The following is a 55,458-nucleotide window of genomic DNA, read 5'->3' on the forward strand; positions in this document are numbered from 1 at the left end:
ACAGGAACTTGACCTCTACACCAGACCCGAAACATATCTAAAAGGCGGGTCAAATCTCGGTGGAAATACCGGGTCAGTTCTCAGTGGAAATCAACACCCTGACGTCCTGATTGAAAAAGCTCTCCTTCTTCAACTGCCCGTTCGGGTCCGCGCTTTGTGCAAGCAACCCCGCGCTCATCGAAGGACCGACCAGCTCGGATCCACTATTGGTCCGGGCAAGTCCGGGTGGTTCGACGCCGGTCGTTCCGGTGGTGCCTGGCGTGTCGGAAAGGTCCACTTTGAGCGGTGAATCCAGGGCAGACGCCCGCGCCTGGACGCGTGCCATCCGCTGTCGTTGAACTTCGCGAAGATACTGCTCCTCCTGATCTCTTTGCAAACGAGCACGCCATTCTTCTTCAGGCTCAAACCCGGGGGACCGCTCGTCACGTGCTGCCCTGCGCTCTATGAATGGCTCGCGCTTTTGCTCAGTCCGGGGAACGACCGGCACCGGCTGAAAAATCTCCTGCTTTTCCGGCTCGCCGATAATCCCGTTAGCCACGCCCTTTTTTAGCTGGTCACCGAAGTTTGTCGCGGGCGCGCCCGATACGCGGCCTGGTTCGCTGTCCCGGCTGAACGAAAAGCCGCGAAAGGAAAGGCCGATGATAACAACACCAAGGAACAGGGCGACTATTACGACCGAGATCAGAATCGGCAAGCGATTGAGCCGACGCATCTCCTGTTGACTACCCGGACTTGCCGGAGCTTCAAGCCGTAGCGACTGGACCACTTGTTTCACCTCAGTTTCGCTGCATGACGGATAGCGGGCTCGACGCAGTTGCGAGAGATCCGGTGACGCTGTAGGCGCGACCTAGTGCGACGGATGGTGTTGCCAGATATGCCAGAATTTGGCCGTCGACATGTCGCAGCGAATAGGAAATCTCGATTGGCTTCTGATCCTTTGCCGCCACGCTGTTGGCAATGATTGTGTAGCCCCAGCCCTTGAACGCCGCCTCAAGGGCTGCCGCGTAGTCCGAGTTATCCTTCTCGAACCTGATTGATCTTCCCGCAGCCGCACCGATCTGTTCCGTCAGTCGGCTGGTCATGTCACCCGCGATTGCCGAGGTGGCATGCGCCCCGACATTGGACGCAGAAGCCGGATCAGGAGCATTTTCCCTGCTTTGGCAACTGCACAATATTGCAAGGATCGAAAGCACACTATGAACCCGTCGCATTCTACGCTCCCCTCCGGATAGTGACTTTCTGCTGGCGCCAGCCAACGCCGGAAATGAGGGTCGCTTTATCGACTGCATAATCCACGATCATCATGTCATTCTTCATCCGGTAATTGACGATCCGGTTCTGCCCGCCGCTCACGACGAACAGAACCGGTGCGTCCTGTCCGGCAATCGATCTCGGGAACTGAATGTAGGTCTTCAGTCCATCGGAATAGACACGTTTTGGCTTCCAGGGGGCGCTTCCCGTTATTGAGTAGGAGAAGTTCAGCTTGTCGGCGGTCACTCCGGGCACGCCTCCCGCCTCAAGCCTTGCGTTGACGTCGGCAAGCGTCGTTGATTTATCCTCAGGATACTCAAAACCGACACGAGCCATGTACTGGCTTGGGTGCGATTTCAGCTGGATATGATAGGTTCGCCGTGACGTCGTCACGACCATCGAGGAAACAAGGCCTGGCTCGGAAGGCTTGACGATAAGATGAATTGCCTGTCCGCCAGTGGCGCCGGACGTTGCCGGTTCGATCTTCCACCGGACCGTGTCGCCGACAAGGACGTCTCTCACGATCTCGCCGCCCTGGAGCTCGATGTCACAGACCTGAAGCGGCGAACACACCACCGAGGGCTGCGTCGCACCAAACAGAAATATCACCTTGCCATCCGGTCCGGTGGTGACCGGTCCAGTCGCGCCCCTCCATTTTTGCGAGATATCGGTTCCCCTCACCTCTTTTGCAGTCAGGCTTTGCGCAATCGCAGTGTCCATCAATCCAACTAAAGTCGCGCAGCCGGCGGCCGCGATCACTCGGTGTTTGAGCATCTCGTGTTTCCCTGCTTTCAAAGCTGTGCAGTCCAGTCGAAATCCTGGACATAAAGACCGATCGGGTTGAGGCGGATCGTGGCCTCGTCCTGAGGAACAGTCAGCGTGACCGTCGCAATGCCACGAAACCGGCGGGTAGCGGTTTCCTTGCCCTTGCGATCTCGCTCGTACTCTGTCCAGTCGATTTGATAGGTCTGGTTGGACAAAGCCACAATGTTGTTGACTTCGATCGCAACTGTTGACGCCTTTGCGCGCTCGAAAGGCGAGTTTGCACGGAACCAGGCATTGACCTTCTGCGTCGAGGGATCGGAAGTGCGCAAGAGGGCATAGGTGCGGTCGATATATTGCTTTTGCACGACCGCGTCAGGTGTGATCGATTTCAGGCTGATGATGAAGTTGCCGAGCGTTGCCCGGACCACACGGGCATCCGCATACTCGATCTGCTGCGGGAAACCTGCTGTCAAGGAACCGCCGAGCTTGTCCACCTCGACGATATAGGGAACAAGTTTGACTTGGGTGCTCTGGTAGAGGGCGTAGGCAAAGCCAATGACCGCCATCATCAGGCTGATAATCCCGACCGCTCGCCATGCCCTGGCGGCTTGAACGTAGGAGCCATATCGTTCAGTCCACTCCAGCCGGGCGGCAAGATAGGGGCTTTCGACGGGGGTTTTCATGGCCATTCGTGGTTTCCCTCTCACTTCAAAGCTTTACTTGCGTTTGGCAGGCGGAGGTCCGTTGGTCCGGCTTCCCTCCAGTTTCGCGTTGGCAAGTCCGAGGAGGGTGCCGGCGTAAGCGCCTGGCGAACCGATCGCCTTTTCCCTGGCGGCGGACCCGGTCGCTTTCGTGCCTGATCCGATTGCCATCCCGATACCGCGCATCGCCGCACTGGTCCTCGATGCACCGGCAGCGTGCGCCGATTGTGCAGCAGTTGCGCCCGCCCGGGCAGTATTCGCCGCGAGCATGGCAGCGCCTGCCGCAAACGACGTCGTCTGACCGCCATGGCGGATTGTTTCCATGCCAGTCGTTACCGATGCACCCTGGACCACACCCTGAATGATGTTCGGCACATAAATTGCGATGATGAAGACAACGACTGCTATTCCTGCAATCGCGAGAGCAGTCTGAAACTGATCTCCGACATCGGTGCGGTTTGAGAGCCCGATCAGAACTTCCGAGCCGATACGGGATATCATCACCAGAGCCATTAACTTCATGCCGACCGAGAACGCATAGATCAGGTAACGGACGGCAAAGTCCTTGGTGAAGGAAGAACCGCCAAGCCCCAACATGATCATTCCTGCCAGCAGGCCGAGATACATCTCGACCATGACGGATACAAAGATTGCCGCGACAAGGGAGAACGCGATAACCGTGACGATCATCGCGAAAGCCGCCGATATCGCCAGCGCGTTGTCCTCGAATACACCGAACTGGATTTTCTCTGACATTTTCGTTGCAACGGTGAGGCCGGCATTGAAGACCTCAGCCGGCGAGGCGGTTCCGCCGCCGGCACCGAGCTGGAACAGGCTGTCGACGATTGCCTTGGCAAAGGTCGGGCCTTGAGTCAGAACAAAGGCAAAAAAGCCTACGAACATTATCCGCCGGACGAGCTCCGAGAACCAGCTGTCGAGCGACGCCGCCTGCAGTGCGAGCCAGATAGCGGCAATTGCGATCTCGATCGTCGCAAGGATCCAGAACAGGGACCTGGCCGCATTCATGACGGTGGTTTCCCATCCCCTGGCGGCCGTGGCTATCTCGGCTTGCAGGGCAGAAAGGATCGAACCTTCTTGCGCGAAAGCTGGCTCAAGCGATGCCGCTATAATGCCGACGGTCATCGCCGGAAGCCTTAGCCTATGGAGACTGCTGGTCATCGGCTCACCACTCGATCTTCATTTTCTCTCCGCCTGTTGTCGGAGGAGCTGTCGATCTGAAAAATTCCTCCCGCCGCTTTTGCGCCAGATCCTTGTCGGTTTGCTCCGACTGAAGCCAGGTCCCCATCATCGTCATTTGTTGCGAAACAAGGCCGCGGAGTTTTTGTATCTGTGCGACTTGTTGGGCGGCTATCTGGTGGCCGACCTGAAGCGCTTTCATCTGTCCGTCTGCCGTTTCCGACATGCCGCGCAGGGAATTCATCGTATTTTCTTCGCTGTCGAACTGGTCGGCCGTCAGGCTCGCGGCTTTCAGCGTGGCAGCGATCGTGTCGCGGTTGGTATCCGACCAGCTCTGATAGCGAGACGAAAAGCCTGGCGCGTCCGGGAGGTTCACCTTGAGATTGGCGTAGCTTTCAAACCGCTGCTGGAGAATGTCGTCGGCATTGCCCATCGAAAAGGAAATGCTCTCACCCTGATCGATGATGTCCCGCAACGTTCGGAGCTCATTTTCCACTTGCCCCCAAATATGATCGGGAAGCCGGGCGGTGTTCTGGATCATGTTTTCGTAGATCCGGAGCTGGTTCTGGATTTGCTCCGCCAGTTGGCTGATTTGCGTGATCTGGTTGTTGACCTGAGTTCCTGAGCTCTTCAGAAGCTCAATGAGTTGTGCGTTGTTTGCAAGCTGTGTCCACTCCGTCGCCGCTCCCGTTGCTGAGCCGGCCTGGGCCGTGAAAGCTGCTCCAAATGGCAGGCTGCCAACCATGAGGCTGCCGGCAAGTCTGGCCCATGCCGGAAATCTATATCGCATTCTCGATCCCCCTTGTTTCGAGCCATTTGATTGGCCAGCCTTCGCCATGGTCTCTCCGAAGCGCACGAATGCGCTTCAGGTCCTCTTTCCCGGACACGCCGACGAAGCTCAGTGCTATTGGCCCGAGTGACATCTCGAACAACCGCCGGCCGACGGGTGTCGCAACGTAATATTCGCGCTTCGGGATAGCGCTCGATACGATCTCGATCTGGCGGTCATTGAAGCCGATCCGCTCGTAAAATTCCCGGACGCCCGGTTCGAGGGCTGCGCCGTTCGGCAGGCAGATTTTCGTCAGGCAGGATTCCTTGAGCACGTCGATGATGCCGGATCGCTCCGCGTCTGAAATGGACTGGGTCGCCAGCACTACGGCGCAGTTGGCTTTGCGAAGGACCTTAAGCCACTCACGGATCTTGGCTCTGAACACCGGATGTCCCAGCATCAGCCAGGCCTCATCGAGAATGATCAGGCTCGGCGAGCCGTCCAGGCGCTTTTCGATCCGGCGAAACAGATAAGTTAGAACGGGCACGAGGGTGCGCTCGCCAAGTGTCATCAGATGCTCGATCTCGAAGCACTGAAAACCTCCAAGCATCAGGCCATCCTCTTCAGCGTCGAGCAACTGGCCCATGGGCCCGTCGACCGTGTAGTGATGAAGAGCGTCCTTGATTTCGCGCATCTGGACCCCGCTGACGAAGTCCGATAGCGATCGGCCCGGCGCGGTTGCCATCAACATCACCTGCCGCGAGATTGCATTCCGGTGATCGGGTGTGATTGTTACACCCTGCAATGCAGTCAGCATTTCGAGCCACTCGGCCGCCCAGGCGCGATCTGCGTCGGACGAGAGATCAAAGAGCGGGCAGAACGACAGGGTCTTGTCCTCGTCACTCTCTTCCCCACCGATCTCATAGTGATCGCCGTCCGCAGCCAGCGTCAGCGGCAGGAGTGAATTGCCCTTGTCGAACGCAAAGATCTGAGCGTTCTCATAGCGTCGGAACTGGGCGGCGATCAGGGCAAGAAGCGTCGATTTGCCTGAGCCAGTCGGCCCGAAAATCAGCGTATGCCCGACATCATCAACGTGAAGGTTCAGGCGAAAGGGTGTAGAGCCGGTGGCGACCTGCATCAGCGGCGGAGAATTTTCCGGGTAAAACGGGCACGGGGCGGCCGGATTGCCAGACCAGACCGAATTGAGAGGAATGAGGTCCGCCAGATTGTTGGTATTGATCAGCGGTTCGCGAACATTGGCGTACCAGTTGCCAGGAAGGCTCCCCAGAAATGCGTCCGTAGCGTTCAAGCTCTCGATTCTCGCGCCAAAACCCTCTGCCTGGATAAGCCTCCGGACTGCCTCCGCCTTTTTACTCAGAGCCTCACGATTCTCATCAAAGAGGATGATGACAGGCGTGTAGTAGCCATAGGAGACCAGTTGCGACGACGCCTGCGCTATCGCATCTTCGGTTTCGACCACCATCGTCATGGCGTCCTGGTCAACGGAACGACTCTGCGTCTGGAACAACTGGTCGAAGAATGGCCGCACCTTTTGCTGCCACTTCTTGCGCGTGCGCTCCAGCTTCTGCCGTGCCTCTTCAGCGTCCATAAAAATAAAGCGGGATGACCACCTGTAACTCAAGGGCATCTGGTCGAGGCTGTTCAAAATGCCAGGCCAGCTCTCCGCCGGCAGGCCATCGATGGCAATAACGCCCAGAAACCTGTTTTCGACTTTAGGTGTCAGTCCATGTTCAAGTTCGGCAGTGGCAATCCAGTCAAGATACATGGGCACGGACGGAAGCCGTACCGGATGATTTTCGCCCGTGATGCAGAACCTTACAAATTGCAGAAGATCGTCGTAACGGGTAGCCTTTTCTCCGTCGTGTCCAGCGACCTCGCGCGTCTTCATGCGCGCTATCGAGATGATGCTGGACAGGTATTGTTCGATCTCCCTGGTCATATTGCGGAAGAACAGGAGCACGGTCTCTGCGTAGGGCGTCTTGCGGCTTTCCGTATCGGAATAAATGTATTTGCTGAGCGCGGATTTCCTGCCTTCGGGCGGACGGTACGTCAGGACGAGAGCATGCTTGCTCTCAAAATGGCCCTGTTCGCGAGCGAAATGCGCACGCCGCTCTTCGTCAATAGCCCGGGTAACCGGATCGCGAAAGTGGCAACGATCCGGTGACGGGTAGCTGGACGTCGGAACGCGCATTGCCTCGACGTGAATCATCCAGCCGCTGCCAATCCTCGACAGAATTGCGTTGATCTGCCGGGACAGTTCGTTTCGTTCGGTGTTGGTCGCGCTGTCGGAATCTGGACCGGCGAAATACCAGCCGGCCATCAGGCTGCCATCCTTCAAGAGAAGAATACCGTTGTCGACCAGTCCGGCATAGGGGACGAGATCGGCAAAGGACGGACCGGTTTTTCTGAAACGGCGTAGTGCTACCACGATCGTACCACCTCAATATTTACGCCAGGGCGAAGAGGTCGGCCTGTAATGGGGCTTGTAGAAAATGTGGCGCAGATAAATCTGGCGCATAAGCGGATCGGCCTTGGCCATCATGCGAAGGATGCCGACCACGCCGATCCAGATGACGGCGCCCAGGATCGCCGAGTAGATCGTGAGAACAACAAATATCAGAACGATGGATGCAAGACCGGTGATGAGGACCAGTTCCCGGTCAGCCCCCATGAGAAGATTGGGGCGTGATAGGGCCCTGTGAATTCGGTTGCGGCCAAGCGGTGGATGGTTGTCAGCCATTGGCTCCCTCCTCCCCGCTCCGGAAGTTGAAGGTCGTCTCCCGCAGTTCTCCGATCGATGCGCCGGTCGCGCCGAAAAGACCGACGATCGTCGTTGCGCCAAGAAGGATCCCGGCGACGAGCACGACATACACAAGTCTCCGCGCAAAATCGTTCAGCTCGCCGCCAAATATCAACATGCCACCGGCTATGGCGACCGCTGCAAGGGCTATGTAACCTGCGACCGGGCCGGTGATCGACTGCTGGATCTGCTCGAGCGGCCCTTCCCACGGCAGGCTTCCACCCGAACTGGCGATTGCGGGCCCGACCTGCGTGAGGACGACGGGAGATGTGAAAAGAGCCAGTTTACGCAACATTGTGCACCTCCTCTTCTTCGGTTTGCTGATGGGAGCGGATTTCGTATTGTCCATTGGCGTAACCCTCCACGGTGATGAGGTCGCGAACGCATCGACCGCGCGCTGTCCTTTCAATCGACACGACGAGGTCAACGGCGTCACCAATCACCTCATGCATTGGCTGATGGCTGACTTCCGCGGTCAGTTGCTCGAGGCGCCTGAGAGCAGAGGTCGCGGTATTTGCATGCAAGGTTGCGATCCCGCCCGCATGGCCTGTGTTCCATGCCTTGAGTAATGCCAGGGCCGCTCCGTCGCGCACCTCCCCGACAATGATGCGATCCGGCCGCAGTCGCATGGTGCTTTTCAACAGGCGGGTCATATCCACTGCTTCACTGGTGTGGAGGGCGACGACGTTCTTGCCGTCGCACCTGATTTCCTCCGTGTCCTCAAGGATAACGAGGCGATCATCCGGCGCGCTGTCGACGATCTCCCCGATGACAGCGCTTGCGAGCGTTGTCTTTCCTGACCCTGTTCCGCCGGAGATCACGATGTTCTTGCGTGAGGTGACAGCACCGCGAATTTTTTCGAGCTGTGCTTCTGTCATGATGCCGTCGCGCAGGTATTCGTCGAGCGCTATGAGACGCGAAGTCCGCCGTCGGATCGAAAAGGCTGGATTTGCGACGATCGGTGGAAGCAGGCCTTCAAATCGATGACCGCCGATGGGCAACTCGCCCGAGATGACTGGCTGGTTCATGCCGACTTCCGAGCGAAGAGCGTGCGCGACGGTCCCGATCAACATTTCAGCTGCCGATGCCGACATCTCCCCGGCCGCCGTAATGCCCCGACCGATATACTCGATGAACAGTCTGCCGTCGGGATTGAGCATCACTTCGACCACCGTGCTGTCATCAAGGGCCGAGCAAAGCTGGTCGCCGAGCGCCTCCTTAAGCTTTCTGACAAGCCTGGCATGGGACGAGGGATGAGTCACAAGCCGCTCCTTTGGATGTGTTGGGACGGAATTCCATCATTGAGCAGTAATTTGCCGGCTGAAGTTTTTCGAAGATCCACGAGGAGACCGGGAGAATCCCCGCGACAGCTGCTGTGGTGCCGATTTTCTTGACGGGACCTATGCGTTGCAGTGGCCACCCGACACGGGAGAGGATGCGTTCGAAGCGCAAATCGGTCACGGTTACAATCTCGGTATAGCCGGCGAGCAAGGACCATTCGAGGATCCCCGCAAACATGGCGAGCGTCGTCTCGTGAGCCCTGTTTGATCGCCCGGCCACTTCGTGAGAGGTGTCTACGCAGAAGCGCGAACTTTCGATCATGGCGTTGTGGGAGTGGAGATTTCCGTCGGGAAGGAGTGATGAGAAGACATCGCCAACCATCGTTGGTCCAACCGCCGGAAGAAGTCGCGCGCAGCCGAGCACGTGATCGTCCTCGGAGACCGCGAGAATGTATGTCGGTCCCAGATCGTCAAAAGCATCGCGTTCGCAGCCACCGTCAACGCGCACGTCCCATCCCAGGCGTCCTGAAAATACCCTCGCGCGAAGCTTGTGATGCTCTTCCAGCAGTTTTTTCTCGACCTCGTTGCGAGGTGCGGCGATAGCCATGATGTGCATGAAGTTCCCCGTTTTTCTGTTGGGGGGAAATCAGCACATTCGAGAATCGGGCGGGAGTTGGTGAATCCTACAAATCCCGATTCCGCGGCATCGGAGCCTTTGCACGCTGGAAAGGAGCTTTCCGATCGCCCTCGAAAAGGCCGCGTCTGAGTAGTTGACCCTAGAACGAAAAGGGATCAAATCAGCCCTCGCAAAGAGATAACTCATTCTAAATGTAACATATTGTTCCAGTTTCAGTGTCGTGAACGTGAAAGGCAGATAATTGTCAGTTAAGGGTCTATTAACCCTTAGTCTCTGGACGTGAAGCGAGAATCGTGTTGTATCTTTGGCGGGCTTTGGGCGGCAAACCGAACCTTGTCCGCCAAGGGGGCGAGATGGCGATAGCAAAAAAGATTGAAGCAACAATTGCTCGGAAGGAAGATGCAGGCGGCAAGATAGCCCGCCATGCAAGCCTTTTGTCGCAGCAATTGCAGGAACTGCGCACACGCATGTATCCGCCGAAGTCGGAGAAAAGCCTGCGCCCCTTCCTGACCAATGAAGTTTCAAAGCTGACGTCCATACCTGATTCCACCCTGAAACTCCTGTCGAGTGAAGGGCGTGGCCCGATTCCCGGACGTCTGGAAAACAATCATCGGGTCTACACCCTGGCCCAGATCAACGAGTTGCGGGAACTCTTCGCTAGCCAGAAGCCGGCAGACGCCTTGAGATTCCTGCCGAGGCGCCGCGAGGGAGAACACCTTCAGGTCGTGGCCATTGCCAACTTCAAGGGTGGCAGTGCCAAGACCACGACCTGTGTTCACCTTGCACACTATCTCGCCTTGCAGGGCTATCGTGTCCTCGCACTTGATCTTGATCCGCAGGCGTCACTTTCTGCTCTCTTCGGTGCGCAACCCGAGTTTGATGTCGGTGCCAATGAGACCATCTATGCGGCGCTGCGTTACGAAGATGCAGAGCGTCGATCGATCCGCGACATTATTCGCAAGACCTATTTCGACGGCATTGACCTGATCCCGGGCAACCTCGAGGTCATGGAATATGAGCACGAGACGCCCAGGGTTCTGGCGCAGAAATCCGGTTCCGGTGCAATTTTCTTCGAGCGACTGAAGCTTGCGCTGGCCGAGGTCGATCAGGATTATGACGTGGTTATCCTCGATACGCCGCCGTCCCTCGGATTCCTGACGCTCAGCGCAATCTACGCTGCCACAAGCATGATCATCACCGTCCATCCGGCGATGCTTGACGTGGCTTCCATGAGCCAGTTCCTGTTGATGATGGGAGACCTGATAAGCGTGCTGAATGAAAACGGCGCGCAACTCGATCAGGATTTCATTCGCTATCTCGTTACCCGTCATGATCCCAACGATGCGCCCCAGTCTCAGGTTGTCGCCATGATGCGCCATCTGTTTGGTACCGATGTGCTTCTTCCAACCCTGATCGAAAGCACGGCTGTCGAGGCAGCGGGACTTGCAAAGCGCTCCATCTACGAACTCGAGATGGGTCAGATCGGCCGTGACACACACAAGCGAGCCCGCGAGGCGGTCGACGCCGTCAATGAAGCCATTGTGAAACTGATCAACACCAGTTGGGGGCGCATATGACCAGCAAGTCATCGCGTAAATCCATCGTAGCAAATTTTGGGTTGCTCTCTGCGGAACTGGAAAACCGGCTGTCGACGGAGAACCCTGCCGTCGCTCCCCAACCTGCTCCATCCGCTCGTGTCGGTGCGGGCGTGATTGGTGCGGCGCACCGGGCGATCGACGACATTAAATCGGAACGCGATCGCCTGAAGGCGCTGGTCGAAGCCGGCGGAGGTGCGATCCGCGAACTCGATCCATCCAAAATCGACCCCTCACCCTTTCCCGACCGTCTTCCTGATGATGATGCCTCTGATTTCGAGACATTTAGGAATTCGATCCGCTCCGAAGGCCAAAAGGTTCCCATCCAGGTCCGAAAATCACCGTCCTCGCCTGACCGCTATCAGGTGATCTACGGCCATCGCCGGCTCCAGGCCGCCCGGGACCTCGGAATTCCGGTTAAGGCGATCGAGGTCGAGATTTCCGACGTCGAACTCGTCATCGCACAGGGTATTGAAAACGCCGACCGCCAGGATCTGACCTGGATTGAGCGCGCCCTGTTTGCCCGCCGTATGGACGATGCCAATGTGAAGCCTCGCGATATCAAGGCTGCCCTGTCTATCGATGATCCTGAACTGGCACGCATGCGGTTCGTTTACCGCGCCGTTCCGACCGAAATCATCGAAGCAATCGGGCGGGCGGGGAAGGTCGGGCGTCCGAGATGGGCCGACTTTGCAAAGACTTTTTCCGAAAGGCCGGATCTGCATGATGCAGTGAGCAAGGCCTTATCCGTCAGCGCCGGGAAGCATCTGGGATCAGACCAGAAGTTTCTGGCAGCATTTAATGCTCTGAAACCGAAACCTCCCTTGAAAGAGACCGGCAAAGCCATTGCTGGCCCCGCAGGCGAGCAACTGGGCAGGCTTGTGCGTACGGGCAACGAGGTCCGTATTTCAGCGCACACGCCGGCCGCGGCGGAATTCCTGAGCTTTATTGAATCGGAGTTGCCGGCTATGGCCGAGCGCTTCAGTCGTGAGAAGTTGAAGAGCTGACCGAAGTCGTAAGCGGATTTCGACACGAATTAAGAAAGGAAAGCGCGCAAAAGAAAAAGGCCCCCGAAACGTCGCCGTCATGGAAGCCCTTCTCGTTGTGTGAGAGCTTGAGAATCGCATTTCCGTGAATCCTAGTCAAGAGTCTTTGGCGCCGTTTTGGTGAGCGTTCTTCTTTTGCCTTTTTGAGAGGCAAAGACATGGAAGGTGGACAAGTGACGACGCCCTTTGGGCGGCGACAGGTTACCCTTGCGCTTGTGAGACGGCAGATCGCCACGAGCAGGATCGAGGAAGGTAAATCGGCAAACAAGTGGAAGGTTTTCCGCGACGCATCGGAAGCCCGGGAGGTGCTTGGTCTGCAGGATCGCAGCCTCGCGGTTCTCGACGCGCTTTTGAGCTTCTATCCGGAGAATGAACTGCGCCAGGACGCGCGGCTCATCGTCTTTCCCTCGAACATTCAGCTGTCAATTCGTGCCCATGGTATTGCGGGCGCTACTTTGCGTCGGCATCTGGCGCTCCTCGTTGAGGCCGGCTTGATCATCCGCAAGGATAGCGCCAACGGCAAGCGCTACGCCAGAAAAGATGACGATGGCTCAATCGAACACGCCTTCGGATTCGACATTTCGCCGCTTCTTGTGCGAGCTGAGGAGCTTGCATGCCTCGCCCAGCAGGTTGCTGCCGATCGAATTGCCTTTAGACAGGCAAAGGAAAACCTGACGATCTGCCGGCGTGATATCCGCAAGCTTATCACGGCAGCTGTCGAAGAAGGGGCTGCAGGCGATTGGGACGAAATCGAGGAACGCTATCTTGCTCTCGTGAGAGAAATCCCGCGCAATCCCGGGCTGGCTGAACTTGGCGACCTCGGCGGAAGGATGAGCCATTTGCGCGAGGATATTGTCAAGCTCCTGAATTCTGAAGACTTTTCGTCAAAAATGAACAGCAATGATGCCCATATTGAGCGGCACATACAGAGTTCAAATACCAATCCTCCCAATGAACTTGAACCAAGCTCTCGAAACGAGCTGGAAGCGAAGCCGGGTAAAAGTGAGCGGGCCGTGCATGTGCCGATAAAGGCTTTCCCGATTGGACTCGTCTTGCGCGCTTGCCCGGAATTTTCGAACTATGGCCCTGAAGGAGAGATCAGAAACTGGCGGGAGCTTATGACGGCTGCCGTGGTGGTTCGATCAATGCTGGGTGTCAGCCCGTCGGCATATCAGGAGGCCTGTGAGGTGATGGGTCCGGAAAATGCGGCGGTGACCATCGCCTGCATTCTAGAGCGCGGCGGTCACATCAACTCACCGGGCGGATATCTGCGGGATTTGACAAGCAAGGCGAAGCGCGGTGAATTTTCACTTGGTCCGGTCCTTATGGCTCTGTTGCGTGCCGGCGGCCACAACGTCAAAGCCGCTGGGTGATATTGGGCTCGCATAGGTGGAGCGGGAACAAGAATTGTTGCCCCAGGCAACCCGAGACCGAACGGACCATGAATTTAATGCAGAGCACAGGATATCGCGCCGGTACTTTCAGCCGGGGCGATACTCACGGTGAGCTGAAGTCCGAATCGCAGGTGAGGATTGACGCGTTGGGGTCGCCGCGGAGGGTGCCGACGGGTCAGTGCCAGGCCCGCCGCCGCGAGGAGTGCATCGTCGGCCAACACTGTGAAGCGATCGCGAAAACTCTTGAACGTCAGTGAGAATGAAAATACTTCTTCGTGGGTGACCCGGATATTCGCTAGGCCGAGGGGCTCAATTCACCTGCAAGTCCGGGAACCATGCGATATAGAAGGGTTCGGCTCAGGTCAGGTGCAGAGTGTCGAGCCTGACCCAGGTCGCCTTTTATACAGGTATCAAGAAGAGAACCTATATATGGATTCGAACCGGATATACTTCGAAGGTAATCCCTGGCCAGAGGGACATCCAATCGTGAAGTTTTTGTGGTCGGCAAAGGAAATCGACGGAGATGTGTGGTTCGACATTCATCTCGAGTCGGCAAATTACTATTCAGAGCGCGCTATAAAGGATAAGGAAAACTCGACCTACACCAATGACTGGGACGCGCCATACTCCTGGGAAAACTATCAATCCTGTATATTGTCGTCGGACGACTGGCACAATGGCGGTTTTAGAATCTGCTCCAAGGATGAATATACACCGGAGTTTCTCGATGGCCGCGAGTTGCTGATAGACCCCCACCCGGAAACGATAACAGACCGGAATGATTTCGCGTTTCAGATATACCTGCTCGGCCACGATACGGTTGCCAAGCATAAAATCAAATTCGACCGGATCGGCAATTCCAATCGTTTCAAGATCACGTGGTTTGGCAAGATCGCACGAACGTACGTTGGAGACCACGATTTCAAGTACAATTTTTCGGTTATGGTGCTGTCGGCGGATTTCCCTGAACTGCCAGAAACGCCATGATTTCGGGCCGAAAATCGAAATTAGGTCTTCTCGCGATGCTCATTTGCAGTGTTGGTTCAGCGTCGGCAGAGTCGGGAAGGCCTGTGCCTGGACGTGATGTTGATCGGACTCATACTATTCGTTTGCTGAAGGCCGCGCCTTCTCCATGCGTCGAGATTTCGTTCGGTTCAATCTCAGTCGCGCTATCGCACCCGGATCTTCAGATCCTCGCCAATTCGTCTCCGGGTCAGTCACGGAGGGAAGCTGAGCGGCTTGGAAAAATTCGCGGCAAGCGCGCGGCAGAACTGCTTGAGGCGCTCAAACCGAATACGCGTCTAAGCGATTGCGTCGGAAGAGCCGATGGAACCGCCGGAGTTGAATGGATACACTTGGTGCTCGAACTGATAGAGAACGGGAGAGCGGCAGTATTTGCCGATAACGAAACAATTCGAATCGTCCAAATACGCTATTTGGGGATGCGCTGTGGGGAACACTGTGGCCGTGGCGATATCTTCGTATCCATCCCCGATGCCCCGCGCCCGTTTCTGGTGTTGAACTGGTGGGCTTCGTGAGCCCTTTACCGGTTTTCATGCCAGCCTGCGCCGGGGAATCGCAAGCTTGGGCTCGAAGTCGGTGCGTCGCCCAAAATTATGAACCGCTCCTGTTTTCTACAAAGCAAGTTCGGACGCCGGCCGGGTCCTCGGGATTTCGCATAGATTTATCCATCCGATGCATAACGGATATGTTCAGGGGCTTTTCATGGGAAAAGAAACCAGAACGGTCTTTACCGCCAGCTCATCATTGTAATCCGCCTTGACCTGTCGGCCGTCCTTCATCCAGATATCCCAATAGACATCGCCATCCTCCTTCGTCGGTTTCCTGAGGCTCGTCAAAGGCCGCGAGTGCTTCGTCCCGTTTTCCGACCGGGCGGGAGAAAAACGGGATGGATCCCAAGTATGGAGACACCATCGCCGCCCCAGTGGGGTAGTAGAAGATGCCACTCAATGCATAAGGACCGGATCCAGGCGGGTCTCGATAGTTGCGAGAGAATAACTCCCCTCTTGTTCGCGGCAGATAAGCGCGGGCAGCTGAGCTTCTTTTGAGCTTGCAACGCGTATATTCCATATAGAATATACGAATATCCAAGTGTGCATATACGCGAAAGGATTTGAACATGTCCCTTCATATCCGCGATAGTGCCGTCGATGAACTTGCAAGAAAAGTTCAGATGGCGACGAAAGCACCGAATAAAACCGAAGCGGTTAGACGCGCTCTCGAAAACGAGCTTGCCCGGGCCGAAAATGCGACCCCTTTGAGCCAGCGCATCAAGAAGCTGCAGGACGAGGTTCGAACTGTGCTCGGTCCGACCCCCCAGCTCTTTGACATGAAAAGATTCGCAGACGGGCTTTGGGAAGAATAAATGTATATCGATGCATCCGCAATCGTTGCGATCCTGACCAATGAGAGCTACGCCGCTTCCCTGATTGCCAAACTGGAGGGAGCCAAAAAACCGATCTTTCACTCGTCGATGACAGTTTTCGAAGCGGTTCTGAGCTTGTCCCGCCAGATGGCGAATGCAAAGGTCGGACAGCAGGCGCCAATCCCCCCGGAATTTATCGATGCCGCGAGAAACTACGGAAAGTTTTTGGCTCGTCCCGCATGCCTGAACATGGGCGATTGCTTCGTTTATGCGTGTGCAAAAGAGTATCGCTCGCCCCTTCTGTTCAAGGGCGACGATTTCACAAAAACCGATATCGAAACGGTCTGAGTGTTGGAGGTGAGGATGTCCGATATTTTTATCCACATGAAAAGCCCCGCCGTCCGCGCTGGCCTCATCGTTCCCGGCGCGGTGATGATGATCATGATCGGTGTTTCGGTATTGCCAATCTGGAGCGGAACTACTGCCGTCCTCATCACCACTCTTGCTCTGACGGCTGGTCTTTTGGGCGGTCTCTTTCACATTCTCGATATCATGCCTCCGGCCCTCGCCGGCGAGGAGATCGAGTGGAGAGAAAAGCATCCGGAGGAGTATGGAGAGGATGGTTGGGAGGTGGTGCCCTTTTTGCCTAACATACTGGTTCGGATCCGGGTCGCTGAAAACGTCTATTAATTGTCGCCAGTCGCGCCGATTCTGGTCGACACGTCGAGACGGATCGCAAAACACAAGGTTGAGAAAATGAAAGCGAGTATACCGACAAAAGCCATAACGTGTGTAGCTCTGGTAAAACCGGGCTCGAAGCTTGCGAAAGAATGGAAACTCCCGAGACCGGCCTACGGTATTTACGAATACGAACCGGCATTTGAACGCCGGGAGTTGCGCTGGGGTGACGGTTCGTGGCAGCTTTTGACGGCGGCTGATCACAAAGACCTGGTTTCGCTGCATGTCATAGATGCTGGGCATGGATGGGCACGTCACAATGCGGACGTTGCATTGGCGCGCTCTTGGTTGGCGACCATCGCCACCAATTAACGTCAGTTTTTGGCGCTTCTGCGCCATGACGGTCGCCGGTCTTTTCCGGTCATTGCCTGCCTAGCAATCGGCCAGCAGCGCCCACCTTTCATGATCCCGCCACGATCCCGATATTCTCAGATACTGAGGTGAGAAACCTTCTTTCCTGAAGCCAACCCGCTTTATCAAGGCCAGTGAAGCAACGTTTTCGGGTTGGATGTTGGCCTCAAGCCTGTGTAGACCCAGATCGTCAAACGCGTGACGGCAAGCACATCGGACGGCTTCGGTCATTACGCCTTTGCGAGACCAACCCACCATGCCGTAAAAGCTCAGGTATGCGCTTCGAAACACGCCCCAGACAATTTCAGTGAGGTTTACGACCCCAACGATCGTATCCCCCTCGGCCTCTCTAGCGACATAGCCGAGATTTGGCCCAGTAAGGGTTCTGCCGTACCAAGCATCAAACCCTTCGTGATCGACGAAAGGTTTAACCCATGGCGAATGATAAGCAGTGCTTTCTCGATTTGCATCGATAAGTGCCTCTGCGTCTGCCTTTACGGCGCGTGAAAGTTTAACATTTGGCATGCCCTCAGCTACCACGTTTCTGTCGCGTCGTAACCTCCCCGTCGGATTTCGGCTTATTGCGGACTACAATAAATGAACAGTTGCCACCGTGGCGAACACGCGCGTAAGGAATTCGCGGAGAATGGGAGTGACCTGCTCGCGGGGAAGGCGATGGCCAACTACGACGTCTCGGCATTCATAAAACCGCCGAATACTTGCATTGCGGTGAGCCCCGGACATCCCGGGCACACTTGATTGAGGTTCAGAAATCCAACTATCTTTCGCAGGTCACGATGGAGCAGCAAAATTCATACCGAGCCCTCACCACAATTCCCGGTCTGACGCCTCTTATTGTCGTAGCTACCCTCTCGCGTCTGGCCGGACGCATGTTCATTCTAACGTTGGTGCTGTTCGTGCTGGCGCGCTTCTCGTCACCGGCGCTGGCCGGCTGGCTGACTTTCGCAGCAATCGTGCCGGGTCTGCTGGTGAGTCCGATCGCAGGCGTTCTGCTTGATCGCGTCGGACCGACGATAGCCGTCAGGATCGACATGATTGCCAGTGCGCTATTCATTGCCGCAATTAGTATCGTGAGCTGGGTCGACTGGACTACGCCACCGGTCCTGTTTTTTCTGGTAGTACCGTTTTCCCTCGCCGGTCCGCTGGGTGCGGCTGGCACTCGTACCCTGTTGCCTCGCCTGGTTCCGTCTCACGCACTCGATCGAGCCAATGCGCTGGATACGGCAGTCTATGCCGTCGTTGATGTCGTCGGACCAGCAATGGCCGGCATCATTGTCGCGTGGCTTGGTCCTGAAAGCGCGATGTCCATGATCGCCCTCTTCTATGCAGGTGCGGCAATATGCATGTGCCTCGTACCGCTCCTTCCAGGTCTCGCGTCAAGGCAAGCGTCGTTCATGCGACAGACTTTGGAAGGCATCCAGATCGTGGCTCGGCAACCGACACTGCGCGGCCTTGCCATCTCCTATTCGATGTATCAGATCACCTGGGGCGTTCTCTATGTCGTCGTTCCGGTTTTTGTCGCCAACCATTACGACACTTCCATTGAAAGCTCGGTGACAGGCTTCCTATGGGCTTTGATGGGCATTGCCGGCGGGATTGGTGCGCTGTTCGCCGGGCACCTGCGAACGACTGGTCGCGAGCATCATATTATGGCTATCGGAATGATCATTACTGCCTTGGCAGCATGGCCCGTGGCAGCTGAGTTCGGGTTTGGCGGGCTGGCGGTCGGCCTTATGCTTGCCGGCGTCATGTCCGGTCCGATCGATGTCGCTCTACTGACGCTTCGCCAGCGTCGAACCGATCCACAACAACTCGGCCGCGTCATGTCGATTTCGATGAGCCTGAATCTGGCCGGCTTCCCTCTCGGCTCAGCCTTGGCCGGCATGGTGATCACGTCATCGCTGTCCACGACATTCGTTCTGGCGGGCATCGCCTCTGCCGTTGCGGCTGTCGCGACGATATCGATCCCCTCCGACACCAAGGCGGTTGCCTGATCAAGCGTTGTTCAGCGGGAATCCAGCGCGATGCCCTCTGTTCGCGCGCTATGAACCTCCGTAGTGCAATCGAGCCTCCGCGCACCCAATGCGTGACTGACGTATATCTGTGCCCCTTTAATGTTCAGGAGCCATTATGGACGAGGTCTTCGCGGCGTCACGTACCAATTCTCATGGCATCGTCGCAACAAAGCATTGGAGTTGTTACATGGCAATCTACAAGGCGCTTTGGCGTTGCTGGGGAAGTCGGAAATTGACCCGGCAAGCGTGGAGTACTTGAAGTCGCTGGGTGCAACGCTCCCGCTCAAGCGGCCGCTATGCGGCGATAAGGAAACGAACGTTGAGGTCCCCGGTCAACGGATTGAACTGGTCTTTACTCTCGTTAGCGAATTGCCGAACGGGACGCGCTTTGCGGAAGGGGAGTTGGTTCTGCGTACCTTCTTCATCCTTCCGGATGAACCAGGAAGGCCGATCGATGGAACGCCGTTCGATCTCGATATGACCATGACCCGGGAGCAGGCGCGAGCAAAGTTTGGAGAGCCGGAATGGAGCAGCCGTGGTAGTTTGAAAATCGATCGCTGGGCGCTTGGAGACAAGCGGATGCTTCTGTGCTTCACCTCGGACGAACAGCGCATCCGACAAGCGTCGGTGTCGCAATTGTTCGAATGAGCGGGTGCCGTCAACCCAATGTCGCCCGCTCGCAGCCGTTCGCGCAAGTGTCGCGATCTCATAAAGCCGCCGATCCGGCTTTCCCTCTTCGAAGATCAGTTGCCGCTCAGGCAGTAGCAGATGTCCGTCCGGCACGCGGTCGGACAGAACGCCTGGATCGATGAGGCACTGCGACCCCGAGTTCAGTTATTTTGCCAAGTTACTTCTATCCGTTTATATCGGTGACATAACCAATCCCTGTCCGGCCGATAACTGGTAAGTGGCTTGCCCCCTTCCCTGCCGAAACACAATTCTGTAGCGCCTTGCCGCAAAGTATGCCCGCCACGATCGGGCGGGCTTATTTTCCATAGGTTTTCCTGCTGCTGGTTATTTCGAGAAACGCTCCGGTCGGAAAGTCGCGAGCATGGGATGTTCAGTTCCAGTGACAATTTCGAAAGCAAGCAACTCGCCCACGATCAGGCCAAGCGTTGCACCGCTGTGGCTGAACGCGACATAATAACCGGGGATGGCCCCGATGGCTCCAATTACTGGCTCGCCGTCTCCTGGAATCGGTTTTCCACCGACGCCGATCGAAGCGACTTCGAGTCGCGGATTGCCCTCCATAACCTTGGCTGCCTCGTCCAGAAGACCGGCAACAATGTTGTCATCGATCTCACAAGTGCCGTCGGCGCGCACTGTCACGCCCTCCTCTGCTGCCCAGTCGGCATCCAGCGAAAAAGTACCGCCCGGCGCTGGTCGGATAGCGACACGTGGCGTGTTGAGGACAGCACGCAGAGGATGGTCAAGCGGCTTGGTCTGCACGAGAAGAGCGATTGGTGTTCCGTCACCGATGGTTTGTCCGCTTTCTGCAACCATCTTCGGGACGGCCGGGCCTGTCGCGAGCACAACGACGTCCCCCGAATGGCTTCGCCCCTTTTTGGTCTCCGCACCAACGGCGTGACCATTCTCGAGCACGACCCGCGCGGGGCCTTCATCCGTCACCAGAACGCCGCCGCGCGCGAAAAACTCCTCAAGAAGCACACCGATCAAGGTGGGCAGATCGACCCACCCTTCGCCGGGATTGAATATTGCACCTTGTCGAGTGATAGCACCTGGATCGAGACCGGGCACGACCCTGGCGACTTCGGTTGCGGAAAGCTGCTGCGCGTCATAGCCGAGCGAAACCTCGTGGCGATAGGCTGCGTCGATCTCGTTGTGCTCGTCATCCGCATCCCAGGTCAGGCCGCCATCGAAGCGCAGCCATTTCGCGTCAGGGTTCTGTGCCGCGAGCGTGCGATATCGGTCGATGCCGGCCATACGCAGCCGATGATAGGGTTCAGAGCGCATGCGCGCCGAGTTCAGCCAGGAGAGCGAGCGGCCGGAGGCACCGTTGGCGGGCGGGCCGTCATTGAGGATCGTGACCTGGATGCCGCGCCGCGCAAGCTGCACGCCGGTGGAAACGCCGAAGATACCGGCACCGATGATGACGGCCGAAGAGATGGTGTTGTCGGTCATGGGGTTGGCTTTCAATCAATTGTCATACGGATTGGGCGAAGCGATCAGGGCTCTTCCCAATGGCCGCTGGTGGTGGAGCGGAAAAGTGCATCGATCGCCTTCATGTTCGCGATCGCATCGCCAAGCCCCGTATCGAGTGGCTTGGCGGAGAGAACGGCTTCGGCAAATGCATCGACCTGTTCGCGATACTGGTCGACCGGCCTGATCGTAATTTCCTCACGTCCGCCGCCGGCCAGATCGCGGCCATCGTCGAAGATAAGGACGGTCGGCTCATCGGCCGGTGCATTGAAGGGAATGGGGATTTCCAGACGCCCGCGCGTTCCAAGCACCGTAACCTTCTGCGTGAGGGACAACTGCGTGGAGCAGGTGAAAGCAAGCTGTCTTCCATCTGGAAACGCCAGCAGCCCGCTCGTCAGCCGGTCCGTACCGAAGACGGGATCGCGCTCCATGAGCGCGATCGCCCGTACCGGTTCCGCGTCGAACAGGAACCGGGCCGTGTTGATGGCGTAACAACCGACGTCGAACAGACCGCCGCCGCCCGTTTCAGCCTGGTTGCGCACATTCCCGGGGTCATCGAGAAAATAGGAAAAGATCGTCTGGATGGCCCTGACCTCGCCGAGGCGCTCCTTGGCGATCATCGCGCGCGCCTGCTTCCATTGCGGATGGTGGCGCACCATGAAGGCTTCTGCGACCGGCAGGCCTGTCGCATTTTGTGCGGCCGCGAGTTCCATCGCCTGCGCGGCATCAAGCGCGAGCGGCTTCTCGCAGAGCACGGGTTTGCCCTGCTCCAGCGCCTTGATCGTCAGGGGAACATGCAGGTGATTGGGCAAAGGGTTGTAGATTGCATCTATTTCAGGATCGGCAAGCAGACCCTCGTAGCTGCCATAGGACTTGGCGATGCCGAAGCGGGCCGCCATCTCCTTCGCCTTGCCCGCATCGCGCGAGGCGATTGCCGCAACACGCCCCAGGCGGCTGGACTGGATGGCGGGAATGACCGCCTTGGCAGCGATGCCCGCGCAACCGAGCACGCCCCATCGTATCGTTTGGGTCATCTTTTTCTCCTCCCGACGCTCAGAGCACTTCTGCGAGGAAGCGCTGAAGACGCGGGCTTTGCGGATTGTCGAATATAGCCTCCGGCGTGCCGGCCTCCACCACGCGCCCCTCGTCCATGAAGACGACCTGATCGGCGACCCGGCGAGCAAAACCCATTTCATGCGTGACGACGACCATGGTCATGCCGCGCGTGCCGAGTTCGGCCATGAGTTTGAGCACGCCCTTTACCAGTTCCGGATCGAGCGCACTCGTCACCTCATCGAAAAGGATGACTTCCGGTTCCATGGCAAGCGCACGGGCAATGGCGACGCGCTGCTGCTGCCCGCCGGAAAGACCGCCCGGACGGTGATGCTGGCGGCTCGCAAGACCAACATCGGCAAGCCTTGCCTTGGCAATGCGCTCGGCCTCGGCTGCCGGCAGGCCCTTGATCTTCGTCAGCGACAGCATGACGTTTTCCAGCGCCGTGTGATCCGGAAAGAGGTTAAAATGCTGGAAGACCATGCCGACCCGGCGGCGCAGCGTTTCCGGCTTCATGGCGAGAATGCTCTCACCATCGATGAGAATATCGCCACTCTTCGGCTCGACCAGACGGTTTAGCCCGCGCAAGAGGGTCGATTTGCCGGAACCGGACGGTCCAATGATGCAGGTGACGCTTCCCGGCTTCACCGAGAGGTCGACACCCTTCAGCACGTCCAGATCGCCGTAGGCCATGCCCAGACGGCGCACATCGAGGCTGCCACCCTTGAAGGAGACACCGGTTGCGCGGGCTGCGCTATCGAGTTCACTAACCTCCTCCAGCCCGCTGGTGATGGTCGAGGGGTGCTGCTTGCCAATCCGCAGGCGATTGTCGATCGCATTGACGACATGGGTGAGCGGTACGGTGACGATGAGATAAAATACGCCTGCCAGCAGCAACGGTGAAAGATTGCCCGTCACCACCGCCTGGTCCTGCCCTACGCGAAAGATCTCCCGCTCGGAGGCCAGGAGCCCAAGGAAATAGACAAGGCTTGAATCCTTGACATTGCCGATGAACTGGTTGACGAGGGCCGGCAGCACGCGACGCACGCCCTGCGGCACGACGATGAGGCGCATGCCCTGGCCGTAGCTCATCGATAGTGCCCGGCAGGCCTCCATCTGGCCACGGTCGACGCTCTGGATACCGGATCGGAAAATTTCGCCGATATAGGCGCCGGCAATCAGGCTGAGCGCCAGAATGCCGAGTGGATAAGGCGACGGGCCAAAGAGTTCGCGGCCGATACGGGCAAAGCCCTGCCCGATCAGGAGGATTGTAACGATGGCCGGCAGGCCGCGGAAAATATCGGTATAAAGACGGGCGGGGATGCGCAGCCAGGGCGAGCGGGAAATGCCCATGATGGCGAGCATCATGCCGATGGCGACGCCCAGCACCGTCGAGGTCGCAGCCAGGATCAGCGTATTCTTCAGGCCAACCGTGATCATCGTCGGCAGCACTTCGGCCATGGCATTCCAGTCGAGGAAGCTGCGGCGCAGGTTTTCAAGCCAGTTCATCAGGATATCCCTTGAAAGAAAGGCCGGTTCGACCGGTGAAGGCCGGACCGGAAGGCGGCATCACTGCTTGGGAAGATATGCCTGTGGCATCGGCGTGCCGGGGAACCATTTTTCGTGCAGCTTTTTCCAGGTGCCGTCCTGCATGGCCTCTTTCAGGGCCTTGTTGAGCGCCTCGCGCAATGCATCGTTACCCTTGCGGATGACGAAACCGGCCGGTGCATCGAAGCTCGGAATATTGACCGCGACTTTCAGCGCCGGGTAACGGGCAGAGTAGTCCTTTGCCGCCTCGAAATCGAGGAAATGGGCATCGACCGTGCCGTTGTTGAGGGCGGAAACGGCAGAGTTGTTGTCCGGGAACTTCACGAGGTCGGTGCCGGCAAAATTCTTTTCGGCATAGATTTCCTGAAGCGTACCCTGCACGACGCCGAGACGCTTGCCCTTGAGGCCCGCTGCATCGGTGATGCCGGCCTCCGGAGTAAGGACGCTCAGGAAACCTGCGAGATAACCATCGGAGAAATCAACGGTCTCCTTGCGCTTGGCTGTCGTGCCGATTGCGGCGGCTGCAACATCGAAGCGGCCGTTGGCGACCGAGGGCATCAGAGCCGAGAATTCCTGGCCGGTGAAGACCACCTGTTCCTTCTTGAAGCCGAGGCGTCCGGCGACATTGAGGAAAAGCTCGATGTCGAAGCCGGTGAAGCTTCCGTCAGCGGTGGTGAAGGCATAGGGCTTGGCATCGCCCATCGTGCCGACACTGACGGTGGCGGGATCGATGAGGCCAAGCGGATTGTCGGCAAGCGCCGGCGTCGCCGCGCCTGTGAGGACACCGAGCGTGACCGCGATGGCGGTAGCGCGGATTTTGGAAAAGGGGGAAATGAAAGCTTCGGTAAATCGCATTGGTTTCGTCTCCTCTGGTGTCGTTGTCTGCGATGTATTCAAGGCGCACGGGTCCCATCCGGACGGCGGCATGATCTCACCCGCCCCGGCCCACGCAGTTCGCATGTCGGAAGTCTTTTCTTTATGAGACCGGTCTCAATGAGAAATGAGACCGGTCTCTTTCTATTTTGACAATTGTTATCTTCGCATTTGCCAGTCGTCAAGTTCTCTTGTAAGCCTATCGTTTATGGACAAAAGCCTATCAAAAACTCCTTCCGTGACCGTGGCTGACGTTGCGCGCAGGGCTGGCGTCTCAAAGGCCACCGCGGCACGTGTGCTCGGCGGATACGGAACCGTTAGCGACCGGGTGCGCGAGGCCGTCACAGCCGCCGCGGCTTTCCTGGATTATCGTCCCAATGAGCTTGCCCGCAGCATGACGACGGGCCGCTCCGGCACAATTGGTGTCGTGGTGGGCGATATCGAAAACCCGTTCTTCAGCCTTGGCGTTCGCGGTATCACGGATGTAGCCCGACAAGCGGGATTTACCGTCATCCTCGTCAATTCAGGTGAAGATGTTTTGGTCGAAAAAGCAGCCATCCGTAACTTGCTTGCCAGGCGTGTAGACGGCCTCATTGTTTCCCCAGCTAAGGAAAATGATGTCGAGCACCTGCACGAGGTTATCCGCTCAGGGCTTCCGCTAGCCCTGCTCGACCGCGGGAGCGATACGCTCGAAGTGGACACTGTCCTTGCAGATGACCGTCATGCTGCAGAGAACGTTACTCGCCGACTGATCGCGCTTGGCCACCGGCGCATTGCCTACCTCACCGCCTGCGACACGCCGGATCATTGCTTTCACACGTCAAAGGACATCAATACCGGCTCGGTCCGGCGTCGTATTGAGGGATATCTCGATGTCTGCCGCAAGGCGGGCGTCCCGGACATGGAGAAATGGGTGAAGGTTGGTGCCGTCACGCCGGAACGTACACACCGGATAGTCACCGAAATGCTCCAATCGCCAAACCGCCCGACCGCGATTATAGCATCAGACAGCATTATTGGTCTTGAGGTATTCAAGGCTCATCGCGATTTGGGAGTAAATATTCCGGGCGAGGTGTCATTGGTGTCGTTCCATGATGCGGACTGGACGTCCGTAACCACGCCTCCGATAACCGTTGTTCGGCAACCCGTGTATGAACTGGGGGCGAGTGCGGCCAAACTTCTTGTGGAGCGGTTGAATGGCGGAGATCACGCGGCCCGTAAAGTCGTCTTGAAAACCGAAGTCGTTGAGCGCGCCTCAATACAGGCCGTTTGATATTCGCTGCCTGGACCGTTTTCTGCTATCCGCGGTGCCCCCTCCCCCTTGAGAACTCATCAAGTTCGTGGCGTCGGGTCGATCCGGGATCGGCAGCTTGGACTGCGTCGTGTTTCGCTTCCTGGGAATTTTAGGGCCGCATTGCAGCCGGAATTGGAAGCGAAGTGCTCCGTGTTGCGAAGTTCAGGAAGTTTGAAAAGACCGCATTTCACGAAGAGGCAATACTTGAGGCAATCGAAAGGGAGAAAGAGAACGGGCCAGTCGTGGCGTCATATGGCAAGCGCCCCAGTGACAATATCCGGGTCCTGATGACGATCCGCCCCTTGGAGCAGGGTCCAGCACGGACGGAGTTTGTATACTGGACCGATGGCGAACGGTTTGGAACAGGCGGCTGGTGAGCTTCGATCTCTTCACCAGGCCGGATAATTGAATACGCGGAACCGGAGTTGAAGTGTTGTATGCCATTACCGGCGGCTACCGCGCTTGCGCCCTCGACTCTTGTTGGAAAAGGGGATGACCACGAGCTTTTTTTGGGTGCCGGGACGTGCCGCATCGCATCGTAATGAATTTGTGGTAGCTCTGCCGTGAATGATCAATCGCGTGAGCCCTCCCCTTCCCTCTTCCGCGGAAACGGCATCGCAAGTGTATCTGCCTCATCCCGAAGTCTTTCGCGCTCGATGGCATGGGGGCATGCACTTCGTCGTTAGAGCATTTTCGAGCGCCACGCTCGAGGCCGGGAATTTGAAAACAATCCCATCTCATCGCCGCTTAAGACGGAATAGTAGATTTTGCAATTCCGGTGTAGACGGACATACCGTGGGGGGGGGGCGCCAAAGGCTTCGACAGGCCACACGGGCGCGGTATCAACGAAAACGCTGTCAATCTTGTGTGTCTCCAGCACGTCAACTGCCTCTTGCGACGTGCAGCTTTGTGTCGAGCTTCGATGACAATATGACCTTTATCGGCCGCACGCATTGTCCTGAATGGGTAATCCAACGTTCGGACATCGAAAGTCAACGGTGATGAAATTTGAGACACGAGCGGTCAACGCTTTGGCCTGGTGGCTCGAGGTCCTCTATGAAGGTCTCAAACGACCATGGAATGTCCTTCATTGTGTGCAAATGCGAAATCTCTCTGGGCGCCTTTGCAGAGAATGGAAGGGTCTGGAGCACGGCGCCAGCCCATCGGGGGAGGTTGACGTTTTGTGCCGACGGTGGAAAGCGGAGTTGATTTCGACTCCGTCAAAGTTGGAGGCGTACCGTTGAAGGCACCCCCAGGAACTGTTCTGCCACCTTCCTGGGTATGACCAGACCGTCGTAGCAATCGGTCCAGATCAACTCCGGAAGAGCTTGGCCTCGGCTCAAAAATCAGTTTCAGCTATGTTCGCCTCAAAACCTTGTCAGCTGACAAGGTTCCACTGCGGTAGTCCGGTCCCTGGACCAGTCGGATTGTCAAAGGACGACGCCGTCACGAATCGGTGGATGCTCCGATCCCGAAAAACCTTGTCAGCTGACAAGGTTTTGTGCTGCGCCGTCTGACGCATCTGATCTACGGCTGCCGCTGTTAATGGTGCGCCGCCCGGCCAGTCATCACTTCATTTTCTGTTTCGCAGCCATCCTCGGCAGCCAACCGTTCTCGAATGTAACGATGACGCCGAGCAGGCAGCGTATTCCTCTCTCATGAGGATGATCATCGACAACATCCCGGCTGCATGCCAGCGCCTGAGCTTTGGACGCCACCGGAACACTTCGGCAAGTTCGATTATTTGAAGGGCAAGTGAAGTCATGAAGGGAGAAGATGTCATGTCCAACGCGAAATCAATGGGCGGTGAGCGTGTTGAAAACACCGGCACGACCGACAACCGCTTTGGCTATTCGGTTGAAAGCCAAACCCAGTTTGACTGATGCAACCGAGATAGCGCGCGGAACAGATACCGGCGAAAGTCTCAACATTTATCGTCTTGAACCGATCGCTGCACCGGACGACCCACGCTGGCAGAATGCCCCCGCTCATGGAACCGTGGTTGCCGCCGCGCGGACGGCGGGCGACGCAAGAGTTGTCGCCGCAGGTGCCGAACTGGATTTTCTGGAAGTCGACGCGCTTCCTGCGGAAGATGTTTCGACTTTGAATGCGAGTGCCTTCAGAGATGAGAAACTCTATACGGTGATTGAGGTGGGCCGTGGTCTGCAAGGTTTGGTGAGGGGAGTGGTGGACGGCGAAGTCTGTGTCGATACCATCAAATCGACGCAGGTCTGAGCGCATCCCGACGCCGAGGGCGGGAAGTGCCCCGCTTCCACCTCTTTCATTAGCGCCTTCAGGCTATGATCCAGCAGCTTTCAGTGACCGCTGCTCGGCCCCGCCGCGTTGAGCCATCGCGCTCTTGTCTTAGCTGGATGACTGCTCCACCGAGGGGTTGGTTATTGGCTTGGGGCGGGGGGCACTCTGTCTGGCTGCCACAGGTAGGGATAGGGCAGGGCGTTTCGCTCAGGGACGTCGAAAGGATTGCCATATTGGCAACCGTTTTCGTCATAGAGATCACCATGCGCAAACGTCGTGCCCTGAGGCGCGGTGCGTCGACCCTCAGCCATCGGCCGGGTCTGGTGACCGGCGGCCTTCCTCCTGGTCATCCTTGCATATGGCTCAAGAAAACTTTTCAAGAAATGTCGGTCTGAGGCCCGATCCGGGCCATTTCCTTGGTTGCGGCAGCCACGCGGTTGACAATTTTTGAAAATTTGCCCTTCTTGTCGTGTCTCCACCCGTCGAGCGGAGAGAGACGACAATGTTCAAACACTTCTATGCCTCCCATAGTATTTACTCGCATCCCGGTCCGTATCATGAGGCCTTGACCCTGGGGGGCCAGACGCCGAAATCTATTGCCCGGTGGATCAACTCGTTCATGCAACATCCTCGTGGTGCCGATTCGCAGAAGCGAGGCTTTGTGGTGAAACAGGTCGTTGATCTGGAGCTGCGATGCGTGACCGAGATTCTGGCTGCCGCAACGGAGCGCAAGTTGTTTGAAGGAGATCCTAAACAAATCAAGATCGGTGGACTTTGCCGGGATTTCGCAATTCTGGCGGCGAGCGCTTTTCGCAATATGGGTATACCGGCACGCCTTCGCGTCGGTTTTGCCGACTACATCGTTCCTGACTTCTGGGAAGATCACTGGCTTTGCGAATGGCATGACGGACAATGCTGGTATCGGTTCGATGTAGAATTTGCGGCGGTTGATGGGTTTTTATTCAACACACTAGACGTGCCGCGCGAACGATTTTTAATGGCATGCGAGGCATGGCTTCGCATCCAGAACGAACCTGGCATCGCCTCGCGATTTGGCGTGTCTAGCCTAGATCTGGCCGGAGAATGGTTCGTCGCAGGAAGCCTGCTTCGAGAAGTCGCGGCCCTGCGAAAGCTGGAACTTAAACCATGGGATTATTGGGGTCTATCAAAGGGCCTTTCGCCCGTTTCAACTGCGTTATCGAGAGAAGCGAGGAAGACGCTGGACCAACTCGCTCGGCGTCTCGGAAGCGCCGATGTCGAAGGGGAGGGCGAGCCAGGAGCTTTAGCAGGCTGGCCTCTGCCAAGGGAGGTTCTCAGCTTCCCTCAAGGCGAGCCTGTGGTTGTCGTTTTGCCGAACCTCTAATCTGTTTATCATGGACCCGATCGTCGCTCGGGCGCGCAAGAAATCGGGCGATCGGAAAGCTGATGCTCCGTGCCCTCAATGACGGATAAGGCCAAACCGATGTGCCTCGTCCAGCAGGTGACGGACAGAGGAAGGCTGCCATTTGCGGCCACCGCGCGCCGGCCGCTCTCCCATCTGATCCAGTTGCGTGGCAATGTCACGCAGCGTCAGACCGGGATCGGCAATGGCAATCGCCGCGACGAGTTTCATCAAATGATCTTCCGGTGCGCGTCTGGGTGAGCGCGCGACAAGCTCGGGGTCAGCCAACTTCTCCCGGACCATCCGATGCACCGCGCGGCGCAGCCGTTCTACCGTCCAGTCATGGCCCCGACGATTGAGCACCCGGACGACATTGTCCCAGCTGTGCTGGGGGCGGAGTTGCCGGACCATGGGCAACCAAGTTTGGGCGGAGGAGATCAGCTCATCGAGATAGAGTTTCTCTCTCGCCTTCGACACTGCTTTGATCGCTTCTGGTCGCCGCTCGCGAAGTCCGGGGTTGCCAGGTAACTTCCCACGCGCCTTTGCTGCCTTGATGCCAGCTTTGGTCCGTTCTGCGATCAGCGCCCGCTCGAGCTGTGCGACCGCTCCAAGAACCTGAAGAGAAAACATCCCCTGTGGCGTGGACGTGTCGATCGGATCTCGGATCGATCTAAAATGGACGCCACGCTCTTCAAGATCCTCGATCACCTGCAACAGATGGCTCACCGAACGAGCCAGGCGATCCAGCCGGACCACGACAAGCACGTCGCCGGCGGAGAGCTCGCCGAGGAGTCTCGTCAGGACCGGCCGGGCTCGTGACGCGCCAGATCCGTGCTCCTGAAAAATTCGCTCGCAGCCGGCGGCACGTAGCTCGTCCATCTGGGCGTCATGAACCTGATCGTCGGTCGAAACGCGTGCATAGCCGATAAGACGTTTGGGGCCTGGCGACGGTTTGGCGTTTTGCCGTTTTGCCATGATTTTCTCGCGTGGTTTCAGAGTGCTTTGTACAGATAAGGAATGCGTGAGAAAATGACCAGTTGCAAGCGTGTTTTATGGCCTAAATGCAGCCCCGCCAGACTCGAAAAACGGCTTCGAACAGGCACTGAGACGTAACTAGCGCGAAACGCGCTCTGGTGGCCATGTGCGGCGGAAATGCCGGAAACTACGGCGTTCGGGGGGAGGGGAGGGGTGAGGAGCGTTGACTGAGGCAGGGATTGCAGAGAAGATCCGTGATCTCTTGAGAGGAGAGGGCCGCGAGACGCCGCTCTTGTATCAACCGCTATTCCGCCGATCCGCGCCGAAATCTGCCTCAAAGGCCGGAAAACCAAGCGTTTCCGCTCGTCCAGGCCGACCGACATCGGTGATCTGCGCCGCGAAATCAACTACCATCGATAAGGGGTACTTATCGATGGTCAGAACGTTAACCCACAGCCATCTTATGTGAGGAACTGTAATATTTATATAGAGTTCCTATAAGAAATCATTTACCATGATTTCAATGACTTACAATCTCGCGAAAATCAGCATGACAACCTTGGTGCGGCCGGCTTTCGACGCAGGCGTCGCGCTGACTCGTCTCGACGAGCGCATCGCCCGTTCGCCTGTAGGAAACGGGTGGATCGAACGCCAAAACTTTGCCGATGCCTGCGCCTCGCTGTGGATTGACGGCGAGCTCGTCCATCTCGAAGACCTCGTCCTCCATGACGCCACCCGCGACATCCGCACACCGACCCACGAACTCACCATCGCACGCGACGTGCTGCGCACCCGTCGGCGTATCTCTGGCCAGTCGCCGGATTGGGCTCTGTCCGCGGAGGGTATCCGAATTTTGCGACAGACGTCGGACATTCTGGCCGGCTCTGAAACGTCAGCCCCATTCGACATCAATCGATCCGCGGACGCCGCCGATCCGAAAGGGGAGGGCGACAATAGTGATTACGCTGGGAACCTCCCCGGGCTCGACTACGCCGCTATCGATGCGTTGCTCGCCCGATCCGAGGCTGCGATAGCAGAGGCAAAGCGGCCCGGCCGCGCTGATAGCTCCGAACGAGATCCTCTCGTCTATGATCTCGATTGGGACGAAGATTCAAGGCTGGACGGATGGCGCGGCGTGCTGCGGCAGGCCGAAAACCTGCCGGCTATGCTGCAGGCCATTGTCGCCCTCGATGCCTGGAACGAGCTTGCCGTGCTTCAGCACGCCTCGTGGCTCGGCCGGCTGTTTTGCGCCTCGATCCTGCGGCAGGCCGGCATCACCACCGGCGGGCATCTCGCCGCCATCAACCTCGGACTGAAAACCATTCCGGTCGATCGGCGCCGGCATCGTGATCGCGAGACGCGGCTGCTGGCCATCGCTCACGGATTTCTGGCGGCGGCCGAGATCGGCATCAAGGAGCATGACCGGCTAACATTGGCGAAAGGGTTGTTCGAGCGAAAACTGGATGGGCGCCGCGCATCTTCGAAACTGCCGGAGTTGGTCGAGCTCGTGATGGCAAAACCGCTGGTGTCGGCCGGAATGGTGGCGAAAACGCTGGAGGTTACGCCGCAAGCGGCGCGGCGGATCGTTTTACAGCTCGGCTTGCGTGAGATGACGGGGAGGGGAAGGTTTCGGGCGTGGGGGACGATTTAGCGAAAGCTCAGCGGGCATTCGTCTAACGGGAAAGCCCGCGGTTTTACATTTGTGTTAAGTTGATAACTGTAGTCGATATCGAGACAGCAATCGGAACGAGTACCCTGAGCCCCAAGTTCAAAAGCCATACTGAGCAGCCCACCAGCGCCCAATTAAGGGAGGCACGTGACGACTTTCGCGAAATGCTGAGGGCAAATTGTCCGGAACCGGTTTGGCAAAAGTTTTTTGCTGCAAACCCATTCGTATTATCCCGAGGCTTGCCCCTGAAGTTGATGCCGTCGCACATTGTGCCCCTCGGACGTCCGGGGAGAAGTGAGCCAGACTTTCTGATCCACCCAGGGGACGACCCGTCTTCGAGCACTCACGGCGTCCTCGAGATCAAGACACCGCAGACCAAGATCTTTACCAGACCAAGGAAAGGTCTAATTGGATTTACGAGAGATGCGGCGACGGCTTACGCGCAAGTGAAAAAATACGACCAGGACTATGATTTGTTCGCGCCGAGACCACGCGCTTTCACTTTTGGGAGCCGATCACACCTTTTCATAGTAATGGGCCAATCCACCGAGTTGCTGGCCTACGAGGCATCACTCCATTCGGATATCAAGGAATTGCTTGGCAACGACGCCAGGCTATTGGCGTTTAACGAACTGTTCGAGGCCTTCTCTCAGTCTGTGCCTCCCGATGTTTTTGTGCTGCACCCTCTTGATATTCCCCCAGCCTCGGACGAGAGGATTATATCCCTAAGGAATCTCGATACGGTGCTGTATCGCGCGATTGTTGTCCCGCCGGCTATGCGGCCAGATCGACAAGGCGATTTGAGATTGATGCTCCGTTCTGGCTTTTCGAGAAGCAGGCCACTCAGGCCGGAATGGCAGCGGGGGATTACTGCAGTCGAAAGCGCAGATGCGTTGCGAGACATGATGCAATCACTCGAGAAACTTCCGATGTTTGGTGGTCGAGAGCGCTTGCACCTCTCCTTTCGCCTGCGAGGTAAGGTTTGGGATGCAAGCGGAAGCGGTCTACCTGGAGAAATAAAAAGTGCATTTTATAGCGGCGCGGATGCCGTGAGGCACTTACTCCCCTCGGGCCCCCAGTTTGAGGTTCTCAATGAACGTTCGATTTCGGAAATCAAGTTGCTCGATTAACTGTTTTCGGTGTTTTGCCCCCGCATTGGCAGTGTTCCCCAGTTGTGTGATCGAGTATCCATGAATGAGCAGCGAGGGGTTTCACCGATGTCGCTTGGCACTTAGTCGTAAGAATGCGCCCGTTCCGGCTGTTAATGGAACTTAGTTTGAGACTATTCGGCACGATTTTCGTGCTGGACGTCTTCCGACCCGGCAATAGCCTACGGCCAAGAAGGACTTGCACGAATCCGAATGGAGCGTGCTGCGGAATTGATGGGTATCCCCAAGACCGGCCCTGCTACCTCCTCGGCCCGCGTTATAGCCAAAGCTTCGGTGAAACCGATAATGACGCCTGCAGTTCTTATTGCAACGGAAGGCGAGGCGAGTGCGGTTCCGGTGAAGGCTAAGCGTGCGCGCCGAAAGAAGCCGGAGTAAGAAAAAATCGGAGCCGTTAAAGCGGCCGCCGAAATAAAAAACCAGAATTGGTTGTGTGTATTCTATTTTAGACGGCAACGCTGGATTGACTTGACGGCAGCACACTGGCGCACTTCGGGTCAGCCGTGACTCAACGGCGGATTGTCTTGGAGCAAGCCATGCCTGTCGTCGATTCCCGCATTCTCATCTTATGCAAAACCTATCCTTCGCCCAGTGGTAAGTATGCGGAAACGACCTGCGTGGCGGGTATGGACGAGAACGGGAACCTTGTTCGCTTGTTCCCTGTGCCGTTTCGTCTGATCGCTGAAGAGCAGCAGTTCAAGAAGTGGCAGTGGATCAAGGCAAAGGTCGAGAAGGCCAAGAAAGATCATCGACCCGAAAGTTTCACGATCAAGACAGACACCATTGAGGGCGGGTCGGTGGTCGAACCCGGAAGGAACTGGGGCGAGCGCCGCCGCTTGCTGTCTCCAGTTAAGCTCTTCATGAATTTCGACGACATAGAGGCTGCGCGCCAAGGGAAACGCGTATCGCTAGCTCTGTTGAAACCAAAGAGGATCATTGGGTTGGATATCGAGCCAGTTTCCAATCCGCTTTGGACGGAAGATGATCTGGGGTCGTTTGCAGGAAGGGGCGAAATCCTACGTTAATGTTCGGTCACGCTGCGGGGCCGGGAACCAACTTTGCCTGGCTGTCAAAGTTCGCGGAGATTTGACCAGAACCGTTCGAGCGCCGCCGAGCCGATGCCCTGCCTACGGATAGCGAGTACATTCAGGCTGACCTGGGTCGGCTGCCGGTCGACGACAGCGAGATCCTTTTGTTTAATTTCACGGTCGGCAGCGCTTTCCGGCAGCCAGCCCACGCCCTTTCCAGAGATGATCATGCGCTTGACGGCCTCCGACATCGAGTTTTCGTAAGTCACCCGAAAACTCAGCCCGGTTTTCTGCATGTCGAGCACGAGCTGGCTCTGCACTTTTCCGAGAAAGCAGTCTGAGGAATAGGCGACCAAAGGTAGGTCCCTGTTTGTGGGCCAAGTGGCCGGATCGATGACCGGCTTTCCTTGACGGTCCGCTTTGCTCACCAGATAGAACGGGTCGATCCTGATGACTTTCGAGGCGAACTGGCCTGTCTGCAGGACAGGCGGGCCAAGTTCGTGGGAATAGCAGAAGGCGATGTCGCAGCGGCCGAGCGCCAGCGATTCCACGCAATCGTAGAAGTCCGTCGCATGCATGCGGGTGATGAAGGGGCCGGTGCGTTTCTCCATTGTCGTCAGCAGGTCGGGAAAGATGCTGAGCGCGATCGTGTGGAGCGCGCTGAAGGTCACCGCCTCGATGCCGGCGCGCGCCTGCTGCCGGCATTCGTCACGGACGCGGTAGATTTCGCGCATCAGTTCGCGGCTTGATTCCAGAAACGTTTCGCCGGCGCCTGTCAGCTTGACCGGGTAGGAACTGCGGTCGATGAGCTCCGTGCCGATCCAGTTCTCCAATGCCCGGATCCGGCGGCTGAAGGCCGGCTGGGTGACATGGCGGGCAGCCGCCGCGGTCGAAAAGTTTCGCACCGCGGCCAGTTCCATGAAGTCTTCCAGCCAATTGAGTTCCATCGTTCATCCTCATGCAAATTTTGCATAACCTATCGGAAAACGGCATTTGCCACAACGGAGCTGACCTGCGAGCTTGCCCTCAAGGACGGGAAACGTCGTCCGCAACTGACTTTCCAGAAGAACAAGAGGGTGAACAAAGCATGAGAACGATTGCAAATCTTTTGACGACTGCCGCTGTGATCTGCTCCACGGCGGTTGGAGGTCTGGCGCCGGCCTATGCCGCCTGCACGAACGACACATGGAGCAAGATCAAGGAGCGTGGCAAGATCGTCGTGGGCGTCAAGTCCGATGCGAAGCCCTGGGGCTTCATCGACACCGACGGGAAGTTGGTTGGTATGGAAGCGGATATGGCCAAGGAGGTTGCCGACACGATCGGCGTCGAACTCGAACTCGTCGGCGTCCAGTCCTCCAACCGCATGCAGTTCCTTGAACAAGGCAAGATCGACCTGATGATCGCGACAATGAGCGATCGTAAGGACCGTCGGGACATCGTGGGTGTCGTGCTGCCCAACTATTACACCTCCGGCACCAATATCATGGCGCCTAAGGCGCTCGGCATCAAGGAATGGTCGCAGCTGAAGGACAAGCCGGTCTGCGGCTTGCAGGGCTCGTTCCATAACAAGGCGATCGAGGAGCATTACGGCGCCAAAATCATCGCCTTCGACAACAATGCGGCCGCCAAGCAGGCTCTGCGCGACAAGAAGTGCATGGCCTGGGTGTTCGACGATTCCTCGATCGCCGCCGATCTCGCTTCCGGCGAATATGCCGATTACGAAATGCCTCTCAAGACGGAAAACGACAATCCCTGGGCTCTCGCCGTACCGCTCGGCGAGCGCGAATGCGTCTTCGGCCGCTTCATGTCCGGCATGGAATTCAACTGGCTCCAGTCGGGCCACCTGAGTGAACTCGAGAAGAAGTGGGGCATCCAGGAAAGCGCTTTCCTGAAGGCGCAGCAGGAACGCTTCAAGGACTGGTTGGCCAAGTAGCCGCCAACCAGTCCTGTCGCCACCGGTCGTCGTTTCCGTGACGGCCGGCGGTCTTCCTCGTGCCTTGCGGATCGAACCACCATGATCGAGACCATCCAGAGCTTCTTTCGGGAGCTCGCGCAGACCCATCCGAAATGGAATTTCATCTTCTTCTACGAGCCGTCCCAATGGGCGCGCGTGGTGAGCGGCCTTGCCGTGACGATCGAGCTCTCGGTTGCCTGCGTCGCGCTCAGCCTCGTCATCGGCATCGTCGGCGCGTGGGCTCAAGGCGCGCGCTCGCCCTTCCTGCGCTGGCTGACCCAAGGCTACATCCAGCTCTTTCGCAACACACCGCCGATGATCCAGCTCTTGTTCTTCTATTTCGCCCTCGGGCAATTCACGCCTACGGTTACCGGTCCGGACGGCTGGACCGAAGAACCTGTCATTTCGAATATCGGATGGGCGATGGTCTCGCTGTCCTTCTTCGCCGGCGCCTTCAATGTCGAAATCTTCCGGGCCGGCATCGAAGCCATCCCGCAGACGACGAAAGAAGCGTGCGAGGCGCTCGGCATGAACAGGCTGCAGACCTATGCCTATGTCGTTCTGCCGCTTGCTCTTCGCGTCAGCCTGCCCGCGCTCAACAACAATCTCGTCAATCTGGTCAAGACGACGACACAGGCGATCGCGATCGCCGTGCCGGAACTGCTCTACCAGATGGTTTCGATCTGGAACGATTACGCCTCGGCGCAGAATGCGGCGATGACGGTGCTGTTCGTCACCTACATCCTGCTCGTCGGAGCGCTCGCCTTCGCGATGAACCGCTGGGAGCGTGCCCTCTACATCCCCGGCTTCGGTGGAGGTCGATAATGTCCGAGATCGTCAAGTTTCCGCCTCGTGAGCGCCGATCCGATTTACCGGTTCTTTTGCCGCTGAAGGTGGCGGCGCCCGATGCGCTGGGCTTCTGCCGCTGGTTGGCCTCGATGCCGGGTTGGACGCTTCCTGCCTTGACCGCCGTCCTCGTGTTTTGGCCAGTCTACGCGATGGCGCAGTCGACCTTTACGACTGAGCGCGTGCTCTCGACCCTTGTGAAATGGATGCCGCTCCTCGTCACGAAGGGTTTCGTCCTCAACATCCTCATCAGTTTCCTGACGATGGTGTTCGGCACCATCGCCGGCATCTTTCTCGGATTGGGACGCGTGTCGCACAACCGCGTCGTGCGTCTCTTCTCCTGGCTTACAGTTCAGCTTTTCCGTAACTCGCCCTGGCTGGTGCTGCTCTTCGTCGTCATGCTCTCGCTGCCTTTCGAACTGCGCATCGCCGGCGCCGTCATTCCGGTGCCGGATTGGATGAAGGCGGTGTTCGGACTCAGCCTACCGGTCATGGCGAATATCGCCGAGATCGTGCGCGGCGCCATCCGCTCGGTCCCGAGCGGCCAGTGGGAAGCGGCTGAATCGCTAGCCTTCAGCCGCACCCAGACGCTTTGGCAGATCATCCTGCCGCAATGTTTCAAACGCATGATCCCTCCGTGGATGAACTGGTACGCCATCATGACCATGGCGACGCCGTTGGTCTCCTTGCTCGGCGTGACCGAAATCATCACGCTCACGCGCCAGGCCATGGAAGCGGAGGGCAACCATCCGTCGCTCTTGGTTCCCTTCTACGGCTTCGCGCTGATCATCTTCTTTGCTTATTGCTACCCCATCGCCCGCCTGACGATGTCGCTTGAAAAGCGCTTCGCGGTGAAACTCTGAAGGAGCCGCCCATGAACGACAATTCTCCCTGGACGGCCGACCAGCCGATCGTGTCGATCAAGAATGTGCGCAAGTCCTATGGCGAGTTCGAAGTGCTGAAGGGCATTTCGCTCGACATCATGAAGGGTGACGTTGTTTGCATCATCGGTCCGTCGGGATCGGGCAAGTCGACGCTGATCCGCTGCATCAATGCGCTTGCTGATATTCAGGACGGCTCGATCAGGGTCGAGGGCCAGGAGGTCCATGATCTGAGGCTCGATAAGCTGGCGCTGCGTCGCAAGGTTGGCATGGTCTTCCAGCAATACAATCTCTTTCCGCACAAGACGGCGCTGCAGAACGTGATGATGGCACCCATCAAGGTGCTGGGCCAGCCGAAGCAGGAGGTGGAAACCCGCGCCCGGGCGCTCCTGAAGAAGGTGCGGCTGGAGGGCAAGGAAAACGCCTATCCCGGCGAATTGTCCGGAGGCCAGCAGCAGCGTGTGGCGATCGCCCGGTCGCTTGCCATGCAGCCCGACGTCATGCTGTTCGACGAAGTGACGGCCGCGCTCGACCCCGAGACGGTGAAGGAAGTGCTCGTCACGATCAAGGAACTCGCCGCGGACGGCATGACCTGCATTCTTGTGACTCATGAGATGGGTTTCGCGCGCGAGGTGGCCGACCACATCTATTTCACCGACCGCGGCGTGATCGTCGAGCACGGCCCCCCTTCGACCTTCTTCGACAATGCGCAGGATCCGCGAACGAAGGCTTTCCTCGGACAAATCCTTTGAGGCTTGAAGGTGATGATCGAGACATCCAATCCGCACTTGCCGGACGTCGGTTTTGCACTGTGCGTCACCGAAAACCGTTTCCCCGTCGCCGGTGCTTTCGCCTTGGCGCGTGGAGCGCGGACCGAAATCCGCGTCGTCACCGTTGAACTCCGCGATGGCGGGGTTTGCGGACGCGGTGAATCCAGACCCAGCGGACGCGATGGCGAAACCGTCGAGGATGTGATCCGCGTGATCCGGTCGATCGAGCCGGACTTGCGGAATGGGCTTGACCGGACTGCACTGCAACTGCGTCTGCCAGCCGGTGCGGCGCGCAATGCGCTCGATTGCGCGTTCTGGGACCTCGAGGCGAAGAAAAGCGGCGTTTCGGCATGGCAATTGGCCGGGCTTGCGCGGCCTTTACGATTGAGCACCGCCTACACGCTGTCCCTTGCCTCGCCGGATGTCCTGCGAAAAGCTGCGGCGAGAAATGCCCATCGCCCGCTCATAAAGGTACAACTTGGCTCGGAAGCCGATTTGGCGCGTATTGAGGCCGTGCGTGCCGGAGCCCCGCACTCTACATTGATCGCCGACGCCAATGGAAGCTGGACCCTCGAACGATATCTCAGTCTCGCGCCGGAATTCGTGCGGCTCGGAGTCGTCATGGTGGAACAGCCTCTGCCTGCCAATGCCGATGCCGGCCTGGCGCAGATCGAGCGCCCACTCCCGGTCTGCGCGGACGAAGGATGCCGTGACCGGCGTTCCTTGGAGGGACTCGCCGGCAAGTATGATGTCGTCAACATAAAGCTCGACAAGGCTGGTGGCCTCACCGAGGCACTGGAGCTCAAGCGAGAGGCTGTTGCGGCCGGCTTCGACATCATGGTTGGCTGCACGCTCGGCACGTCGCTCGCCATGGCGCCTGCCTTTCTGCTCGCCCAAGACGCCAGATATGTCGATCTCGATGGCCCGCTGCTGCTCGCCAAAGACCGGGACACACCAATTCACTTCGAAGGCTCGCTGATGGAGCCGCCACCTGCATCTCTCTGGGGTTGATCTTATGCGCCAAGTTTATGTCAATGGAGACTATCTGCCTGAAACCGAAGCCCGCGTTTCCGTCTTCGATCGCGGCTTCCTGTTTGCCGATGGCGTCTATGAGGTGACGCTCGTGCTCGACGGCAAGCTCGTGGATTTCGCGGGGCACATGCGCCGCCTGCGCCGGTCGCTCGGTGAGCTGGGCATGGCCTTCGCTTTGACGGATGAAGATCTGCTCGAAATTCATCGCCAGTTGATCCATCGGAATGACATCGAGGAAGGCCTGGTTTACCTGCAGGTGACGCGTGGTGCCGCCGATCGCGACTTTCTCTTTCCCGCCGAAGAGACACCGAACACCGTGGTGCTCTTCACGCAGAAGAAATCGCTTGTCGACAGCCCGCTGGCGGAGCGCGGCCAGCATGTCGTGACTGTCGAGGACTTGCGGTGGCGGCGCTGCGACATCAAGACCGTGCAGCTCCTCTATCCCTCGATGGCCAAGATGGAGGCCAAGTCACGGGGCGCCGACGATGCGTGGCTGGTCAAGGACGGCTATGTGACGGAAGGCTCGTCGAACAATGCCTATATCGTCACGCCGGAAGGAACGGTTGTAACCAGGGACCTGTCGACCGACATCCTCCACGGGATAACGCGCGAGGCCGTTCTGCAGTGCGCGGAGGATCTTCAACTGAGGATCGAAGAACGTCCTTTCACCGTGGCGGAGGCCGAGAATGCGGCTGAGGCTTTCTCAACCTCGGCCTCCGGCTTGGTCAGCCCGGTCGTCATGATCAACGGCCACGAGGTTGGCCCCGGAAGGCCTGGGCCGATCGCGGCCCGGCTTAGACAGATCTACATCGAGCGCAGCCGGGCGTCGGCAGTGTAATTTAGCAGCACCGGTCACGCGCCGACAGCCTTTGCGCCTGGTATTTTGAGTATCGAGGGAAATATGAAAGTCATCGTTCTCGGCGCCGGCGTGATCGGCGTGACGACAGCGTATCAACTGGCCAGAGCAGGTCACGAGGTCATCGTCATCGACCGGCAGCCGGGGCCGGCGCTGGAAACCAGCTTCGCAAATGCGGGGGAGATATCCTTCGGCTATTGTTCGCCTTGGGCGGCGCCGGGCATTCCGGTGAAGGCCGTCAAATGGATGCTCATGAAGCACGCACCGCTCATCCTTCGGCCGAAGGTCGACGGCGCCATGATCTCGTGGATGTTCAGGATGCTGCGGAACTGCACCTCCGAGCATTACGCGATCAACAAAAGCCGGATGCTGAAGCTTGCCGATTATAGTCGCATAGCGCTGGCCACGGTGAGGGAGGAAACCGCCATCAGCTATGACGGGCGCATGCGTGGCACCTTGCAACTCTTCCGGACCGGCCAGCAACTGGAGGCTTCAGCCAAGGATGTAGAGGCACTGGCGGCTGATGGAATTCCCTACGAGGTGCTTGATCCCGAAGGCTGCATTCGGGTGGAGCCGGCGCTCGAACATGTGCGCGAAAAAATCGCCGGCGGACTTCTGACGCCGAAGGACGAAACGGGCGATTGTTTCAAGTTCACCTCCGCGCTTGCCGAAAAGGCGGTGGGACTGGGTGTCCGGTTTCTGTATGGAACCACCGTCGAGAGGCTCGTTGTCGATGGCGAACAGGTGCGGCGGGTACTGACGAGGCAAGGACCGATCCAATGCGAAGCCGTGGTTGTCGCGCTTGGCAGTTTCTCGCCACTTCTCCTGCAACAGGTCGGCATCCGCCTTCCAGTCTACCCGGTGAAGGGCTACTCTCTGACGATTCCGATCATCGATGGCAGCCGGGCGCCGGAATCGACCGTGATGGACGAGACCTACAAGATCGCGATCACGCGCCTTGGAGACCGCATCCGTGTCGGCGGAATGGCCGAGATTTCCGGCTATACGAACGACCTCGGTCTCGCCCGGCGCCGGACGCTCGAGCATTCCGTGACGGATCTGTTTCCCGGCGGAGACGTGGCGAAGGCATCCTTCTGGTCGGGCCTCAGGCCCATGACCCCGGACGGGACGCCTGTGATCGGCGCGACGAAGATCGGTGGGCTTTTCCTCAATACCGGTCACGGTACCCTGGGCTGGACGATGAGTTGCGGTTCGGCCCGTGTCATCAGTGATCTCGTCAGCGGACGGAAACCCGATATCGACGCGACCGATCTCGCGATCAGCCGCTACGCATAACGGCGTGGCGACCCCAACAATTGTGTTTCGGGAGCGACGTGCCAGCGATGGCAAATCCGCTCCAGGAGTGACGGTTCATGGACGTCAACAGTCCTGAACCGTAGCAAAATTGTAAGCTCGCTCAACTTTTGCCACTCTTACTTCAAAATGCGAATACCACTGGCTGCGGCCACGGATCCTGGCGTCGGTGTGCTCGGAATGGTTTCGCCAAGCCCGGATGTTCTCTTCCGTATCGAAGTAGGCTACGGTTATTCCGAAACCGTCAGCGCCACGCACGCTTTCGGCTCCGAGGAAGCCGGGCATCGTTGCGACCAGCTCTTCCATACGCTCGGCGGTCTCAGCATATCCATTGTCACCTTCGGTGCGTTGCGAAGAGAAGATCACGGCATAATAAGGCGGCTCTGGAAGTTTGGTAAACTTGGACGATGACATCAGGGCATACTTTCGGGGCAACGGTAGAGTCTGGAACCCCACTTATAAGAGGCTCATCGCCTTGTAAACGCCCAGCTTCTCGGGGCGAAATCGAGTGGCGTCACCTTCTCTGCAACAGGCAGTCAAGTTCCCCAAAACGCCTGATCATCGGGAACGAGTGCAACAGGTACAGTTCCCCTTGGCGTACAGGCCGGCTTGGTGCGCGCCATGGCGGAGGCTGCTCCATAGCCATTTGCCGAGTACTTCGGCCTGGGGGCCGAAAAATCCGCCGAGGAACACGCTCGCGCTGAGGTTCTCGACCTGGTGCCACCATCCTCTCGGCACATAGAGGCAATCCCCAGCCTCCAGATCGATGACGAGAACGCGAAAGCCATAGTCAGAGGCCAGTTCCACCAGTTCCGCGATCTCGATGCTCGCCAGCTTTGCCCAGCGATCATATTTGGCAGACAGCTTTCCGGCAGATTCGACGCTGCCAGGCGGTGCCAGATAAAAGCGTTTCCGCCCTTCCGCCAGCCAGGAGAGATTGTCGAGATAGTCGTAATGCAGGCCGGTTTTCGCTCCTGGCGGCCCGATCCAGGCTCCATGCGAGCGGATGGTTTTTTCCGGGAATAAGTCAAAATAGGGCAGATCGCTTGCCAGATCGGGGAAAGTCTTGAGAAGGTCGAATTCCTTCAGATAACGCGGCTCTTGGTCGGCGGAACCCGCCTTCTGGAGGTGCGTCAGGTATTCCCGCAAGGTCGATGCTTCAAAGCGCGTCTGGTTCTTCTCGCGATTTCCCCGAACGAGCTGAACCGGAATCTCGGTATTGCGCTCGACAAGCGCGGAGAGGGTCCATTTTTCTGCCGATTTCCAATCTTTGCCCGCTCCTTTGAGAAGGTAGGGAATGGAGGAGAGGACTTTTTCGGCCGGAACGGCGTCCATCGAGGCAACGGTCAGATGCATTGTTATACTTCCGGGGCAAGCATGGGATGATTATGTGTTGCGGCCATCGCTGGCAGCGGCCGGGGAAGCGGCGCCGGCAATCCAAGCAACTGCGCCTTTAGTACGGCTCCCACGAGGAGAGGATGAAACAGTTCTAGCGGTGAGCCGACAAGGTGATAGAGGCGGTCGAGAATACGCTGGGCGCGCAGATCGCCATGCGCCGAGAGCCGGTCGATCTGTGTGCCCCAGGAATCGAAGAACATCTGCATCCATTTCCGCTCTCCGGTCGTCGTATAGCGCAAATCCTCGCCCGTCGCGATTTCCCAGGAGAGTTCAGCCATGCGTCCCAGCCGGCGCATCACGTCGTGCTCGGCACCCAGGATCTGTCCGGACCGCAATCGGTCGCGCAGCAGCAGCGCCTGGCAGGCGGCGATTGTCATGCCCTGACCATAAACGGGGTTGAAGGCGCAGAAACCGTCGCCGATCGACAGCAGACCCGTCGGCCAATCCGGCATACGATCGAAATGATGGCGCACATTGTGCGTTCGTCGATGGATGACGACATCACTGAGCGGTTTCGCCGACCGAGCGAAATCGGCGAGAGCGGGATCGCGCAGCCGCTCCAGAAAAGGCAGGAAGCTTTCGGTTTCGCGCGGCGGACAGTACGCGCCGGCACCGATTGCGCCGATTATCCAGCGGCCGCCTTCGACGGGAAGCGCAACCCCTCCCATGGGTGTGGTTGGCGATGGCAACAATACTATGCCGGCCGCCGGCGCCAGATGATTCGCCGGCGCCTCGAAGAGGCGGCTGGCATAGCCGAAGCCGGCATCAACAGTCGTTGCCTCAACTTCACCAAATCCGGCTTCCGCGAGCCAGACGGGCAGGCGTGAGCCGCGCCCGGTCGCATCGATGATAAGCGAAGAGGAAACCCCAGTGCCATCCGCGAACCGCGCGGTCCAAGCTTGCCCGGAAGGGCGTTCAAGCCCGATAACCTGCAATCCGCCCAGCAAATGGACACCCGGTAGGGCGGCTACTCGCCTACGCACAAGCTGCTCGATCGCGGGGCGGGTCGCCGAAACAAGTTCGAAAGCCGGCGTGCCGAACGGTGCCCAGCCATGCGCGCCGAGCCATGCGAGGTTGCCTGTATCGAGCGGCACGCCCCCTGCGGCCACGAGTTCGGTCCTGAAACCCGGCAGCAAGGTCTCGATGGCGCAGAGGCCGCGATAGAGAAGCACATGCGGCTGATGGCCCTGGGGTACGCCCTTGCGCGGCAGGCCTGAATCCTCAAGACTGTCGCGCTCGATGACAAGAACGCGTTTCCCGGCTTGGCTGACTGCCGCTGCGGCGAGAAGACCGGACATGCTGGCACCGATCACAAGGACATCCGCTTTCAAGGAGGCCGCGTTCGTACCATCTGGTGTCATGCACATTTCACTCCAGTTACGATGGATGCTGCACGCTGGTCTTAGGCCGTGCGCAATGCGAGATTGCCCATGCGCCTCAGCCAGCTGAGGGGCACGCGTGTCCACAACGGCGAGGCGAACGAGAGCGGAATGTCACCGCACAGGATGGCGGCATGGTCGAGGGATGCCTCGTGCGGAAAATATTCCGCCCTCCAACCTTCGATCCGGCGGAAGCCTTTCTTGTAGTAGTAGCGAAGCTGCGGATCGCGTGGCAGCCCGTCACGCTTGCTCCCGACATAATCGTCAATCGGTGCTCCCGGGTTGGCGCGGCGCCAGGATGCAAGGCCCGGCATGGGCGAACCGAGATAAATTTGGCGCCACCCTTGCTTGAGAGCGTAGGGCCAGAAAAAGGTGAAAATCTCGCGCACAGCGGGCGCACTACTGCTGCTCAAGCTGATCCCGAACAACGACCGGACGCCTGCTCCGGTCGGGCCGAACACTGTGGTACAGTCCGCCCAAGTCCGCGCCGCTCTGATTTCCGCGGCGGTGATCGGCTTCAGAAAGAGGGACGCCAACGCCTCTCCCGTTTCGATCGAGAAAGCCCCGATGGAGAGATCGGGATAGTGGGCGATCCGGCGTTCCAGATCGGCCCGCGTAGCGGCTTGGACATCCGTCCACTTGGTTGCTTCAAGAGCGAGTAGGGCGTCGACGTCGGATCGACGCAGAAAACGCGCCTCGAGGTTGAGCCTCGATTTCGGAGAATTCCGTTCCGCCCTAGAATTCCCGTTACCGGAGGCCCCGAGTTGGATGAATTCGGGGTTGATCGCAACAGCGGGTGTAACACGATGAATATTCACTACAAAACTCTTTTGCGCGACGGCTAATCGCGGAGGTCATAGCCGCGGCGGATGAAGCTTATGTGACAGTGAGAGCGGGGAAGCGTTGGTTTCCGGCCTTTCAACGCCAAGGCGATCTGGCGGCTCCAACAACCTGGTCATACGCCGCGCGCTTTTGCCAACTTTTGGGGTTTGACAGTACTTTGCCGATCAGCCTGTTACAGCTAAGCTGTTGAAATGAAGTTCGGGGAATTGAAATCCATCGGTCACAACATCGCAGACTCGCTCGCCAGCGGGATCGGATTGATGATCGGCGTTTACGACATGGACGTGTTTGCGGAAGCAGCACAAAGTACCGAGGGTTACATCTCGGTCGATTTCATTGCGGGGACATCCTCGGGCGTTCAACCCTCAGCCTCACTGGCCAAGGCCATCTCTCTTTATGCACAAGCCTTGGATGAACTCTGCCAACGGCACGGGGTCAGCGCTGGTGCGTTCCGTGAACTGACTGCCCGCTACTCCCGGGACGTGCACGGTAGCCGCTTCGTTGTCACGGTCGCAGACCGAAATGGACGCCGTTCGACGGATGAATATCTTGGCACGCCAGGCATACGCGTCATGGAATGCGATAAGCTAGGTCGAATTCGTCCCAAGCGGCGCCCTATGGCCTTGCAGTGAGAGCATCCAGGCGGTCGGCGATACTTTTGTCGTCGAAATTCGTTACCGGAGAAGGTTCAGGAGGTACGAAATCCAATGTGATCTCGCCCTTGAGCCCAAGACCGCCATAGGGCCCACATTTCAAGATTGCCCTGACCGCCGCTTTCGCAAACGCTTCGTTGATCCGGCCCTTTCCCTTGCGAATGATCTTGGGCTTGTTCTTAACAGAGCTATCCGGTTCCAGTGTCACAGCAATTACAGTCTTTGCCGTAGCACCGGGCGGCGGGCTGAAACAGGACGCGACTTTCACTCTCAGCCTGTCGACCGCCGTAGCATTCTGTTGCTGCGCCATCACCTGCCCGTGTGCGATCGACAGCGTTCCCACTGTGATTGCCAAAATGCGCCAGAACTGCCTGCTCATTACAACTCCGTACTCTGGAAAACGAGAAAGATTGCAACCGCCTTGCGCAACCCTTAGGCGCGCTCTGTAGATTCCGGAATAGACATCATCCGTGTTCGAGGAGCTGCTCGATCTTCTCCCACTCCTGCTCCACGTAGCGTCGATGCGTCAACCGCTTCAGCCATGAGATAAGGCGAATAGGTCGCCGCGACAGCGATTGAAGCATTATGGTTTGGACATCGTTCTTGCTCCAACCGGCCCATTCTCCTGCAACGGACCAGAGATTTGATGCAAATGCCGGGGCCACCTCGTCCTCCAAGATGGATCGGAGCTCCGCAAGGGAATATCCGGAGATCTCGAGCGCCTCGGCGATCCGACGATAGTCGCTTGCCTCCAATTCGGTGTCGAGGAACAGGTTCGACATCGCGTGCCAAACCGGCAACCTTCTCTGCACATCAGCGATGCCAACTTGCGTCAAAGGCCAGATGATCCCTGCCAGGTTGCAAGGCGCGTAAGCAGGCCGGTTTTGATGCTCTCCGGCGCAAAGCTCGCTTCGATCGATGTGCGCGCCACGTCGCGAATGACGGTGTCGTTCCAGGAGAAAGCGCTGGCGACACGGGCGTATTCGAGAGGCAGATTGGTGCTCATCAGGCTCGGATCGTCCGTGTTGATAGAAACCCGGACACCGGCCTGGACAAGCCGATCGATCGGGTGTTCTGCAAGAGAAGGGAAGACCTTCAAGTTGACGTTCGATGTGGGGCAGACGCCGATCGGAACCTGTTTCTCGACAAGCAGGTCAACGGTCGCGTCGTCGGTGATCGCGCGAACACCGTGGTCGATCCGGTCCGCACCCAGCAGGAGGATCGCATCCCTGACCCCTTCGGGACCGCTGGACTCGCCGGCGTGGACGGTTCGCTTGAGGCCTGCCTTGCCAGCTTTCTCGAAAGCTGCGGCGAAACGTTCTCCGGTCCGGCCGGCGGCAGCCTCATTGCCGTCGATCGAAAGAGCGACGACGCGCGGGTGATTCATCGCTACCAGGAGATCGACCAGTTCGTCTGCCTCTCTGGCTGTCTGCGTTCGCAACAGGCTCATGCAAAGGCCGACCGGCGGCAGGCCTTCGGCCTCCGCGGCGGCGAAGCCGCCATCAAGCGCCGCCACCATGTCCGGAATCCGATGCCGCCAGTGCTTCCAATGCGTCGGGTTCACGATCAGGTCGGCATAGCCGGTTCCGTCGGCTGCCAAGCGGCGGCAGAAGTCGTGCGCCAATTCAGTCAGTCTTTGTGGGGAATCGGCCAGGCCGCAGGCCCAATCCAGAAAATGCAGAAAATCGGCGAGCCCTTGAAACTCGAACAGCCGATCGGCAGGACGAGGGAGCGGTACTCCTGCTTCACCAGCCCATCGAACGAGGGTTTCGATATTAAAGCACCCTTCAAGATGCACGTGGATTTCTGCTTTCGGCAGTGCGCGGAAGAGTTCCGGATTGATCGTTGACACGGGTTTTCCCTAAACTATGAAGATCGCGTTCACCGCCTGTCTATGGCAGTCAATTCGGAAATGTTGACCTGACGGGCTCCAGCTATGCATTGTTATGCTCAGACAACACATAGGTGTTCACACGCAAGGATGTGCGCTTATCCAAAATCGCCTGTCTTCAGGCGGTAGGCGGCGAAGCTCAAAAAAGCAACCAACACAATGCCGAAGATCACGAGCTGACGGATAATCCGCATGCGCTTTTCTTGTGGAGACAAGGCTGTTCCTCCTAAAACGGAAAAATCAGTGATTAGAGATCGATAGGCGCGGGCAAATAGATGAGTCAAGCGACATCGAGGTCCCTTCACGGCGGCGCAAGGACGACTGGGCGAGCCGCCGCACATCCGCACCTTTGGCGCCGGCAGAATGCAATTTCGTCCGAGGGCGGGCCACATCGGTGCGCAACCCTGCTATATCGCCGCATTCGGCGACATCCCACCTCGGTCTTGCTTGGTTTTGTCGTTACCAGGTTCTATTTGGTGACGATGTCCTGGCCAAGACTGCCGGCGTGGCCCCATCGCTCGCGGCATGAGCGTTCACCTTGGGGGCGAGCAGCTCCAGTGCGGGCTTGTTCGCTTCAACATCGGTCGAGTGGCTCTGGACATCGGCAAGATCCGGCGCAGCGACTGATTGCGAGTTTGCTTCGCGGGCCATCGCTGCCCCGCACAAGCAGGAAACTGACAAAAGTGAGAGTAGAAGCGAGCGCATTCATTTATCCTTCAGTTGGTCAGGCCCGCCTCACGGGCGAGGCGTCCCGAGTTTTGCGACAATAGTATTCTTGCTGTAACCGCTACCCGGCCAAGCCTTTCCGTTCTTGGCAAGATCGGGCGGAGTCGCCCCTCCGGCAACAATCCGAAATTGCCTCAAGTTGAGAATGGAGCGTCGCGTCGGCGGCCGGGAACCGGCCGTCCAGTGCCGATGTGCCGACCGTGAATCCTGCAGCACCGCTCCTGCGAATGTCTTCGATCTGTTCCGGATGATCGACCGATCCTGCGACGATCACGGGCTTGGCCACGGACCGACAGACAGCATCCATCAGCGGCGCTACATTGATCGCCGAACGGTAGGCGAGAAGGTCGAGACCGGCGACGCCGGGATAGCTGGCGAGCTTGACGGCGCTCCCCACAATTTCTGCCTGCGATCCCTCGAGAATGCTCGGGTGGCCGACGATGCGGCCCGGAAACGGGTAGTAGCGGATCGCCGAACCTTCGAGCAACGGCAGCGCGTCTTCGGCATGGGTGCCGCCGAGGAGATAATCGACACCCAGTTCGACCGCGGCCTTCACTGAGCGGATTTCGCTCTCCCTATCGAGCGACACGACTTCGAGATAGGTGCTGGCGCCGCCTTCCCGGATCAACTCGGCGAGTTCATGAAGGGCTGCGAAGGGCAGGCCGACGTCCTTGAAACCGATATGGCGGATACCGGCTTGAAGCGCCGTTTCCACATGCGCGGGCGCTTCCGGCACGGTGCGATCATTGCGCGTCAGCATGAAAATAAAGTCGAATGGTCTCATGGCAAATCGCCTTTCAAATGCGGGAGTCGGACCTCAAGACGTTCGGCATAGTCGAAGGCTGTTTCCAGGCTGGAAGGGTCGGCAATTCCGCGCCCTGCAATGTCGAAGGCGGTGCCATGATCCGGACTGGTGCGGATGAAGGGAAGACCAAGCGTTATGTTCACGCCCTTGTCGAGACCGAGATATTTGACGGGAATCAGCCCCTGATCGTGATACTGGGCGACCACGATGTCGAAAACGCGTTTGCGCGCCTGCATGAACACCGTGTCGCCGGGCCACGGACCGGAAACGTCGATACCCTCGGCGCGCGCCGCCTCGATCGCCGGACGGATGATGCGGATTTCCTCGTCTCCGAAGAGACCGCCTTCGCCGGCATGCGGGTTGAGGCCGGCAACGGCTATACGCGGCCGTGCGATCCCAAGAGAACGTGCACCCCTGTATGCCAGCCGGATAGCATCCATCTGCGCAGCAAAATCCGCCCTTCGGATCGCCTCGGCCAGCGAACAATGGATCGTGACGAGCACGGTCAGGATCTCCTCATTCGCCAGCATCATGGCAACTTTGGCTGAACCGCCATGATCGGCAAGAATTTCCGTATGTCCCGGATAATGCAGGCCGGCAGCCGCGAGCGCCTCCTTGTGGATCGGCGCGGTGACGATCTTCCCGACCAGGCCGTAGCGCGCGAGTCGGATCGCAATGATGATCGCGTCGAAGGCCGCTTGCCCGCTCGCAGCCGAGACTTGGCCGATTGGCGGCAGAGAGGGAAGCTGCGAGGAGGTGAGCACGTCGAGAATACCGTCCTCGAACAGAGCGTCCTCGATCGAGACAACCGGTCGAATCTTTATGCCCGCACCGAGAGCGTTGACGGCATGCTCCATGACCAGCGGATCGCCCACGACGATCCAGTGCCGCTTCTGCGGGCGCCGGAGATACATCTTAGCGATGATTTCCGGCCCAACGCCGGACGGATCGCCCATGGTTACGGCAATGGGGGCCATGCTCGACGACATCAGTAGACCTTTCCAGAGATTCGCTCGCCCGACAGAGCCTGGGCGGCGCGGAGAAGGGTGTCTGGTGAACCGAAACCCCCAGCCTTCATTGCGATGACGAGCGGAGAACCATGCGCTCGCGTCGTGCGGCCAACAGGGAAGCCGGGCTCCATTTCGCCGACCAGCGTGAAGCCGGTGATGCCGAGCCGGTCCAGGATCGCAGCCATCGTCTCGCCGCCTGTGGCGATCACCGAATCGTACCGATCCTGCATGACGCTTGCGGAGGCTTCCCCTGCAAGCGCGGTCAGTAATGTAGCGGGGTCCGTTCGGCGGGCGCTTGGTGCGCGCAGGCAGACGATACGAGCATCGGCGGGTGCGTCCGCCATTCGCTCAATCACTGGAATGCCTTGGTCCTGCATTGTACCGCATTGCGCATGTGTCACGGGATTGGCGCTGCCCGCGACGATGAGCGTGCGACGGACCTTGATATCCTGCATTGTGTCACGTGTGGCAGCGACTGGTACGAGTGCGGCGAGCGCGATGGCAAGACCGGGGGAACCGACCCAGAGAATATCGCCGGGATCGGGGAACCGGGCCGCCTGCCGGTTCAGCGTTTCCTGGCTGTCGGCATCGAGGATTAGGGCGTCAGCCTCGTCGATCGTCCCTGCCTCCTGGTCTTTTGCCACGACGACGACCCGGCTGAGCGAGGATTCGATCAGTTCGGCTATTGTCGAAGTGCGCGCCGGATGGACGGGATCGCGGCCATAGTCGCTTTGGCTGACCGGGATGCCATGGATCGTCTGGAGGCCGCCATCCGTCAATCGCCCCGCTTCCGGAAAGGCTGGAGCAATGACCAGCCTTCTGCGGCCGCTCGCCCGAAATGCCGCGGCGATCTCTTCGCGCACGTGACCGCGCAAAGTGGAATCGATCGTCTTGAACAATATGGACCGGTTCCTGAGCGCCGCAATCGCGGTTGCAGTTGTTAGAGCGGCCCCGGCTGCGGCCAAGGTGCGGCTGTTCGCGTCAATGGCAACAACGGCTTGATCGGGAACGGCTGCGGATGATCGCAAGATGAGCGGCGCTCCGGCCTTTCCGAGAAAGGCCACTGCGCCGTCGGCGGCGCTGGTGAGGTCGTCGGCGACAATGCCGACGGAAATTGGGCTGATGGAAATAGGTGATGTTTCCTGCATGCCGGTGATCATAGCAGAACGATGTATGGTGATTATCGATATGATCTGACGAATATCGGTGATATGGAATCACCAATGAAACGATCTGAAATACCTTCCCTGGACGATTTGCGTGCCTTCGAGACGGTCGCCCGCCTCGGCTCCGTGCGCGCTGCCGCCATCGAACTCTCCTTGACACATGGCGCTGTCAGCGCCGCGTTTCGAAGTTCGCACGCGATATCGGCCTCAGTTTGCTCGAAGCGGAAGGACGCGGGATACGGCTGACGCCAGACGGCGAAAAACTGGCCGCGGCGGCGGGCAAGGCGTTCGGCCTCATTACAGGTATTCTCACCGAAATCCGCTCGGCCTCCGTGCCGGCGCCGATCCTGCTCTCCTGTGAGCGGTCGCTGGCCATGCGTTGGCTGATCCCGCGTCTGTCGACGTTTCAAGACAGACATCCGCAGGTGGAGGTGCATCTGTCGACCGGTGGAGGCGCGCTCGATTTTTTCCGCGACCGCGTAACGCTCGCGATCCGGCGTCTCGATTTTCCCGTCGATCCCGATTGGAGTATCATCAAACTGATGCCCGAACGCGTTGGCCCAGTGATGGTGCCATCCATGCGGGAACGGTTCGAGAATGGCGACTACATCGCGCTTGGATCGCGGACCCGGCCGCAAGCCTGGACACTGTGGCTCGATGCGCATCCGGATGCGCCGAGGCCGAGAACCATCCGACTTCTCGATCATCACTTCCTGATGGTTGAAGCGGCCTTGGGCGGCTTGGGCGTTGCACTCGCGCCGCAAGCGATCGTGGAAAATGATGTGGCGAGCCAGCGGCTGGAAGCGCCGCTCGCCTTCACTGCAGATGGAACAGAGTACGGCTTGATTCATCCGAGAGCATTGCCGCTTTCAAATGATCTGGCAGCATTGCGAGATTGGCTGCTCGTCCAGCCGGAGATTTCACTGCGCGAACCCTTAGCCTATGGTTAGGCAACGATGCTTTTGGTTGAAGGCAGTCCTATGCCAAGCCGAGAACGCGTTTTCCATAGTCTCTTAGTTCGCCCCTGGGTCCGACGTAGCGGTAGAGGGTGACTCGCTCAATTCCAAGTTCCCTGCACAGATCAGAAACCGATGCATCACGCTGAGCCATGGCGGCCTGGGCCAGGCGCACTTGCGCTTTGGTGAGAGCGAACTTCCGACCTCCTTTGCGCCCCCGAGCCCGGGCGGCTGCGAGACCTGCCATGGTTCGCTCGCGGATCAGATCCCGCTCGAACTCCGCGAGCGTTGCGAAGATGCCGAATACCATCCGACCCGAGGCGGTGGTGGTATCGATCAGCGCGCCTTCACCGGTAATGACCCTGAGACCGATTCCCCGATCGGAAAGCTCCTTCACCGTGTTGACCAGATGGGCAAGCGTCCGCCCGAGGCGGTCGAGTTTCCAGACGATCAGTACATCTCCAGCCCGCAACGCTCGCAGGCAGGAGGTGAGACCGGGCCGATCGTCGCGACTGCCTGATGCCAGATCCTCATAGACATTGACCCGCTCGACGCCGGCGGCGCGCAAGGCATCGTGCTGCAGGTCGAGGGACTGAGAGCCATCCGCTTTGGAGACGCGGGCATATCCGATCAACATGTTTCTTAAACGGTGGTTTGAGGCGGTGCGACGACCACGATTGCTTTGTTCGCGAGAAGTGTATCTTAACCAGCATCATAAACAAAGCATCTTAAACACTATCTGATTTTGAAAAAGGAACATGAATGCCGCGTCGCGTCACTTTAACCGATCGACAGAAGGACGCCCTCCTGCGCCTGCCGTCCTCGCAGGTGGATTTGTTGAGACACTACACCCTGAGCGATGAAGACCTTGGGCACATAAGACAGCGCAGGCGCGCTCACAACAGGTTTGGCTATGCCCTGCAATTGTGCGTGCTGCGTTATCCCGGTCGTGCGCTCGCCCCTGGCGAGCTGATTCCAACGGAAGTCGTCGAGTTCATCGGAGCGCAACTTGGTCTGCGCCCCGACGATCTCGTTGACTATGCCACCCGCGAAGAGACACGGCATGAGCATCTTGCCGAGCTGCGGACGCTCTATGGGTTTCGTACCTTCTCTGGGCGCGGTGCTCGTGAACTGAAGGAATGGTTATTCCGGGAGGCCGAGCATGCGGTATCGAACGAGGAGATTGCTCGCCGCTTTATCGACGAATGCCGACGGAGCCGCACGGTTCTTCCCGCGACAACCACGATTGAGCGCCTTTGCGCTGCAGCCCTGGTCGATGCAGAGCGACGCATCGAAACCAGAATTGCTGGTCGCCTGTCACAGCCGATCCGGGAACAATTGTCAGGGTTGCTCGAAGAGACGGTCGACGACCGGGTAAGCCGTTTCGTCTGGTTGCGGCAGTTTGAGCCGGGGACAAATTCGTCGTCGGCCAACCGGCTTCTCGACAGGCTGGAATACCTGCAACGCATCGACCTACCGGAGGATCTGCTGGTCGGCGTTCCTGCCCATAGGGTGACACGGCTGCGTCGGCAGGGTGAGCGCTATTATGCCGACGGCATGCGTGATCTTCCGGAAGACAGGCGGCTTGCAATCCTGAGCGTTTGCGCATCGGAATGGCAAGCCATGCTCGCCGACGCAGTTGTTGAAACGCATGACAGGATCGTCGGCAGACTTTACCGCGCCTCGGAACGCATTTGCCAGGCGAAGGTGGCGGACGGAGCGAACGCAGTACGCATTACCTTGAAATCCTTTGCAGAAATCGGGGAAGCCTTGCTCGATGCGCAGGATGACGGCCAGCCTCTGGATGATGTCATCGCTAACGGATCGGGCTGGGACGGATTCAAAACCCTTGTTGCGACGGCTGCCAGACTAACTGCCGCTATGGCGGATGATCCGATAAACCATGTGCTTGATGGCTATCATCGTTTCCGTCGCTATGCCCCGCGAATGTTACGGCTGCTTGATCTTCAGGCAGCGCCGGTCGCCCTGCCGTTGCTGGAAGCAGTTCTGGCCTTGCGCAACGGCGCCAAAAGCGCGACCTCTTGCGAGTTTCTGCGTCCAAGCTCAAAATGGCATCGCCACCTCCGTGCCCAGGATGCAGGGGACATCCGGCTTTGGGAGATCGCTGTGCTGTTCCATCTGCGCGATGCGTTCCGGGCCGGAGATATCTGGCTGGCCCGATCCCGGCGTTATGCTGATCTGAAGCAGGCTCTCGTTCCGGCGCAGGCCGTTGCGGAGTGCGGCCGCCTTGCCGTGCCGTTGCGTCCTGAGGAATGGCTGGCCGATCGGCAAGCCCGCCTCGAGATCCGATTACGCGAGCTCGGCCGCGCTGCTCGCGCTGGCACGATTCCAGGTGGCTCGATCGAAAATGGCATCCTGCATATCGACAGGCTTGAAGCCGCTACACCTGTCGGCGCCGAGGACCTGGTTCTCGATCTCTACAAGCAGATACCACCTACACGCATCACCGACCTGTTGTTGGAAGTCGATGCCGCAATCGGCTTCTGTGAAGCCTTCACTCATCTGCGCACGGGAGCACCCTGCGCAGATCGAATCGGGTTGATGAACGTCATCCTCGCGGAAGGCATCAACCTCGGCCTGCGCAAAA

56 protein-coding genes and 2 pseudogenes (1 of these 58 only partly in view) are annotated in these 55,458 nt (G+C 58.3%); 28 read left to right on the forward strand and 30 right to left on the reverse strand.

The features are described from left to right. Positions 1 to 73 precede the first annotated feature (73 nt). From ACQZ5K_RS22980 to traI, 11 genes are all read right to left on the reverse strand, one after another. Positions 74 to 775, reverse strand: coding sequence for a hypothetical protein (locus ACQZ5K_RS22980; RefSeq protein WP_448741518.1), 702 nt, complete (start codon positions 773 to 775; stop codon positions 74 to 76). A gap of 1 nt (position 776) precedes the next feature. Further along, the gene (locus ACQZ5K_RS22985; RefSeq protein WP_448741519.1) at positions 777 to 1,082 is read right to left on the reverse strand and encodes a hypothetical protein; all 306 of its coding nucleotides are present in this window, start codon (positions 1,080 to 1,082) and stop codon (positions 777 to 779) included. A gap of 130 nt (positions 1,083 to 1,212) precedes the next feature. After that, positions 1,213 to 2,025 carry a P-type conjugative transfer protein TrbG gene (gene trbG / locus ACQZ5K_RS22990; RefSeq protein ID WP_448741520.1) on the reverse strand — a complete coding sequence of 271 codons (813 nt, stop codon included), beginning with the start codon at positions 2,023 to 2,025 and terminating at the stop codon, positions 1,213 to 1,215. Between the two features lie 17 nt (positions 2,026 to 2,042). Beyond that, complete coding sequence (locus tag ACQZ5K_RS22995) at positions 2,043 to 2,705, reverse strand: conjugal transfer protein TrbF (protein WP_448741521.1); 663 nt, start codon at positions 2,703 to 2,705, stop codon at positions 2,043 to 2,045. 27 nt (positions 2,706 to 2,732) lie between these two features. Continuing rightward, positions 2,733 to 3,860: a P-type conjugative transfer protein TrbL gene (trbL, locus tag ACQZ5K_RS23000; protein WP_448741522.1), complete on the reverse strand. Its 1,128-nt coding sequence runs from the start codon at positions 3,858 to 3,860 to the stop codon at positions 2,733 to 2,735. Between the two features lie 40 nt (positions 3,861 to 3,900). Beyond that, positions 3,901 to 4,704 carry a P-type conjugative transfer protein TrbJ gene (gene trbJ, locus ACQZ5K_RS23005; protein WP_448741523.1) on the reverse strand — a complete coding sequence of 268 codons (804 nt, stop codon included), beginning with the start codon at positions 4,702 to 4,704 and terminating at the stop codon, positions 3,901 to 3,903. Then, complete coding sequence (locus ACQZ5K_RS23010) at positions 4,694 to 7,132, reverse strand: conjugal transfer protein TrbE (protein WP_448741524.1); 2,439 nt, start codon at positions 7,130 to 7,132, stop codon at positions 4,694 to 4,696. Before ACQZ5K_RS23010 ends, trbJ begins: the two co-directional genes overlap by 11 nt. Positions 7,133 to 7,144: 12 nt before the next feature. After that, positions 7,145 to 7,444 carry a conjugal transfer protein TrbD gene (locus ACQZ5K_RS23015; protein WP_448741525.1) on the reverse strand — a complete coding sequence of 100 codons (300 nt, stop codon included), beginning with the start codon at positions 7,442 to 7,444 and terminating at the stop codon, positions 7,145 to 7,147. Then, positions 7,437 to 7,799 carry a TrbC/VirB2 family protein gene (locus ACQZ5K_RS23020; protein WP_448741526.1) on the reverse strand — a complete coding sequence of 121 codons (363 nt, stop codon included), beginning with the start codon at positions 7,797 to 7,799 and terminating at the stop codon, positions 7,437 to 7,439. The genes ACQZ5K_RS23015 and ACQZ5K_RS23020 overlap by 8 nt, the downstream gene beginning before the upstream one ends. Further along, entirely contained in the window at positions 7,789 to 8,766 is a 978-nt protein-coding gene (gene trbB / locus ACQZ5K_RS23025) for a P-type conjugative transfer ATPase TrbB (protein WP_448741527.1), read from the reverse strand. Before trbB ends, ACQZ5K_RS23020 begins: the two co-directional genes overlap by 11 nt. Continuing rightward, positions 8,723 to 9,400 (reverse strand): acyl-homoserine-lactone synthase, encoded by a 678-nt coding sequence (traI, locus tag ACQZ5K_RS23030; protein WP_448741528.1) that lies wholly within the window; start codon positions 9,398 to 9,400, stop codon positions 8,723 to 8,725. The genes trbB and traI overlap by 44 nt, the downstream gene beginning before the upstream one ends. 374 nt (positions 9,401 to 9,774) lie before the next feature. Here traI and repA point away from each other — a divergent pair, with 374 nt between their 5' ends. From repA to ACQZ5K_RS23050, 4 genes are all read left to right on the forward strand, one after another. Continuing rightward, a complete protein-coding gene (gene repA, locus ACQZ5K_RS23035; RefSeq protein ID WP_448741529.1) occupies positions 9,775 to 10,998 on the forward strand; it encodes a plasmid partitioning protein RepA in 1,224 nt (407 codons plus the stop codon). Beyond that, positions 10,995 to 12,023, forward strand: coding sequence for a plasmid partitioning protein RepB (repB, locus tag ACQZ5K_RS23040; protein ID WP_448741530.1), 1,029 nt, complete (start codon positions 10,995 to 10,997; stop codon positions 12,021 to 12,023). Before repA ends, repB begins: the two co-directional genes overlap by 4 nt. Positions 12,024 to 12,220: 197 nt before the next feature. Further along, positions 12,221 to 13,435, forward strand: a complete 1,215-nt coding sequence (gene repC, locus ACQZ5K_RS23045; RefSeq protein WP_448741531.1) for a plasmid replication protein RepC — start codon at positions 12,221 to 12,223, stop codon at positions 13,433 to 13,435. A gap of 507 nt (positions 13,436 to 13,942) precedes the next feature. Continuing rightward, complete coding sequence (locus tag ACQZ5K_RS23050) at positions 13,943 to 14,443, forward strand: hypothetical protein (RefSeq protein ID WP_448741532.1); 501 nt, start codon at positions 13,943 to 13,945, stop codon at positions 14,441 to 14,443. Positions 14,444 to 15,168: 725 nt separating this feature from the next. On the opposite strand, the gene ACQZ5K_RS23055 is transcribed toward ACQZ5K_RS23050, so the two are convergent. Next, positions 15,169 to 15,315, reverse strand: coding sequence for a hypothetical protein (locus tag ACQZ5K_RS23055; protein WP_448741533.1), 147 nt, complete (start codon positions 15,313 to 15,315; stop codon positions 15,169 to 15,171). A 281-nt stretch (positions 15,316 to 15,596) separates the two neighbouring features. On the opposite strand from ACQZ5K_RS23055, the gene ACQZ5K_RS23060 reads away from it, so the two are divergent. The 4 genes from ACQZ5K_RS23060 to ACQZ5K_RS23075 all read left to right on the forward strand — a co-directional run bounded on the left by ACQZ5K_RS23060 (position 15,597) and on the right by ACQZ5K_RS23075 (position 16,892). Continuing rightward, a complete protein-coding gene (locus tag ACQZ5K_RS23060; RefSeq protein ID WP_448741534.1) occupies positions 15,597 to 15,842 on the forward strand; it encodes a type II toxin-antitoxin system VapB family antitoxin in 246 nt (81 codons plus the stop codon). Beyond that, entirely contained in the window at positions 15,843 to 16,190 is a 348-nt protein-coding gene (locus tag ACQZ5K_RS23065; protein ID WP_448741535.1) for a type II toxin-antitoxin system VapC family toxin, read from the forward strand. Positions 16,191 to 16,205: 15 nt separating this feature from the next. Continuing rightward, positions 16,206 to 16,532 carry a hypothetical protein gene (locus ACQZ5K_RS23070; RefSeq protein WP_448741536.1) on the forward strand — a complete coding sequence of 109 codons (327 nt, stop codon included), beginning with the start codon at positions 16,206 to 16,208 and terminating at the stop codon, positions 16,530 to 16,532. A 66-nt stretch (positions 16,533 to 16,598) separates the two neighbouring features. Next, a complete protein-coding gene (locus ACQZ5K_RS23075; RefSeq protein ID WP_448741537.1) occupies positions 16,599 to 16,892 on the forward strand; it encodes a hypothetical protein in 294 nt (97 codons plus the stop codon). A 60-nt stretch (positions 16,893 to 16,952) separates the two neighbouring features. Here the strand turns inward: ACQZ5K_RS23075 and ACQZ5K_RS23080 are convergent, their stop codons facing one another. Continuing rightward, positions 16,953 to 17,456, reverse strand: coding sequence for a GNAT family N-acetyltransferase (locus ACQZ5K_RS23080; protein WP_448741538.1), 504 nt, complete (start codon positions 17,454 to 17,456; stop codon positions 16,953 to 16,955). A 230-nt stretch (positions 17,457 to 17,686) separates the two neighbouring features. Between ACQZ5K_RS23080 and ACQZ5K_RS23085 the strand changes: the two genes are divergently transcribed. Then, complete coding sequence (locus tag ACQZ5K_RS23085; protein ID WP_448741539.1) at positions 17,687 to 18,946, forward strand: MFS transporter; 1,260 nt, start codon at positions 17,687 to 17,689, stop codon at positions 18,944 to 18,946. Positions 18,947 to 19,141: 195 nt separating this feature from the next. Continuing rightward, complete coding sequence (locus ACQZ5K_RS23090; protein WP_448741540.1) at positions 19,142 to 19,615, forward strand: hypothetical protein; 474 nt, start codon at positions 19,142 to 19,144, stop codon at positions 19,613 to 19,615. A gap of 366 nt (positions 19,616 to 19,981) precedes the next feature. Here ACQZ5K_RS23090 and ACQZ5K_RS23095 read toward each other — a convergent pair whose 3' ends face one another. The 4 genes from ACQZ5K_RS23095 to ACQZ5K_RS23110 are packed head-to-tail and all read right to left on the reverse strand — an operon-like array spanning position 19,982 to position 24,583. Further along, positions 19,982 to 21,109 (reverse strand): NAD(P)/FAD-dependent oxidoreductase, encoded by a 1,128-nt coding sequence (locus ACQZ5K_RS23095; protein ID WP_448741541.1) that lies wholly within the window; start codon positions 21,107 to 21,109, stop codon positions 19,982 to 19,984. Between the two features lie 44 nt (positions 21,110 to 21,153). Then, positions 21,154 to 22,161 (reverse strand): Gfo/Idh/MocA family protein, encoded by a 1,008-nt coding sequence (locus ACQZ5K_RS23100; RefSeq protein WP_448741542.1) that lies wholly within the window; start codon positions 22,159 to 22,161, stop codon positions 21,154 to 21,156. Between the two features lie 19 nt (positions 22,162 to 22,180). Further along, positions 22,181 to 23,689 carry an amino acid ABC transporter permease/ATP-binding protein gene (locus ACQZ5K_RS23105; RefSeq protein ID WP_448741543.1) on the reverse strand — a complete coding sequence of 503 codons (1,509 nt, stop codon included), beginning with the start codon at positions 23,687 to 23,689 and terminating at the stop codon, positions 22,181 to 22,183. 60 nt (positions 23,690 to 23,749) lie between these two features. Further along, positions 23,750 to 24,583, reverse strand: coding sequence for an ABC transporter substrate-binding protein (locus tag ACQZ5K_RS23110; protein WP_448741544.1), 834 nt, complete (start codon positions 24,581 to 24,583; stop codon positions 23,750 to 23,752). Positions 24,584 to 24,809: 226 nt separating this feature from the next. Between ACQZ5K_RS23110 and ACQZ5K_RS23115 the strand changes: the two genes are divergently transcribed. The 4 genes and pseudogenes from ACQZ5K_RS23115 to ACQZ5K_RS23130 all read left to right on the forward strand — a co-directional run bounded on the left by ACQZ5K_RS23115 (position 24,810) and on the right by ACQZ5K_RS23130 (position 29,514). Continuing rightward, entirely contained in the window at positions 24,810 to 25,874 is a 1,065-nt protein-coding gene (locus ACQZ5K_RS23115) for a LacI family DNA-binding transcriptional regulator (protein ID WP_448741545.1), read from the forward strand. Between the two features lie 273 nt (positions 25,875 to 26,147). Next, a pseudogene (locus ACQZ5K_RS23120) lies at positions 26,148 to 26,437 on the forward strand (hypothetical protein). 1,239 nt (positions 26,438 to 27,676) lie between these two features. After that, positions 27,677 to 28,130 (forward strand): annotated as a pseudogene (locus tag ACQZ5K_RS23125) (hypothetical protein). A gap of 523 nt (positions 28,131 to 28,653) precedes the next feature. Then, complete coding sequence (locus ACQZ5K_RS23130) at positions 28,654 to 29,514, forward strand: transglutaminase domain-containing protein (RefSeq protein ID WP_448741546.1); 861 nt, start codon at positions 28,654 to 28,656, stop codon at positions 29,512 to 29,514. 75 nt (positions 29,515 to 29,589) lie between these two features. Here the strand turns inward: ACQZ5K_RS23130 and ACQZ5K_RS23135 are convergent, their stop codons facing one another. After that, positions 29,590 to 30,507, reverse strand: a complete 918-nt coding sequence (locus tag ACQZ5K_RS23135; RefSeq protein WP_448741547.1) for a recombinase family protein — start codon at positions 30,505 to 30,507, stop codon at positions 29,590 to 29,592. Positions 30,508 to 31,021: 514 nt separating this feature from the next. Here ACQZ5K_RS23135 and ACQZ5K_RS23140 point away from each other — a divergent pair. From ACQZ5K_RS23140 to ACQZ5K_RS23150, 3 genes are all read left to right on the forward strand, one after another. Continuing rightward, on the forward strand, positions 31,022 to 32,158 hold the full coding sequence (locus ACQZ5K_RS23140) for an RHE_PE00001 family protein (protein ID WP_448741548.1): 1,137 nt from the start codon (positions 31,022 to 31,024) through the stop codon (positions 32,156 to 32,158). A 182-nt stretch (positions 32,159 to 32,340) separates the two neighbouring features. After that, positions 32,341 to 33,306, forward strand: a complete 966-nt coding sequence (locus tag ACQZ5K_RS23145) for a Shedu anti-phage system protein SduA domain-containing protein (RefSeq protein ID WP_448741549.1) — start codon at positions 32,341 to 32,343, stop codon at positions 33,304 to 33,306. A gap of 572 nt (positions 33,307 to 33,878) precedes the next feature. Continuing rightward, positions 33,879 to 34,367 carry a hypothetical protein gene (locus ACQZ5K_RS23150; RefSeq protein ID WP_448741550.1) on the forward strand — a complete coding sequence of 163 codons (489 nt, stop codon included), beginning with the start codon at positions 33,879 to 33,881 and terminating at the stop codon, positions 34,365 to 34,367. 44 nt (positions 34,368 to 34,411) lie between these two features. Here the strand turns inward: ACQZ5K_RS23150 and ACQZ5K_RS23155 are convergent, their stop codons facing one another. Beyond that, positions 34,412 to 35,317, reverse strand: coding sequence for a LysR substrate-binding domain-containing protein (locus ACQZ5K_RS23155; RefSeq protein ID WP_448741551.1), 906 nt, complete (start codon positions 35,315 to 35,317; stop codon positions 34,412 to 34,414). A 140-nt stretch (positions 35,318 to 35,457) separates the two neighbouring features. On the opposite strand from ACQZ5K_RS23155, the gene ACQZ5K_RS23160 reads away from it, so the two are divergent. The 7 genes from ACQZ5K_RS23160 to ACQZ5K_RS23190 all read left to right on the forward strand — a co-directional run bounded on the left by ACQZ5K_RS23160 (position 35,458) and on the right by ACQZ5K_RS23190 (position 42,005). After that, entirely contained in the window at positions 35,458 to 36,303 is an 846-nt protein-coding gene (locus ACQZ5K_RS23160) for a transporter substrate-binding domain-containing protein (protein WP_448741552.1), read from the forward strand. A gap of 81 nt (positions 36,304 to 36,384) precedes the next feature. Further along, positions 36,385 to 37,149 (forward strand): amino acid ABC transporter permease, encoded by a 765-nt coding sequence (locus ACQZ5K_RS23165; RefSeq protein ID WP_448741553.1) that lies wholly within the window; start codon positions 36,385 to 36,387, stop codon positions 37,147 to 37,149. Next, positions 37,149 to 38,033 (forward strand): amino acid ABC transporter permease, encoded by an 885-nt coding sequence (locus tag ACQZ5K_RS23170; RefSeq protein ID WP_448741554.1) that lies wholly within the window; start codon positions 37,149 to 37,151, stop codon positions 38,031 to 38,033. The genes ACQZ5K_RS23165 and ACQZ5K_RS23170 overlap by 1 nt, the downstream gene beginning before the upstream one ends. Before the next feature lie 11 nt (positions 38,034 to 38,044). Beyond that, positions 38,045 to 38,803 carry an amino acid ABC transporter ATP-binding protein gene (locus ACQZ5K_RS23175; RefSeq protein WP_448741555.1) on the forward strand — a complete coding sequence of 253 codons (759 nt, stop codon included), beginning with the start codon at positions 38,045 to 38,047 and terminating at the stop codon, positions 38,801 to 38,803. 12 nt (positions 38,804 to 38,815) lie between these two features. Continuing rightward, a complete protein-coding gene (gene dgcA, locus ACQZ5K_RS23180) occupies positions 38,816 to 39,832 on the forward strand; it encodes an N-acetyl-D-Glu racemase DgcA (RefSeq protein WP_448741556.1) in 1,017 nt (338 codons plus the stop codon). Positions 39,833 to 39,836: 4 nt separating this feature from the next. Beyond that, positions 39,837 to 40,691: a D-amino-acid transaminase gene (locus ACQZ5K_RS23185; protein WP_448741557.1), complete on the forward strand. Its 855-nt coding sequence runs from the start codon at positions 39,837 to 39,839 to the stop codon at positions 40,689 to 40,691. Between the two features lie 63 nt (positions 40,692 to 40,754). Continuing rightward, positions 40,755 to 42,005 (forward strand): D-amino acid dehydrogenase, encoded by a 1,251-nt coding sequence (locus ACQZ5K_RS23190; protein WP_448741558.1) that lies wholly within the window; start codon positions 40,755 to 40,757, stop codon positions 42,003 to 42,005. An 84-nt stretch (positions 42,006 to 42,089) separates the two neighbouring features. Here ACQZ5K_RS23190 and ACQZ5K_RS23195 read toward each other — a convergent pair whose 3' ends face one another. The 4 genes from ACQZ5K_RS23195 to ACQZ5K_RS23210 all read right to left on the reverse strand — a co-directional run bounded on the left by ACQZ5K_RS23195 (position 42,090) and on the right by ACQZ5K_RS23210 (position 45,618). After that, on the reverse strand, positions 42,090 to 42,437 hold the full coding sequence (locus ACQZ5K_RS23195) for an antibiotic biosynthesis monooxygenase family protein (protein ID WP_448741559.1): 348 nt from the start codon (positions 42,435 to 42,437) through the stop codon (positions 42,090 to 42,092). Between the two features lie 144 nt (positions 42,438 to 42,581). Further along, positions 42,582 to 43,379, reverse strand: a complete 798-nt coding sequence (locus tag ACQZ5K_RS23200; protein ID WP_448741560.1) for a cupin-like domain-containing protein — start codon at positions 43,377 to 43,379, stop codon at positions 42,582 to 42,584. A gap of 2 nt (positions 43,380 to 43,381) precedes the next feature. Continuing rightward, a complete protein-coding gene (locus tag ACQZ5K_RS23205; protein ID WP_448741561.1) occupies positions 43,382 to 44,782 on the reverse strand; it encodes an FAD-dependent oxidoreductase in 1,401 nt (466 codons plus the stop codon). Between the two features lie 41 nt (positions 44,783 to 44,823). Then, positions 44,824 to 45,618, reverse strand: coding sequence for a hypothetical protein (locus ACQZ5K_RS23210; protein ID WP_448741562.1), 795 nt, complete (start codon positions 45,616 to 45,618; stop codon positions 44,824 to 44,826). Positions 45,619 to 45,834: 216 nt separating this feature from the next. Between ACQZ5K_RS23210 and ACQZ5K_RS23215 the strand changes: the two genes are divergently transcribed. Then, positions 45,835 to 46,275, forward strand: a complete 441-nt coding sequence (locus ACQZ5K_RS23215) for a hypothetical protein (protein ID WP_448741563.1) — start codon at positions 45,835 to 45,837, stop codon at positions 46,273 to 46,275. Here ACQZ5K_RS23215 and ACQZ5K_RS23220 read toward each other — a convergent pair. The 6 genes from ACQZ5K_RS23220 to ACQZ5K_RS23245 form a co-directional block, all read right to left on the reverse strand. Further along, positions 46,259 to 46,675, reverse strand: coding sequence for a hypothetical protein (locus ACQZ5K_RS23220; RefSeq protein WP_448741564.1), 417 nt, complete (start codon positions 46,673 to 46,675; stop codon positions 46,259 to 46,261). The genes ACQZ5K_RS23215 and ACQZ5K_RS23220 overlap by 17 nt on opposite strands. 85 nt (positions 46,676 to 46,760) lie before the next feature. Next, positions 46,761 to 47,132, reverse strand: coding sequence for a DUF7079 family protein (locus ACQZ5K_RS23225; protein WP_448741565.1), 372 nt, complete (start codon positions 47,130 to 47,132; stop codon positions 46,761 to 46,763). Beyond that, on the reverse strand, positions 47,129 to 48,148 hold the full coding sequence (add, locus tag ACQZ5K_RS23230; protein WP_448741566.1) for an adenosine deaminase: 1,020 nt from the start codon (positions 48,146 to 48,148) through the stop codon (positions 47,129 to 47,131). The genes ACQZ5K_RS23225 and add overlap by 4 nt, the downstream gene beginning before the upstream one ends. An 826-nt stretch (positions 48,149 to 48,974) precedes the next feature. After that, positions 48,975 to 49,697 (reverse strand): 4-hydroxythreonine-4-phosphate dehydrogenase, encoded by a 723-nt coding sequence (locus ACQZ5K_RS23235; protein ID WP_448741567.1) that lies wholly within the window; start codon positions 49,695 to 49,697, stop codon positions 48,975 to 48,977. Continuing rightward, a complete protein-coding gene (gene pdxA / locus ACQZ5K_RS23240) occupies positions 49,694 to 50,707 on the reverse strand; it encodes a 4-hydroxythreonine-4-phosphate dehydrogenase PdxA (RefSeq protein ID WP_448741568.1) in 1,014 nt (337 codons plus the stop codon). The genes ACQZ5K_RS23235 and pdxA overlap by 4 nt, the downstream gene beginning before the upstream one ends. Then, positions 50,707 to 51,876, reverse strand: a complete 1,170-nt coding sequence (locus ACQZ5K_RS23245; RefSeq protein ID WP_448741569.1) for a four-carbon acid sugar kinase family protein — start codon at positions 51,874 to 51,876, stop codon at positions 50,707 to 50,709. The genes pdxA and ACQZ5K_RS23245 overlap by 1 nt, the downstream gene beginning before the upstream one ends. Before the next feature lie 75 nt (positions 51,877 to 51,951). Between ACQZ5K_RS23245 and ACQZ5K_RS23250 the strand changes: the two genes are divergently transcribed. Together ACQZ5K_RS23250 and ACQZ5K_RS23255 are read left to right on the forward strand one after the other, a co-directional pair. Next, positions 51,952 to 52,140 (forward strand): helix-turn-helix domain-containing protein, encoded by a 189-nt coding sequence (locus tag ACQZ5K_RS23250; RefSeq protein ID WP_448741570.1) that lies wholly within the window; start codon positions 51,952 to 51,954, stop codon positions 52,138 to 52,140. After that, entirely contained in the window at positions 52,107 to 52,844 is a 738-nt protein-coding gene (locus ACQZ5K_RS23255; RefSeq protein ID WP_448741571.1) for a LysR substrate-binding domain-containing protein, read from the forward strand. Before ACQZ5K_RS23250 ends, ACQZ5K_RS23255 begins: the two co-directional genes overlap by 34 nt. Before the next feature lie 28 nt (positions 52,845 to 52,872). Here the strand turns inward: ACQZ5K_RS23255 and ACQZ5K_RS23260 are convergent, their stop codons facing one another. Beyond that, a complete protein-coding gene (locus ACQZ5K_RS23260) occupies positions 52,873 to 53,487 on the reverse strand; it encodes a recombinase family protein (RefSeq protein ID WP_448741572.1) in 615 nt (204 codons plus the stop codon). A gap of 125 nt (positions 53,488 to 53,612) precedes the next feature. Here ACQZ5K_RS23260 and ACQZ5K_RS23265 point away from each other — a divergent pair, with 125 nt between their 5' ends. After that, positions 53,613 to 55,458: the 5' portion of a Tn3 family transposase gene (locus tag ACQZ5K_RS23265; protein WP_448741573.1), read on the forward strand. Its footprint extends 1,040 nt past the window's final position; 1,846 of the gene's 2,886 nt are visible here — the first part of the coding sequence; the start codon lies at positions 53,613 to 53,615; its stop codon lies beyond the right edge, outside the window.

Source organism: Agrobacterium sp. 22-226-1 (assembly GCF_053522345.1).

Bases quoted from the DNA above. Each gene is read 5' to 3' on its own strand.
- ACQZ5K_RS23250 (WP_448741570.1), top strand. From the start codon at position 51,952: ATGAAACGATCTGAAATACCTTCCCTGGACGATTTGCGTGCCTTCGAG.
- ACQZ5K_RS23105 (WP_448741543.1), bottom strand. From the start codon at position 23,689: ATGAACTGGCTTGAAAACCTGCGCCGCAGCTTCCTCGACTGGAATGCC.
- ACQZ5K_RS23065 (WP_448741535.1), top strand. From the start codon at position 15,843: ATGTATATCGATGCATCCGCAATCGTTGCGATCCTGACCAATGAGAGC.
- ACQZ5K_RS23170 (WP_448741554.1), top strand. From the start codon at position 37,149: ATGTCCGAGATCGTCAAGTTTCCGCCTCGTGAGCGCCGATCCGATTTA.
- ACQZ5K_RS23190 (WP_448741558.1), top strand. From the start codon at position 40,755: ATGAAAGTCATCGTTCTCGGCGCCGGCGTGATCGGCGTGACGACAGCG.
- ACQZ5K_RS23200 (WP_448741560.1), bottom strand. From the start codon at position 43,379: ATGCATCTGACCGTTGCCTCGATGGACGCCGTTCCGGCCGAAAAAGTC.
- ACQZ5K_RS23130 (WP_448741546.1), top strand. From the start codon at position 28,654: ATGTTCAAACACTTCTATGCCTCCCATAGTATTTACTCGCATCCCGGT.
- ACQZ5K_RS23095 (WP_448741541.1), bottom strand. From the start codon at position 21,109: ATGACCGACAACACCATCTCTTCGGCCGTCATCATCGGTGCCGGTATC.
- ACQZ5K_RS23185 (WP_448741557.1), top strand. From the start codon at position 39,837: ATGCGCCAAGTTTATGTCAATGGAGACTATCTGCCTGAAACCGAAGCC.
- ACQZ5K_RS23245 (WP_448741569.1), bottom strand. From the start codon at position 51,876: ATGCAGGAAACATCACCTATTTCCATCAGCCCAATTTCCGTCGGCATT.
- ACQZ5K_RS23140 (WP_448741548.1), top strand. From the start codon at position 31,022: ATGATTTCAATGACTTACAATCTCGCGAAAATCAGCATGACAACCTTG.
- ACQZ5K_RS23205 (WP_448741561.1), bottom strand. From the start codon at position 44,782: ATGACACCAGATGGTACGAACGCGGCCTCCTTGAAAGCGGATGTCCTT.
- ACQZ5K_RS23100 (WP_448741542.1), bottom strand. From the start codon at position 22,161: ATGACCCAAACGATACGATGGGGCGTGCTCGGTTGCGCGGGCATCGCT.
- repA (WP_448741529.1), top strand. From the start codon at position 9,775: ATGGCGATAGCAAAAAAGATTGAAGCAACAATTGCTCGGAAGGAAGAT.
- traI (WP_448741528.1), bottom strand. From the start codon at position 9,400: ATGCACATCATGGCTATCGCCGCACCTCGCAACGAGGTCGAGAAAAAA.
- ACQZ5K_RS23015 (WP_448741525.1), bottom strand. From the start codon at position 7,444: ATGGCTGACAACCATCCACCGCTTGGCCGCAACCGAATTCACAGGGCC.
- ACQZ5K_RS23195 (WP_448741559.1), bottom strand. From the start codon at position 42,437: ATGTCATCGTCCAAGTTTACCAAACTTCCAGAGCCGCCTTATTATGCC.
- repC (WP_448741531.1), top strand. From the start codon at position 12,221: ATGGAAGGTGGACAAGTGACGACGCCCTTTGGGCGGCGACAGGTTACC.
- trbJ (WP_448741523.1), bottom strand. From the start codon at position 4,704: ATGCGATATAGATTTCCGGCATGGGCCAGACTTGCCGGCAGCCTCATG.
- ACQZ5K_RS23165 (WP_448741553.1), top strand. From the start codon at position 36,385: ATGATCGAGACCATCCAGAGCTTCTTTCGGGAGCTCGCGCAGACCCAT.
- ACQZ5K_RS23150 (WP_448741550.1), top strand. From the start codon at position 33,879: ATGCCTGTCGTCGATTCCCGCATTCTCATCTTATGCAAAACCTATCCT.
- ACQZ5K_RS23080 (WP_448741538.1), bottom strand. From the start codon at position 17,456: ATGCCAAATGTTAAACTTTCACGCGCCGTAAAGGCAGACGCAGAGGCA.
- ACQZ5K_RS23075 (WP_448741537.1), top strand. From the start codon at position 16,599: ATGAAAGCGAGTATACCGACAAAAGCCATAACGTGTGTAGCTCTGGTA.
- ACQZ5K_RS22995 (WP_448741521.1), bottom strand. From the start codon at position 2,705: ATGGCCATGAAAACCCCCGTCGAAAGCCCCTATCTTGCCGCCCGGCTG.
- ACQZ5K_RS23070 (WP_448741536.1), top strand. From the start codon at position 16,206: ATGTCCGATATTTTTATCCACATGAAAAGCCCCGCCGTCCGCGCTGGC.
- repB (WP_448741530.1), top strand. From the start codon at position 10,995: ATGACCAGCAAGTCATCGCGTAAATCCATCGTAGCAAATTTTGGGTTG.
- ACQZ5K_RS22985 (WP_448741519.1), bottom strand. From the start codon at position 1,082: ATGACCAGCCGACTGACGGAACAGATCGGTGCGGCTGCGGGAAGATCA.
- dgcA (WP_448741556.1), top strand. From the start codon at position 38,816: ATGATCGAGACATCCAATCCGCACTTGCCGGACGTCGGTTTTGCACTG.
- ACQZ5K_RS23220 (WP_448741564.1), bottom strand. From the start codon at position 46,675: ATGAGCAGGCAGTTCTGGCGCATTTTGGCAATCACAGTGGGAACGCTG.
- ACQZ5K_RS23115 (WP_448741545.1), top strand. From the start codon at position 24,810: ATGGACAAAAGCCTATCAAAAACTCCTTCCGTGACCGTGGCTGACGTT.
- ACQZ5K_RS23145 (WP_448741549.1), top strand. From the start codon at position 32,341: ATGCTGAGGGCAAATTGTCCGGAACCGGTTTGGCAAAAGTTTTTTGCT.
- pdxA (WP_448741568.1), bottom strand. From the start codon at position 50,707: ATGTCGTCGAGCATGGCCCCCATTGCCGTAACCATGGGCGATCCGTCC.
- ACQZ5K_RS23020 (WP_448741526.1), bottom strand. From the start codon at position 7,799: ATGTTGCGTAAACTGGCTCTTTTCACATCTCCCGTCGTCCTCACGCAG.
- ACQZ5K_RS23175 (WP_448741555.1), top strand. From the start codon at position 38,045: ATGAACGACAATTCTCCCTGGACGGCCGACCAGCCGATCGTGTCGATC.
- ACQZ5K_RS23155 (WP_448741551.1), bottom strand. From the start codon at position 35,317: ATGGAACTCAATTGGCTGGAAGACTTCATGGAACTGGCCGCGGTGCGA.
- ACQZ5K_RS23060 (WP_448741534.1), top strand. From the start codon at position 15,597: ATGTCCCTTCATATCCGCGATAGTGCCGTCGATGAACTTGCAAGAAAA.
- ACQZ5K_RS23235 (WP_448741567.1), bottom strand. From the start codon at position 49,697: ATGAGACCATTCGACTTTATTTTCATGCTGACGCGCAATGATCGCACC.
- ACQZ5K_RS23160 (WP_448741552.1), top strand. From the start codon at position 35,458: ATGAGAACGATTGCAAATCTTTTGACGACTGCCGCTGTGATCTGCTCC.
- ACQZ5K_RS23110 (WP_448741544.1), bottom strand. From the start codon at position 24,583: ATGCGATTTACCGAAGCTTTCATTTCCCCCTTTTCCAAAATCCGCGCT.
- ACQZ5K_RS23260 (WP_448741572.1), bottom strand. From the start codon at position 53,487: ATGTTGATCGGATATGCCCGCGTCTCCAAAGCGGATGGCTCTCAGTCC.
- ACQZ5K_RS23135 (WP_448741547.1), bottom strand. From the start codon at position 30,507: ATGGCAAAACGGCAAAACGCCAAACCGTCGCCAGGCCCCAAACGTCTT.
- trbG (WP_448741520.1), bottom strand. From the start codon at position 2,025: ATGCTCAAACACCGAGTGATCGCGGCCGCCGGCTGCGCGACTTTAGTT.
- trbL (WP_448741522.1), bottom strand. From the start codon at position 3,860: ATGACCGTCGGCATTATAGCGGCATCGCTTGAGCCAGCTTTCGCGCAA.
- ACQZ5K_RS23215 (WP_448741563.1), top strand. From the start codon at position 45,835: ATGAAGTTCGGGGAATTGAAATCCATCGGTCACAACATCGCAGACTCG.